The sequence below is a fragment of the Sphingomonas sp. genome (genome assembly GCF_003248515.1).
Classification (GTDB): domain Bacteria; phylum Pseudomonadota; class Alphaproteobacteria; order Sphingomonadales; family Sphingomonadaceae; genus Sphingomonas_I.
In genome coordinates this window covers 56,703-114,373 of the sequence record NZ_QFOB01000011.1, presented here as the reverse complement: position 1 = coordinate 114,373, position 57,671 = coordinate 56,703, and the positions used below count along the sequence as shown (strand labels likewise).

The window sequence follows — 57,671 nt, the reverse complement described above, 5'->3', positions numbered from 1 at the left end:
CCAGCCCCGGCCATTTGCGGGCCTCGGCCTTGAGCGCCTCCAGATCGAATTCGCCCTTCGCATTGTGCGCGATCACGCCGTTGGGCGCACCCTGGATGCGGATGGCGCGGGTCAGGGCGCGCGTGTCCACGCCCGCCAGGCCGATCCGGCCGTTCGCGCGCAGCCACGCATCGAAGCCCTGCACGGCGCGGAAATTGGAGGGATCGGTCACGTCCTCACGCACGATGCAGCCCAGCGCATGCGGGTTGATCGCCTCCACATCCTCGGCATTGGCGCCGACATTGCCGATATGGGGGAAGGTGAAGGTGACGATCTGGCCCGCATAGGAAGGATCGGTCATCACCTCCTGATAACCCGTCATCGCGGTGTTGAAGCACACCTCGCCGACGGCCGAGCCTTCCGCGCCGAATCCCCTGCCCCAGATGACGGTCCCATCGCCAAGGACGAGAACGCCCGTGGCTCCTTCAGGCGCGCGTTGAGACGTGGCGTCGGCCATGGTGGGCGGGCACTCCAATTGGTGGGCAGCAATGTCGCTAAGCCGCGTCCGCTAGACGGGGGAGGCCACAGGGTCAACTCTACCAAATGCGCCGGGTCTTCGCTATCTCTCCGCCTTTCCGACATTCGAGAGCGATATGATCCGAGACGACGTGAAGACGGCGCAGATTGCCGCGATGAAGGGTGGCGACAAGGCGACGGTCGCTGCCACGCGCCTGATTCAGGCCGCGATCAAGAATCGCGACATCGAGCTGCGCACGGCTTCCACCCAGCCCGACGATGACCTGCTGGTGACCGAAGTGCTGCAAAAGATGATCAAGCAGCGCCGCGAATCGATCGACATGTATCGCAAGGGCGGCCGCGAGGAGCTGGCCCAGGCCGAGGAAGGCGAAGTCGCGGTGATCGAGCGCTTCCTGCCCCAGCAGATGAGCGAGGACGAGGCGCGATCCGCGATCGACGCGCTGGCGACCGAACTGGGCGCGGGCAGCGTGAAGGACATGGGCCGCGTGATGGCCGCACTGAAGGATCGCTTCGCAGGCAAGATGGACATGGCCAAGGCGAGCGGGCTGGTGAAGGCCCGGCTGGGGTGACATCACGCGAGGGCTCCCGCATATTTTTGGCGCCCCTCCTCCGTTCGTCCTGAGCGAAGTCGAAGGACGTGCTACAGGCGAATCGGATGGCGTTCTGGATCTATATGTTGCGCTGCGCGGACGGCCGATATTATGTCGGGCATACCGATGATCTCGATCGCCGCATGGCCCAGCACGCACATGGCGGGTTCTGCGACTTCACCGCGAGGCGTCAGCCGGCGACATTGATCTGGAGCGAAGCGTTTCGGTGCCGGCTGGAGGCGCTGGAAGCCGAGCGCCGGATCAAAGGCTGGACTCGCGCCAAGAAGGAAGCCCTGGTTGACGGGGACTGGTTTCGGCTGAAAAAACTGGCTGCGTCGCGTGGAACCCGTCCTTCGACTTCGCTCAGGACGAACGGGTCTCAGGATGACGACTTACCTGTCGGCGCTCGCACAGACCTTCTCGAAGGCTGGGCTTCTTCCGCCACATCGACCGGGGGGACCCCATGACCCTCTCCCCCCAGTTTCTCGACGAGCTGCGCGCCCGGACGCATCTGTCCGCGCTCATCGCGCGCTCCGTGAAGCTCACGAAGGCGGGCCGCGAATATAAGGGCTGCTGCCCCTTCCATGACGAGAAGACGCCCAGCTTCTACGTCAATGACGAGAAGGGATTCTATCACTGCTTCGGCTGCTCCGCGCATGGCGACGCGATCCGCTTCCTCACGGAGGCGCGCGGGCTGCCCTTCATGGACGCAGTGAAGGAGCTGGCGGCCGCCGCCGGTCTCGATATGCCCGCGCCCGATCCGCGCGCTGCCGAAAAGGCCGAGCGCCAGACCGGGCTGACGGCCGCGAGCGAGGCCGCCGCGCGCTGGTTCACCGAACAGTTGCAGGGCATCGGCGGGGCGGATGCGCGCGCCTATCTCAACCGGCGCGGCATATCCGAGCCGCTCACCAAAGCCTTCGGCATCGGCTTCGCACCCGATTCGCGCGGGAAGCTGAAAAGCGCACTGGCCAGCTTCGGCGAGGATGCGCTGATCGAGGCCGGTCTGCTCATCAAGGTGGACGAGAAGGAGCCATATGATCGCTTTCGCGGCCGGCTGATGATCCCGATCCGGGATCAGCGGGGCCGCACGATCGCCTTTGGCGGCCGCATCCTGGATCAGGGCGAGCCCAAATATCTGAATTCGCCGGATACGCCCCTGTTCGACAAGGGCCGCACGCTCTTCAACATCGATCGCGCCGGGCCGGCCTCGCGCAAGGCCGGGCGGCTGATCGTCGTCGAAGGCTATATGGATGTGATCGCGCTGGCCAAGGCCGGGATTGACGAGGCGGTCGCCCCCAACGGCACCGCCGTCACCGAGCATCAACTGGAGCGGATGTGGCGGCTGGCCGAAGTGCCGATCCTGTGCCTCGATGGCGACAAGGCCGGCCAGAAGGCGGCCGTGCGCGCGGCATTGCGCGCGCTGCCGATGATCGCGCCCGGCCGCAGCCTCGCCTTCGCCACGCTCCCAGCGGGGCAGGATCCGGACGATCTGGTGAAGGCGGGCGGCGCGCCCGCGATGGAGGGCGTGCTTGCCAGCCCCAAGCCGCTGGTCGACCTGATCTGGGAAAGCGAACTGGCGGCCCAACCCCTGACGACACCGGAGAACCGCGCCGGCCTGCGCCAGCGTCTCACCGAAATCGCGCGCACCATCGGCCATGCGGACGTGCGCGAGCAATATCTGGCCGAATTTCGGCGCCGTTTCGATTCGCTCTACGCCGCCGCGCCGGCGCGCGAACGCGAACCCTATCGTGGCGGGCGGCGCATGGCGGGGCGCGGCGGGTCATCCTTTCGCGATTTCCAGCGCCCGGCGACGGAGCCGGCTCGCGCCATCGGCCGTGGCGGAATCGATCAGATGCTGGCTCGCGCCGTGATCGCGGGGCTGGTGCTCCGGCCCGAACTGATCGGTGCCCATGCGGAAGCCTTGCAGGACCTGCCCCTGCCCGATGAGGCGCTCGCCGGAGTGCGCGACGCCCTCGTCGGAGCGATCGTCGCGCAAGGATCGCTTGAAAGCGCCGACATAGGGCACATATTGCGTACAGCCGGAGTCTCGACCACAGCAAACCGGCTAGTCGGCACCAACGGTCTTGCCTTTTCCTTCCTTCGCAGCGATGCGGATCCGCTTCGCGCGGCGCGGGATTTGGGCGAGGCCATTGAAGTGCTGGCCACGCGACCCGCGATCGACGCGGCGCTGGCGGAGGCGACCAGGGCGTTTGCGGCCTCGACGGACGAGGCCGCTTTCGCCGAACAGCAAAGGCTGACGCTCGAACGGGCGGAGGCCGAAAGAAGGCTCCTCGCGTTGATGGGGCCGGACGAAGACTAGAAGCGTTCTTGGGACGCACGTGCATCGGGATCGAAGCAGCAGATGGCGAAGACGAACGTGGCGATGGCGGGTGGCGGTGCAGGCGATGGCGATGGCGGTGATGCGCCTCTGATCGATCTGAACGAGGCCAGCCTCAAGAAGCTGATCGCCCGCGCCAAGAAGCGCGGCTACATCACGGTCGATGAGTTGAACGAGGCCCTGCCGCAGGACCAGATGTCGACCGACCAGATCGAGGATGTGATGGCGGCCATCAATGAGATGGGCGTCAACATCGTCGAAAATGAGGATGCCGGCGAGGATGGCGAGCAGCAGTCCCAGAGCGACGATTCCGACGACGAACAGGGCGATGACGGCGCCGGCGAGGTAACCACCTTCACCGCCGCGACGCCGAAGAAGGAGACGGTCGATCGCACCGACGATCCCGTCCGCATGTATCTGCGCGAAATGGGCGCGGTGGAGTTGCTCAGCCGCGAGGGCGAGATCGCCATCGCCAAGCGGATCGAGGCCGGCCGCGACACGATGATCCAGGGGCTGTGCGAAAGCCCGATCACCTTCAACGCCATCATCGACTGGTCCACCCAGCTCAACGAAGGCACGATGCAGCTGCGCGAGATCCTGGATCTCGACGCCATGGTTTCCAAGGGGCCGACCGCCGAACAGGTGGAAGGCGCCGAGGAAGACGATAATGGCGAGATCAGCGAGAAATCGGCCGGCCCGTCCTTCAAGGAGGAAGAGGAGCCCGAGGAAGCTTCGGCCGACGCGGACGAGGATGAGGACGGCCAGGGCGAACGCCGGGCGCCGCGCCCCTCCGACGACGATGACGAGGATAATACGCTCAGCCTCGCCCAGATGGAGGAGCAGCTGAAGCCGCAGGCGCTGGAGCGCTTCGCGACGATCACCGATCTCTATCACAATTTCGCCAAGGTGCAGGCGGCGCGCGTCGCCGCGATGGGCGTGGGCGACGATTTCCCGGCCGCGCAGGAAGCCCGCTACCAGAAGTTGCGCGAGGATCTCACCGCCGAGGTGGAGAGCGTCAAGTTCCACGGCGCGAAGATCGAGCATCTCGTCGACCAGCTTTATTCGTTCAACCGGCGGCTGACGGCGCTGGGCGGGCAGATGCTGCGCCTGGCCGAGCGCCACAAGGTGCCGCGCAAGGATTTCCTGGATCGCTATGTCGGCCACGAGACCGAGGAAGGCTGGCTGGAGCGCGTCGGCCCGACCGACAAGAAGTGGACGAACTTCGCCACCAACGAAGGCGTCGCGGTGGAGCGTATCCGCGCCGAGATCGCGGAGATCGCACAGGCGACAGGCATGGCGCTCACCGAATTCCGCCGGATCGTCAACATGGTCCAGAAGGGCGAGCGCGAGGCGCGCATCGCCAAGAAGGAAATGGTCGAGGCGAACCTGCGCCTCGTGATTTCCATCGCCAAGAAATATACGAACCGTGGCCTGCAATTCCTTGATCTTATTCAGGAAGGCAATATCGGCCTGATGAAGGCGGTCGATAAGTTCGAATATCGCCGCGGCTACAAATTCTCGACCTACGCCACATGGTGGATCCGTCAGGCGATCACCCGATCGATCGCGGATCAGGCGCGCACGATCCGTATCCCGGTCCACATGATCGAGACGATCAACAAGCTTGTCCGCACGAGCCGCCAGTTCCTGCACGAAACCGGCCGCGAGCCGACCCCGGAAGAACTGGCCGAGCGCCTTTCGATGCCGCTCGAAAAGGTTCGCAAGGTGATGAAGATCGCCAAGGAGCCGATCTCCCTCGAAACGCCGATCGGCGACGAGGAGGATTCGCACCTCGGCGATTTCATCGAGGACAAGAATGCGATCATTCCGGTGGACGCCGCCATCCAGGCGAACCTGAAGGAAACGGTGACCCGCGTCCTCGCTTCGCTCACCCCGCGTGAGGAGCGCGTGCTGCGCATGCGTTTCGGCATCGGCATGAACACCGATCACACGCTGGAAGAAGTGGGCCAGCAATTCTCGGTGACCCGCGAGCGCATCCGTCAGATCGAGGCGAAGGCTTTGCGCAAGCTGAAGCATCCGTCGCGCAGCCGGAAGATGCGCAGCTTCCTCGATCAGTAAGATCTCCGCGCCACCTTCGCTTTCGTCGGATTCCGCCGGCGGAGGCGAAGGGTCGCTTCTGCCGCGCAGGCCATCGTCACCCGCATTCCGGCGTGGCGGCGATCCGCTCGCTCTGCATCGCGCGCGGCACAGCGCGCAAACAGGGCTTGCCGCCTGTGTAGCGGAACCATAGTTGCCCCCCGCCCCCGCCGCGCCCTAGAGCGGGAATATGGCCGGTCCGCATCCCCACCCTTTCACCTTCCGGGACTATCGCTGCTACTGGATCGCCCGGCTTTCAGCGACGATCGCGCAGTCCTCGATGGTCGTCGTCGTCGGCTGGCAGGTCTATGATATCGCGCGGGAAACGATGTCGCCGCGCGATGCGGCGTTTCAGTTGGGCCTGATCGGCATCTTCCAATTCCTGCCGCTCGCACTGCTCACGCTTGTCGTCGGCTGGGTGGCGGACCGGATCGACCGGCGTTTCATCGTGCGCCTCACGGCGTTGCTGGAGGCGCTGTGCGCTATCTCGCTGGCGGCGATGGCGTTCCGGCACACGACCTCGCTCCACGCTCTCTTCGCGATCGCGTCGCTGCTCGGCGTGGCCCGGGCTTTCGCCAATCCCGCAATGGGTGCGCTGGCGCCGAATCTGGTGCCGCCTCCCGTCTTGCCCCAGGCGATCGCGTTCAGTTCGGTCTCCTGGCAGAGCGGGGCGATCCTCGGCCCGGCGCTGGGCGGCTATCTCTATGCGATCGACACGCCGGTTCCCTATGCGGTCGCCGGGTTCGGCTTCCTCCTCGCATTCTCGATGCTGATGCTGATCCGCCCGATCCCGCGCACCACCATCGCCAAGGCGAGCCCCGTGCGGCAGATGATCGACGGCCTTCATTATGTTCGCCGCAACAAGATGGTGCTGGGCGCGATCAGCCTGGATCTGTTCGCCGTGCTGCTGGGCGGCGCCACCGCGATGCTGCCCGTCTATGCGCGCGATATCCTGCATGTCGGCGCATCCGGGCTCGGCCATCTGCGCGCGGCGCCGGCCGTGGGGTCGACGCTGACGGCGATCTTCCTCGGCTTTCGCCCGTTGCGGAATCATGTCGGCATCAAGATGCTGGTGGCTGTCTGCCTGTTCGGCGCGATGACGATCCTGTTCGGCCTGTCCACCTGGATGCCGCTCTCGCTGCTGGCACTCGCCATCCTGGGATCGGCGGACATGGTTTCGGTCTTCGTCCGGCAATCGCTGATCCAGCTCTATACGCCCAATGAGATGCGCGGTCGCGTCGGCGCGGTCTCCTCGCTGTTCATCTCCGGATCGAATGAACTGGGCGAGGCGGAATCGGGTTTCGTCGCCGCCCTGATCGGTCCCGTCGCGGCGGTTGTCGCCGGCGGCATCGGCGCGATCGGCATAACTCTGCTATGGTCGCGTCTCTTTCCCGAACTGCGGCGGGCGAAGACTTTCGCTCCCCCCGCGCATCTCGTGCAACCGGCTGAGGAAACGCGACCATGAAGGCAGCGACGATACTGGAGACGATCGGCAACACGCCGCATGTGCGGCTCGGCCGCCTGTTCCCGGACGCGGAGGTCTGGGTGAAGAACGAGCGCACCAATCCGGGTGGCTCCATCAAGGATCGCATCGCCCTCTCGATGATCGAGGCGGCGGAAAAATCGGGCGCGCTGAAGCCCGGCGGCACGATCGTGGAGCCCACCAGCGGCAATACGGGCATCGGTCTCGCCATGGTCGCGGCGGTCAAGGGCTACAAGATCATCCTCGTCATGCCGGAAAGCATGTCGCTGGAGCGCCGCCGGCTGATGCTGGCCTATGGCGCGAGCTTCGATCTCACCCCGCGCGAAAAGGGCGTGAAGGGCGCGATCGAGCGCGCGCTGGAAATCGTCGCCGCGACGCCGAACAGCTGGATGCCCCAGCAATTCGAGAATTCTGCCAATATCGACGTGCACGTCCGCACCACCGCCGAGGAGATCTACGCCGATTTCAAGGACGCGCCACCGGCCGCGATCATCACCGGCGTCGGCACGGGCGGCCACATCACCGGCGTCGCACAGGTCTTGAAAGAGCGCTGGCCGGACCTGAAGGTCTTCGCGGTCGAACCGACCCTTTCGCCCGTCATCTCCGGCGGCCAGCCCGCGCCGCATCCGATCCAGGGCATCGGCGCCGGCTTCATCCCCGCCAATTTGCACACCGCACTGCTGGATGGGGTGATCCAGGTCGATCCCGCCGATGCCAAGGACTATGCCCGCCGCTCGGCCCGCGAGGAAGGCATCCTCGTCGGCATATCCTCCGGTGCCACCCTCGCCGCGATCGCCCAGAAGCTGAAGGAAATGCCCGGCGCCCGCATCCTCGGCTTCAACTACGATACGGGCGAGCGCTACCTTTCCGTGCCCGATTTCCTGCCGGAATAAGCCGGTGGCAGCATCCGCGCGCCTTCATGCGCGCGGATGCGCGTTCCGATAGACATCCAGCAGGTGCGCCGCATCCACGGCGGTATAGACCTGCGTCGACGACAGGCTGGCATGGCCCAGCAATTCCTGCAGCGACCGGAGATCCGCCCCGCGCCCCAGCAGATGCGTGGCGAAGCTGTGGCGCAGGGCATGGGGCGTCGTCCGATCCGGCAATGCCAGCCGTGCCCGGGCGGCGCGAACGGCGCGACGAATGATGTCCGGCGATAGCGGGCCGCCCTTATAGCCGCGGAACAACGGTGCCTCGCGCGATGTCGCCCAGGGGCAAGCCTCGACATAGGCCTCGATCGCCGCGCGCACCTGCGGCAGCAGCGGCACGATCCGCGTCTTCGCGCGCTTGCCCGTCACAACCAGCCTGTCGCCGAGCGGCAGGGACGCGCCGGTGAGCGCGACGGCCTCGCCGATCCGGAGACCGCCACCATAAAGCAGCAGCAGCACGGCCCTGTCGCGCAATCCGATCCAGGGATGCGCGGCCTCGTCACCGGCATCATCGGCGATGGCGACGGCATCATCGGGAGAGACGGGGCGCGGCACGCCTTTCTTGACGCGCGGCCCTTTCAGACGTGGCGCCGCATCCGTGCCCTCCTTGCCCGCCACAAAGGCGAGGAAACCGCGAAGCGCCGATAATTCGCGCGCGGCCGAGGCATTGCCGATGCCCTCTTCCCGCCGCATCGCGAGGAAGGCGCGCAACTCCGCCGCATCGATCCCGGCGAGGGCGGCTCCGTTGATCAATTGCGAGCGATGCGCGCCGAGAAAGGCGATCAGACGCCGCGCCGTGGCCTCATAGGCCCGCACCGTGTGAGGCGAACGACGCCGATCGCGCTGAAGATGCGCCACCCAGCTCTGGCTGAGAGCGAAGGCCGGATGTTCGGCAAGCGTCAGACGAGCGGCCACCGCTCCAGCATAACGGAGGCCGCACGGCCAAGGAAGCGCAACAGGCGGGTCGCGGCGGGCGCGTCGATCGCGGTCGCCTGCCGTTCGCCCAGCAGGATCAGGCCGATACCGCGCGCACCGGCCAGGCGGATCGCGATCTCGGCACGGATATGCTCCGCATCCGCGCCGAATACGGGATGGCCACGATCGACCTGACGAATCGTCACGGGACGATCGATCCCGGCCATCCGCACGACGAGCCTCTGTTCGAACGGGCGCAGACCAGTCCGGTCACCGGCAAGCGCCATGCCATCGGCCGACCAGGCGAAAGCCGCCGCATCGACACCCAGCACGGCGGGCCAATCGCTGGAGACGATCGCGGCGAAAGTTTCGAGGCTGTCCGCCTCCATGATCGCCAGCACCGCCTCGTGAATCGCGTTAGTTGCGCCTGAGTGGCCGCGTGCGAAGGCGAGCAGTTCGCCGTTCGTCTGCTCCACCTCGGCGATACGCCGGCGCAACGACTGCACGGATCCGTGCTCGTGGACATTCCCCTGCATGCCGCTCCTTCTACGCCCCGAACCTTAAGGAAAGGCTTTCGCCGCCGTGTGGCATGTATATTTCTGATCTCAGAAGGAGATCGCAATGCGGATTCGGACGATCCTGGGGCTCGCGATGATATCGGGGGTGGCGTTTGCCGCAGCCAATGGCCAGAGCGGTGTGCAGGGCTATCTCGCCCCGGGCCAGATCGATCTCACCGCGATCCTGCCGCCCGCGCCCACCAAGGGCGATATACGCTACGAAACCGATCGTCAGGTCTTCAAGGCGATGAAGCCCGGCGTGGGATCCGATCGCTGGGATTATGCGAAGAAGGATATTCCTTCATCCGCCGCCGACGTGATGCGCGATTTCAGCTGCGCGGCGGGCATCGCGCTTTCGCCTGAAAAGCAGCCGATCACCTATCGCCTGCTGGCACGCGCGGGCGTCGATACCGCGCGCGAGAACAACGTCGCCAAGGACAAGTTCAAGCGCCTGCGGCCGTTCCTGATCGACAAGGGGCAGATTTGCGAGCCCGATCCCGCCGATATCGGAAAAAGCTTCGATTATCCGTCCGGCCACACCACGCGCGGCTGGACGACGGGCCTGATCCTCGCCGAGATTCTCCCCCTGCGGGCGACCCCGATCCTGACCCGCGCGCGCTCCTATGGCGAAAGCCGGCTGGTCTGCCGCGTCCACAATGCCAGCGCGGTGGAAGCCGGCCGGGTCGGTGCCACGGCGACGATGGACCTCGTGCGGACGACACCTGCCTTCCAGAGCGATCTCGCCGCCGCGCGAAGCGAACTGGCCGGGAGCCAGCCGCAGCCCGACGCAACCGCCTGCGCACGCGAGGCACGGATCGTCTGGCCATCCGTCTTCACCGGCCTGCGCAAGAAATAGATCGCAGGGGCCGTGTCCCTCTCCGGCGCCGGGCCCTTGGGCACGCGACGCATGCCATAATCGTCGGTCAGGCGTTGCAGCCGCCGGCCGGCTGGCGCAAGAGACTGAAATGCTGAAGCTGCGGCCACTCCGGCGGCCTCTTTCCCTTTCAGCGCGACGCCCCGCGCTGTTGACGTGACGTCGGTCCGCCTTCGGATCGTCGCGCCGATCCTCGCCGGATTGCGCCGCCGTCTGCGGACGAGCGAGGCCGCGCTCATCGCGCTCGCGCTGGTGCTGGGCAGTTGCGCCGGATTGATGACGATGGCGCAGGCGGGCATCGCGCACATGATGCAGCGCGTCCTCTACGGCATCGGCAGCGACGATCGGCTGAGCGCGCAGAGCACGATCGATCCGATCCGCCTGATCGCCCTGCCGGTCGGGGGAATCGCGCTTGGCCTCTTCATCTATTATGCGCGCAACCGCCGCCGCGCCCCGATCGACGTTGTGGAGGCCAATGCCCTGCACGGCGGGGTTATCCCGATGCGGGACAGCCTGACCGTATCCGCGCAGACGCTCGTCTCGAACGGCGCCGGCGCATCGGTCGGGCTGGAGGCGGCCTATGCCCAGATGGCGGGGGGCGTCGCCTCCGTCGTGGGGCAATGGCTGCGGCTGCGGCGTAACGATCTGCGGATCCTGGTGGGCGCGTGCGCGGGCGCGGGCGTTGGCGCCGCCTTCGGCGCACCACTGACCGGCGCCTTCTATGCTTTCGAGATCGTGATCGGCGCCTACACGCCCGCCGCCATAGCGCCCGTGGCCACGGCCGCGCTGGCGGCGGCGGTCACGGTGCGGGCGCTCGGCCTGCCCGCCTATCTGATCGTGCTGCCCACGGCCGATCCGATCGTTTCCTCGGATTATTTCCTCTACGCCGCGCTCGGGCTGATCTGCGCGCTTGTCGGCATCGTCATCATGCAGGCCGTCACGGTGATGGAGGCGATGGTGCGTCGTTCGCCCATCCCCGATCTGGCCCGGCCATTCGTGGGCGCGCTCCTGCTCGTGCCGATCGCATTGATAACGCCACAGACCCTCTCGGCCGGCCACGGCGCACTGCATCTCGATCTGACGATGAAGGTCAGCATGAGCTTCTTGGCGATCGTCTTCGGGCTCAAGATCGCCGCCTCCGTCATTTCGCTGGGTTTCGGCTTTCGCGGCGGCCTGTTCTTCGCATCGCTGTTCATCGGCTCGATCACGGGGCAACTCTTCGCCGGCCTTGTCAATCTCATCCCCGGGGCCTCGCTGGTGAACGGCAATGATGCGGCGTTGATCGGCATGGCGGCCCTCGCCGTGGCCATCGTCGGCGGCCCGATCACCATGTCGATGCTCGTGCTGGAGGCGACCCACGATTTCGCGCTCACCAGCACCGCCATCACCGCGTCGCTCTGCGCCAGCACGCTGGTGCGCGAGACGTTCGGCTTCTCCTTCTCCACCTGGCGCCTCCATACGCGCGGGGAGACGATCCGCAGCGCGCGCGATGTCGGCTGGGTCCGGAATCTCACCGCCGGCCGCATGATGCGGCGTGATACGCCGACGATCGAGGAAACCGCCAGCTTCGCCGAATTCCGGCGGCGCTTTCCGCTCGGCTCGGTGCGCGTCGTCACCGCGACCGACGAAACGGGTGCCTATGCCGGCATCATCCGCGTCAGCACCGCCTTCGCCACCGATCATAAGGAAGACGAGCCCGTCTCCGGCATCGCGCAATTGCAGGATGCGACGTTGACCGCCGATCGGGATGTTTCCGCGATCATGCGCCTGTTCGAGGAGAAGGAGGTCGACGAACTCGCCGTGGTCGATCGCGATGGCCACCTGCTCGGCGTCGTGACCGAGAAATATGTCCGCCGCCGCTACACCGAAGAGATTGAGAAGGCGCAGAAGGAATTGTTCGGTGACTGAGCCCGGCGAGCCCGATGCGCTGAACATGCGCCGCCCGCGCTGGCGCGCGCGCATCGCCCAGGGCCTCGGCATTGTCGGGCTCATCGTCGCCGGCATCGTGGCCGGCGCGAAATTGTGGCAGCCCGTGAAAACGGTCGAGCAGCGCGTGACGACGCCGATCCGCGAAGTCGTGAAGCGCGTTTCGCCGCTGGAGCAGTTGCCGGACAATGCGGCGACGGCCTGCCCGGCGATCGTATCGCTGCGCATCCCCGGCATCGATGGCCCGGCGCCGCAGGGCGTGCTCATCAGCGGCGATGGCGAGGTGGTGACGAGCGCCGCCATGCCCGCCGACATGGAATTCGATGCCTGGCTGGACGGGCGCAAGTTGAAGGCGAAGCTGGAGGCACATGATCCGCTCACCGGCATCTCGCTGGTGAAGGTTGAAGGCGAGGATCTTCCGTCGCTCTCGCTGGCGGATCCCGATCTGGCGCCGCCCGGCGCGTGGGGCTTCACCCTTTCCTCGCCCAACGGCACCGGCTGCATCGTCGAACAGGCGATCGTCGCGAGTGATTTCGCCACGGATGGCGCCACGCAGGATTATTATCTGCGCGTCCACGGCACCGGCGAGCCGCCGCCCGACGGCACCCCGTTCCTCTCGCCGGACGGTCGCGTGGTGGCACTGGCACAGCCCAGCATCGGCGAAGGCGGGCGGCGCGATCGCTTCCTGCCTGCGGATCTCATCACCGTCGTCGTCAGCCGCCTGATGCGCACCGGAAGCGTTTCGCCGGCCGCCTTCGGCATCATCGCGGAGGATCTCTCGCCGGTCCTCGCGGCGCGGCTCGGCGCCGATCGCGGGCGGGGCGCGGTGATCGTGCTCGTCGCCAAGGGATCGATCGCGGAAGCCGCCGGCCTGCAGATCGGCGACGTGATCCTGTCCGCCGCACGCGCGCCCATATCCAGCTCGTCCGAACTCGCCCGCGTGCTGGGCGGCAACGATCCGATCGAGATGACCGTCTCGCGCGGACGGGAGCGCAATCAGTTCACCTTCACGCTCACGCCCTCGCCGCCGCCCGCGCAACCGGCCAGGCATTGATCGGGGCAGTCCCGCTCAGAGCGCCTCGAAGTGGAAATTGCCGAAACGCGCCGCGCCCTCGCCCGCCGCGTAGAGGCCCGGCCGCAGCATGAGGAAGCCACCGCGCACATTGTGGTGATAGCCCGAAACCTCCATGCCGCGATCGAACCTCTTCCAGGTCCGTCCGCCGTCTCCGGAGGTGTGGAAAGAAATGATGTGCTCGCGATTGGTGACCCGCATCCGCAGCCTGCGGCCGTGCGGATTGGCGGGCCGCGCCCGCTCGATACCATATTGATGCGTCACGAAGCGCGTCTGATCGAAGCCGAGGCCGCAATAGAGCGCCTCGTCATAGAAGAGGATGAGCCCCGCCGTGACACCGGGATCGATCGCGATATCGCATTCGAAACGATAGGAGCGATCGCCCGCGATCAGCAGCAGCGGCGATGAATCGGCAGGAGCCCTGCCCCGCGCCCGCAGCGTCAACTCGCCATCCCGGACGGAGAGTCTCTTCGTTTCTTCCGGCCCGGGCTTGAAGAAATTCCATCTGGTGCCGATCGCGAGCGCCCGGAAATCGTCCGAAAGCGGCTGCCCGTGCGGCTGCGGCCGCCCGCCGCGTGGCTTGGCGATCGGCTGGGACAGATCGCCTCCCTTCATCCGGAACCAGCCATCCGGCGTCCATTCGACCGGATCGAGAAGGGTCTGCCGCCCCAGCGTCCAGAAGCCATTCTCATAGCCGTGATAGACCGACCACCAGCCGCCATCCGGCCCTTCGACGAGCGTCGCATGCCCGCGCGACCACCAGTTTTCGGCGCGGTCGGTCGTCCGCACGATCGGATTGCCGGGATGATTTTCCCATGGCCCGTGGATCGAGCGCGCGCGCGCCGCGATCACCATGTGCCCCGTGGGCGGCCCCGCCGTGCCGCCCACCGCCGTGACCAGATAGAAGAAATCCCCGTGCCGGGTGATCTTCGGCCCTTCCGGAGAAAAGCCCTCGACGTCCCAGTCCTCCGGATAATGCCAGGGATCATAGACATGCTCGGTCTTTCCGATCGTCGAAAGACCGTCCTCCGCCAGCCGCACGCGATCGCCGCCGGACAGGAAAAGCCAGCGCGAGCCATCCTCGCCCACGGCATGGCCCGGATCGATATGATCGTGCAGCCCCAGATCGACCGGATCGCTCCACGGCCCCTCGATCCGGTCCGCCCAGATCACCCAGTTGGTCGTCGGCGCCTTGGTAGGGATGTAGATGAAATAGCGGCTCGCATGCTTGCAGAGTTCCGGAGCCCATACCGATCCGATCGGCTTCGTCAGCGCCGCCGTCACCGGCTGCCAGTTCACCAGATCCTGCGAATGCCAGATGACGAGCCCCGGATAGGCATCGAAGGTGGAGAAGGTCATGTAATAATCCGCCCCATCCTTCAGGATGGAGGGATCGGGATGATCGCCGGGAAAGATCGGGTTGAGGAAGCGACCGTCGCCGAGATCCGCGATCCGCTGATTGTCATGGCCGCGTCGCCAGCCGGGTCCATTTCCCGCTGGTGATTTCGGCGCGACATCTACGGTCCCGGCCCGGGCTCCAGCGCCGGCCAGCGTAGCGCCAAGGGCGGTAAGGATCGTGTCGCGGCGGTTCAGCATGGCATTGCCTGTCTTTCACGTCGCCCGGCCGGCGACAAGGATCGCGGCGTAGCGGGCGAGGCCGTATGGCGTTGCGGAGCAGGCCATATTCCGCCGCCCGCCGCCGATCATGCATGCCGCCACGATCAGACGATATGATCCGTTTCAATGCCTTGTCGACTGAATCGAACACCATTCATCCCGGGCGAATCCGCCCGCCCCGCTCCGCCGCGACATCCCGCAATGCCGCCAGCATGGCGGCCTGCGTCGTCGTCGGCCGCCAGTCCGTCCGCGTGGTGACGCCCATGTTCAAATGGGAGGCCGGCAGCGGCGGGCCGACCGTCGCGAGCAGCCCCGCCTGCTGCTCGATCCGAAAATGATCGTGCGACATCAGCGACAGCCAGTTATCCTCGAGCAGCAAGGCACGCGCCATCAATATGGACGCAGCCTCCACGCAGGTCGTCGGGCGATCGGGCGCCCCCTGGAACAGCGCCTCGAAGCTTGCGCGCATCGGCGCGCCCCGCTCGCTGATGACCCAGGGGTAGCGCGCCAGTTCGCGGCGATCCGGCATGATGGAACCGGCAAGCGGATGAGAGGCGGCGCAGGCGATGGAAAGATCATCCACGAACAATGGCTGCTGCTTCACATCATTGACCGGGACAGGATCGCGAAGCGCGCCGAGCAGCAGATCGATATCGCCGTCGCGCAGGGCCGCGAGCAGTTCCTCATAATTGCCCTGCATGATCGTCACGCTCGCCTCGGGATGCGAGCGGCCGAAGCGCGCGAGGGCCGTGGGCAGCAGGCTGGCCGCCGGCAGCGAGAGCGTGCCGATCCGGATCAGGCCGGCGCCCGCCCGGGTGAGCGCCTGCAGATCATCGATCCCCGCCTGCAATTCCGCGGCGGCGAGGCGGATCGCGCGGACGAGTCGCTCGCCCGCCGTCGTCGCGTGGACCGTCCTGCCCTGCAACGCCAGCAGCGGCATTCCCAGTACCAGTTCGCTCTCGCTGGCCGCGCGATGCAGCGACGGCTGCGACAGGCCGAGCCGGCGCCCCGCGAGGGAATAGCTGCCGGCCCGCTCCACTTCGGCCAGCGCCCGCAGCTGGGTCATCGTCACGATCCGCTCCACCCGCAGGATCGGGGGAAGGCGCGCGGCCCGGCGTATATGGCTCACCGCCTCCCGTATCAGGCCGATCGCCGCCTCCGCGCGGGTGAGGAAGAGATCGCCCTCTTCCGTCGGCACCACGCCGCGCGCATGGCGCACGAACAGGACATGTCCGGATTCCTGCTCCAGCTTGGCCAGAGCCTGGGTGATGGCGGGCTGGGAGAGGTTCACGGATTGCGAGGCGGCGCTGATGCTGCCGCATTCCCGAACGGCCAGCGCGACGCTGAGATGCCGCAGATTGAGACCGAAAACGGAGAGCATTGCCGACACGCTATAGCAAAAACTTATGGGATGGACATCATTCCGTCTGTTCGCGCGGCCGCCTGCGCTGCAGCTTCATGACAGAAAAAGGACGATCGATCCGAACACGGCACGATCGCGGGCGCAGAGCGGAACAGCCATCCAAAAGGGGACATCATGAAGACGATCCGTGTTGGGCTTTATTCTTCCGTCGCGATCGCGACGACATTGCTGGTCGGAATGGCGAGCGCCCAGACGAACGCGCCGGATACGGCCCAGGGCGAGATCGTCGTGACCGCGACCAAGCAGAGCAACACCATCTCGCGCGTGCCGATCAGCATCACGGCGGTGACGCAGAAAACGCTCGATCAGCAGGGTGTGAAGAATATCTCGGATATCGCGCGCACGGTGCCCGCGCTGACCATCCAGCGCACCGGCGCGGATTCAGCGCCCCAGATCGCGATACGCGGCATCTATTCGGTCGCCGGTTCGCCCACCACCGGCATCTATCTCGACGATGTCGCGCTCCAGAAGCGCAATGCCTTGTCCTTTTCCGGCAATGGCAGCCCGATCCCGCAGCTTTTCGATCTGGAGCGGGTCGAAGTGCTGCGCGGCCCGCAGGGCACGCTTTACGGTGGATCGTCAGAAGGTGGCGCCGTGCGCTTCATCACGCCGGCCCCCAGCCTCACCACCTACAGCGGCTATGCCCGCTCGGAACTGTCCTTCACCGATGGTGGCGGCCCGAGCGGGGAGATTGGCGGTGCCGTCGGCGGCCCGATCGTGACGGACAAATTGGGCTTCCGCGTCAGCGTCTGGGGCCGCAATCAGGGCGGCTATATCGATCATATCGATGTCTGGAACCCGAACGTAAAATACAAGAGCAACGCCAACAGCAGCAAGCAGCGCACCGCGCGCGCTGCGCTGAAGGCCCAGATCACCGAAAATCTCTCGGCCACGCCGTCCTTCTATTATTCATACGATCATTCGGATGACGTCGACACCTATTGGCAGAAGGTGGATCAGTCGACGACGACCGCCTTCTCGCGGGCGGCGACGGCCACGGTGCCGGGATACAGCTATGCGGCGCACACTTATGGCCCCTATACGCAGTTCGGCCCGTTCACCTCGGGCAATCCCTTCACATCGCCGCGCACGACGCAGATCTACCTGCCAAGCCTCGCGCTCGATTATAATGCCGGCATCGTCTCGGTAAAATCGATCACTTCCTACATCCACGACAAGACGAGCGGCGCCGTGGACGAGGCGGGCTTCAACGGCGAGGCGCGCAATCTGCAGGGCGGCATCGGCTTCGTATCGGAACTCCAGAACTTCCGCCGCACGATCGATTTCCGGAACAAGCGCGACAGCTTCTCGCAGGAGCTGCGCTTCACGATCGGCTCGCCCAATGCCCCGCTGAGCTTCGTCGGCGGCGTCTATTACCAGCATTCCAGGATCAAGAGTTCGTCCGAGATTTACGAGAATCTCGATCAGCTCGCGATGGTGCTGCGCGGGCTGGATACGACGGGCGTCTATCGTGCGCCGCTCCTGCCGGGGAATCTCGCCTCGGTCCGCTACCAGACGCTCACCGACGAGGAATATGCGGGCTTTGGCGAGCTTTATTATCGCATCACCGATCGCTTGAAGCTCACGGCCGGCGTGCGCGTGTCACGCAACACATTCGAATATGATCAAACCTATTATGGAGCGCTGGCGGGCTTCACCACGCCCACACTCACCAACGGCGGCCTTTCGGCCGGCAAGCAGAAGAGCACGCCGGTTACGCCCAAGGCGGGTCTCAACTATCAGATCACGCCCAACGACATGATCTATGTCAGCGCAGCGAAGGGCTTCCGCCCCGGTGGCGTGAACCCCACCATCTCGCAGACCACCTGCGCGGCCGGCCTGGCGCTTTACGGCGGCAATCCACCGACGACCTACGGCTCCGACTCCGTCTGGAGCTATGAAGCGGGCGCGAAATCGCGGCTCTTCGGCGGCCTGGCCTCCGTGCAGGCAAGCGCCTTCCACGTCGACTGGAACCAGCCCCAGCTGTTCGCCACCTTCCCCGGTTGCTCGGCGCAGTTCACGCTCAACGCCGGCAAGGCGGCCAGCGACGGCGGCGATCTTCAGATCCAGCTCCGCCCGATGCGCGGCCTGACGCTCTCCGTCGCGGCGAGCTATACCGACTCCCGCTACACGCGGCAGATCCTGGGGCCGGAGCAGGTGGCGGGCGCGACCCGATCCGTGCTGGTCAACAAGGGCGATACGCTGCCGATCGCGCCCTGGAACGTGAACCTGTCGGGCAATTACGAATTCGCCCTGAACAGCGTGTGGAAGGCCTATATCCGCGGCGATTTCCAGTATGCGAGCGCCTATAACCGCACCACCGGCCCCGGCACGGTGGCCTATGCCCCCGAACAATATCGGGCGGAGGCGACCCACTATACGTCGGCCCGGATCGGCGCGATCCAAGGGCCGCTCGAACTGTCGCTGTTCGTCGACAATCTCCTCAATTCGCGGGATACATTGTCGCAGATCACGGGCGGCCGCGGCACCTGCCGCAACACGGCCTGCACCACCTACGCGATCAACGAGCCGATCTATATCGGCCAGACCTTCCGCCCCCGGACGATCGGCCTGCAGGCCGCCTATCGATACTGAGTGGTGGGGCGGATGCTCGTGCAGAATGCGCATCCGCCCGTCCCTTCTGATCGATCGCAACACCCCTCAATTCAGCCGAAAACGGAAATCGCCCCTTGTCCGCCACCCCCACCAGAGACGGTGAAATTCCGCTGGCGCATCTGCGCGCCGCCGATGGCGGGTGGCCCTGGCCTACGGAGGTGCGCACGGTGATCGAACGCCCCGGCTTCAGCGCGGCTCTGGGCAATGGCGGTGCGGTGCGGGCATTGGCCGAGGGACGCATCGTTCCGTCTGCCTTCCGGATGGAGGTTTCCTCCTTCACCAGCCTGCCCCCCGCCTTCCGGCGCATGGTGCGCGGCCTCGAGTTCGACATGTGCGAAATGGCGATTTCCACCTATGTGTGCGCCCGCGCGCGGGGCGTTCCCATCACGGCGCTGCCGGTTTTCCCGATGCGGGGCTTTCATCACGGCGCCATCTTCGTGCGCCGTGATGCCGGCATCGCGGCGCCAAAGGATCTCGAGGGGCGGAGCGTCGGGCTGGATCGGGGCTATACCGTCACGACCGGAGTCTGGGCACGCGGCATATTGAGCGCGCATTATGGCGTGGATCTGGCCCGGATCGATTGGGTGATGGCGGGCGATGAGCATGTCGCCGATTATCGGCCACCCGCTTGTGTGAGGCGCATCGCGGACGGCGCCACGATCCGGGAGCTTCTTCTGCGTGGCGATGTGGCGGCCGCGATCGGCATCGATCCCGCCCATCCGGATATCGTGCCCCTGATCCCGAACCACCAGGAGATCGCGCTCGGCCGGTTTTGCACTCACGATCATTATCCGATCAATCATCTGATCGTGGTGCGCGATACGCTGCTGGCCGAGCGCCCCGAAATGGCGCTCGATCTCGTCAACGCCTTTCACGAGGCGAAGCTTCTCTATCTCGCCGATCTCCGGGCGGGTGCGATCCGGGAGCCGGACGCGGCGGATCGGCGCAACGAGACGCTGCTTCAGATCGTCACCGATCCTCTCCCCTACGGCGTCCCCCAAAATCATGCGATGCTGAAGGAATTGATCCGTCACGCAGCGGATCAAAGGATCATCGACCGGATCGTGCCGGTCGAAAGCCTTTTCGCGCCCACCACGCGCGCATGGGGCAGTTGATGGCGGCGCTTATTCATGCTGCCGCCGGATCGGCACCACATTCCACAGAATTTCGACAGGACTGACATGAACGGCTGGCAATTCTGGATCGATCGGGGCGGCACCTTCACGGATGTCGTCGCGCGTGATCCGGCGGGGCATTTTTCCACGGTGAAGATGCTGAGCGAGAATCCGGAGCGCTATCGCGATGCCGCGGTGGCGGGGATCCGCACCGCGCTGGGGCTTGCGCTCGACGCGCCGCTGCCCGGCGACACGATCGACCATATCAAGATGGGTACGACCGTCGCCACCAATGCGCTGCTGGAGCGCAAGGGCGCGCGAACGCTGCTGCTGGTGGACGAAGGCTTCGCCGATCTGCTGGAGATCGGCCATCAGGCCCGCCCACGGCTGTTCGATCTCGCCATCGCCAAGCAGGCGCCCCTGTATGAAGCCGTCGAGGAAGTCGGCGGTCGCGTCGGCGCGGATGGCTCCGGCCTGCGCCCGCTGGACGAGGCGGCGCTGGCCGAAACCCTCGCCAGGCGCCGCGCCGAAGGCTTCACGTCCTGCGCGATCGCCCTGGTCCACGCCTGGAAATATCCGGAGACGGAACGGCGCATCGCCGCCCTCGCCCGCGCGGCCGGCTTCGAGCAGGTTTCCGCCAGCCACGAAATCAGCGCGCTGATGGGCCTCGTCGCGCGCGGCGGAACGACCGTGCTGGACGCCTATCTGTCGCCCGTCCTGCGGCGCTATGTCGATCAGGTGACGGGCGAGCTGCAAGACAGCCGCGTCTATTTCATGCAGTCGAACGGCGGCCTCACCGCGGCCGATCTGTTCCAGGGCAAGGATGCGATCCTGTCCGGGCCGGCTGGCGGCATCGTCGGCGCGGCGCGCACGGCGCAGGCGGCCGGCTTCGCCAATGTCATCGGCTTCGACATGGGCGGCACCTCGACCGACGTGGCGCTCTATGCCGGCGCCTTCGAGCGGACCGTGGACGCGGAAGTGGCAGGCATCGAGGTGCGCGTGCCGATGATGGCGATCAACACCGTCGCGGCGGGCGGCGGATCGATCCTTCAATTCGATGGCGCGCGCTTCCGCGTAGGCCCCGAGAGCGCGGGAGCCAATCCTGGCCCCGCCTGCTATCGCCGCGGTGGACCGCTGACCGTGACCGACGCCAATGTGCTGCTCGGCAAGCTCAACCCCCGGCATTTCCCGGCCATCTTCGGCCCGGAGGGCAATCTTCCGCTCGATCGGAATGCGGTGCAGGCCCGGTTTGCGGCGCTCGCGGAAACGGTGACGAACGCCACGGGCCAGCCCCATTCCGCCGAAGATGTCGCGGAAGGCTTCCTGCGGATCGCCGTCGCCAACATGGCCGCCGCGATCAAGCAGGTGACGCTGGAAAAGGGGCAGGACCCCACCGCCTTCGCGTTGGTCTGCTTCGGCGGCGCCGGCGGCCAGCATGCCTGCCTCGTTGCTGACGAACTGGGCATGGGCTCGGTTCTCGTCCACCCCTTCGCGGGCGTGCTTTCGGCATATGGGATGGGCCTTGCCGACCAGAGCGCCGTCCGCCAGCAGGCGATCGAACGACCGTTCGACGAGGAGGCGCTGCGCGCGGCGCGGGAGACGGCCGCGGCGCTCTCCACGACCGCTGCGGAAACGGTACGGGATGACAAGGGCGGCGCGATCGACACGATCGTCTCGGCCGACCTTCGTTACGCCGGCACCGACACCGCGCTCACCGTCGCGCTGGCGGAGCGCGGCGCCATGGAGGAGGCCTTCCACGCCGCGCATCGCACGCGCTTCGGCTTCGCCACGCCGGAACGGGCACTGATCCTGGAAAGCGTGACCGCCGAGGCGATACGGCGCGGCGAACCCGTCTCCGCCAGCCCCCTCGCCCCGCGCGAAGGCGCTCCCCTGCTGCCGATCGAGCAGGTGTCGATGCATGTCGACGGCGGCTTCCGCGACGTGCCGGTGTTCGATCGCGACACGCTGGCGCCCGGCGATCACATTGTCGGCCCGGCCATCATCCGCGAGACGACCGGTACGACGGTGGTCGAACAGGGATGGACGGCGCTTGTCGAACCGGGCGCCCAGCTGCTGCTGACCCGGGCGACTCCACGGGCGGAACAGCGGGACGCGGATGGCGAGCGTGCGGATCCCGTGCTGCTCGAACTGTTCAACAGCATGTTCATGGCCGTCGCCGAACAGATGGGCGCGGTGCTACGCAACACCTCAACCAGCGTCAATATCAAGGAAAGGCTCGATTTTTCGTGCGCGCTGTTTGATGCCGAGGGCAGGCTGATCGCCAATGCGCCGCACGTGCCGGTTCATCTGGGCGCGATGGGCGAGTGCGTCCGCACCGTGCTGGCCAACCGGCGCGACGCGCTCAAACCCGGCGACATGATCGCGATCAACGATCCGTTCAACGGCGGCACCCACCTGCCGGACGTCACCGTCGTCGCCCCGGTCTTCGATGCCGATGGCAAGACCCTGCTCTTCTTCGTCGGCAATCGCGGCCACCACGCCGATATCGGCGGCACGACGCCGGGATCCACTCCATCGCGCTCGCGGACGCTGGAGGAGGAGGGCGTCGTCATCGACAATTTCCTGCTGCTGGACGGCGGCGAGTTTCGCGAGGAGGCGTTCCGCGCTCTGCTTACCGGCGCCCCCTATCCGGCGCGCAATCCCGATACGAACGTGGCCGACATCAAGGCGCAGATCGCCGCCAACGAAGCCGGCATCGCCGAGCTTCGCCATGTGATCGCCCGCCACGGCTGGCCCCTGGTTTCCCGCTACATGGGCTTCGTCCTCGCCAACGCGGAGGAAAGCATCCGCCGCGTGATCGACCGGATCGGCGACGGCCGGTTCGATTATGAGATGGACGATGGATCGCTGCTCCGCGTGACGGTCTCGGTGGATCGCGCCAATCGCTCCGCCACGATCGATTTCGCGGGGACGGCGGAACAGCGGCCCGGCAATTTCAATGCTCCGCCGGCCGTGACCACCTCAGTGATCCTCTATGTCTTCCGCTGCCTCGTCGACAGCGATCTGCCGCTCAACGAGGGCTGCCTCGCCCCGCTCGACATCCGCATTCCCGCCGGCAGCTTCCTTTCGCCCGCGCCGGGCAGCGCCGTCGTGGCGGGCAATACGGAGGTGAGCCAGGCTGTTGCGAATGCGCTTCTCGGCGCGCTCGGCGCCTCCGCCGCCAGCCAGGGCACGATGAACAACTTCCTGTTCGGAAACGAAAGATATCAATATTATGAAACGATCTGCGGCGGCACCGGCGCCGGCCCCGACTTTGATGGCGCGTCGGCGGTGCACAGCCATATGACCAATACCCGCATCACCGATCCGGAAATCCTCGAGCTGCGTTATCCCGTGCGGCTGGAACGCTTCGCCGTCCGTCGCGGATCAGGCGGCGCGGGCGCCCATCGCGGCGGTGACGGCGTGATGCGCGCGGTTCGCATGCTGGAACCGATGACGGCGACGATCGTCGCATCGCGGCGCACGCGCGCGCCGTTCGGCCTGTCCCAGGGCGGCCCGGGAGCCTCCGGGCGCCAGTGGATCGAGCGCGCGGACGGGCTTGTCGAACATATCAGCGGCACGGCGGACGTGGAGCTTGCCGCAGGCGATCTGATCGCGATCGAGACGCCGGGCGGTGGCGGCTATGGCGCGCCGGCAGACGGCGGAGCCCGCTGACATGGCCAGACTCGTCCTTGGGGCCGCCACGTCGCACACGTCGATGCTGCTCGTCGATCCGCGTGATCTGCCCCGCTATCGTGAATGGGATCCCGGTATCCCGCTGCTCGACACGAACGGGGCTCCCACCACCTTCGCGCGCGAGGCGGAACGGCGGGGTAACAGCCTCGCGCCCCTCCTGACGCCGGAACGGCTGGCGGAAAGGCTGGCGGAAGCGCGCGCCCATATCGAACATATGGCCGATGAAATCCTGGGTGCCGATCTGGATGCCCTCATCATCGTGGGTGACGATCAGAACGAACTGTATCTGCCCGACAATCACCCCGCGTTGCTCGTCTATCATGGCGAGACGATCGCGGCCCTTCCCTACACGGCCACACCGGGCCGGGCCGACTGGCTCGTGGAGGCATCGAAGCGGCAATATTCGGCGGTCGCCCGCGATTATCCCGTGGCGCACGAATTGGCCCGCCATCTGATCGGGTGCCTGATCGACAGCGATTTCGACGTATCGGCCGCCCGCCACCTTCCCCAGGGCAAGGGCGAGAGCCATTCGATCGCCTTCATCCACACGCAATTGCTGCGCAACCGGCCGGTGCCGATCGTGCCCGTATTCCTCAACGCCTATTTCCCGCCGAACCAGCCGACCCCGTCGCGCTGCTACGCGATCGGCCAGGCGATCGGGCGCGCCGTCGCCTCGCTTCCCGGGGAGGCCAGGATCGGCATCGTCGCCTCGGGCGGGCTCAGCCACTTTCTGGTCGATGAGGAACTGGACGGCGAGGTGTTCCGCGCGATCCGGGCCAGGGATGCCGATGCGCTGCGCGCCCTGCCCCGCGAGAAGCTGAATTCGGGAAGCTCCGAGATCCGCAACTGGATCTGCGTCGCCGGCGCGCTGGAGGCGCTGGACGTCAGCTGGACGGGCTATGTGCCCGGCATCCGCACCGAAGCGGGCACGGGCACCGGCCTTGGCTTCGCGTTGTGGCGTTGATGGCAACGGGCATTCTGGCACGAGGATAATCGAATGAGCCGCTGGACCATTCTCGCCATCGCCTGGCTGGCTTTGCTGCTTTCGTTCGTCGATCGCCTCGCCTGGTCCAGCGTCGCTTCCAGCGTGAGCGCGGCCAGCGGCCTGCCGCTGACCGCGCTCGGCAGCTTCGCCAGCGCCTTCTTCAGCGGCTATGTCATTTCCAATCTCGTGGGCGGCGTGGTCGTCGACCGCCTCGGCTCGCGCATCGGCATGGGATCCACCCTGATCCTGCTGGGGCTGTTCACCTTCGGCTTCAGCTTCATCGGATCGGTACCATCCGGCATCGCGATGCAGTTTCTGATGGGGCTGGCGGCGGGCGCCGATTATGCGGCCTGCATCAAGGTGCTCGCCGCCTGGTTCCCCCCGCTTGGCCGCGCCAGGGCGATCGGCATCCTGATGACCTCGCTGCCCGTCGCGGTGATGATTACGGGGAGCGGCATTCCCCTGATGCTCGCTCATGTCGAATGGCCCTATGTCTATCGCGCCATGGGCGTCGTCACGCTCCTCTTCGGCGGCATGATCATGCTGCTGTTGCAGGATACGCCCGGCACGGTGGCCGCAGCCGGACGCATTTCCTGGCGCGAGATCGCGGCCGTGCTGCGCAATCCGGAGCTTGCCCGCCTGGCCCTTGTCGGCTTCGGCGCGGCGTGGGGCACTTGGGGCTTCGCTTTCTGGGCCACGGCCCTGATGTCGAAGGGCCATGGCCTGTCACCCGCGCAGGCCGGCCTCGCCACCACCCTTTTCGGCGCCGCCGCCGTGATCGCCAAGCCGGTGACGGGTGCGATCTCCGATTATCTCGGTGGCCGGCGCAAGATGCCGATCCTGGTGGTGCTGCTGCTTTTCTCGATCGGGCTGCTCGCATTCGGTCAGCTTTCGAGCCCGCTCCAGTTCCAGATCGTGGCGACCCTGCTTGGCTTCTTCGGCTTCAGCTGGGGGCCGATCCTCTCCACCCTCATCGCTGAGGTCGGCGGCCATCGCACGGCCGGCACCGCCACCGGCGCCACGAATGCGTTGCAGCAGATGGGAGGCGTCGTGGTTCCGCTGGCGATCGGCGCCGTCTTCGCGCGCACCCACTCCTTCGCCAGCGCCTTTGCCACGATGGCGGCGGGGCCGATCCTCGCCTTCCTCGTCATGGCGCTGTTCTGCAGCGATGCCGCCTATGTCCGTACCGCGAAGGACAAGAGCCATGGTTGAGATCGACACCTGCAACGGCCCGATCAGGGGCGAGCGGATCGGCGATGTCAGCGTGTTTCGCGGCATACCGTTCGCGGCACCGCCCACCGGGCCGCGCCGCTGGCAGCCCCCGGCCCCGCCCGAGCCCTGGACCGAGACACGCGCCGCCACACGCTTCGGCGCGGATTGCCCGCAGCGGACCGCGCTTCCCATCGGATCACGCGCCACCGCGCAGGGCGAGGACTGCCTGACGCTCAACGTCTGGACACCCGCCGAAAGCCCCGATGCGGGCTTGCCGGTGATGGTCTGGATCTTCGGCGGCAGCTTCGTCTTCGGCAGCGGCGCGGAGGAGCGGGCGGACGGCATGACCTTCGCGCGCGACGGCGTGGTCTATGTTTCGATCAACTATCGCGTGGGCATGTTCGGCTTCCTCGCCCATCCGGGGCTGACGGCGGAATCCGCGGACGGCACTTCCGGCAATTATGGGCTGCTGGATCAGATTGCCGGCCTCGCCTGGGTGCGCGACAATATCGCGCGCTTCGGCGGCGATCCGGGCCGGGTCACGCTGTTCGGCGTGTCGGCCGGTGCCGCCTCCATCAGCCTGCTGATGACTTCGCCGCTGGCGCAGGGCCTGTTCCGGCAGGTCATCCTCCAGAGCCCTGGAGCCTTTCGGCCGCTCGCCTCGCTGGTCGACGCCGAAGCGGCCGGCGCGGCGCTGGACGGCGATATCGCCGCCTTGCGCGCCTTGTCCCCCGCCGAACTGCTGGATCGCCAGAAGCTGATCGAGCCCGGCGTGCGCAATCTCACCGCGCCCCGCATCCTGCGCCCGATCCGCGATGGCCATGTCGTTCCCGCCGACGATCGCGACAGCTATCTCGCCGGCCGCTTCGCCCATGTGCCCGCCATCATCGGCAGCATGGAGGATGAGGGTTCGAACGCGGTGGCGGCGTGGCCCGTGAAGACGCGCGCGGATTTCCTCGCTTTGCTCGACCGGACTTTCGGCAAGGACGCGATCGAGGCGCAGACCCTCTATCCCACGGGCAGCGACGATGACGTCGCCGCCGCGCTCGCCAATCTCTTCGGCGATACCCAGTTCACCTATGGCGTGGCCGCACTGAGCCGCACGATCGCCGCAGCCGGCATTCCCGTCTGGCGTTATCTCTTCACCCGCCGGCGCCCCGGCAAAGGCGCACCGAAGCATAGCGAAGAGGTGAGCTACGTGTTCGACCGGCCCGACCTGCCGCCGCGCGGCGAGGCCGATCATCGTCATGATGCGGCCGATGCGCGGATCGCGAGCGTCATGCACCGCGCATGGGTCTCTTTCGCCAAGGCCGGTACGCCGGATGGTGTGGATTGGCCGGCCTATGCGCCCGACAGCGCGGCCCTGCTCGAATTCGGCGACACGCCTTCGTTGCGGAAAGGCTGGCGGGAGCCGCAGGTCGCCTTCCTCGACCGGTTCTTCGAAACCGCGCCGGCCACGGCCTGATCCTCGCCGGCCGACATCATCCCAAGGACATCCGGATGCTCACCCAGGAACAGAACCACCTCCTCACCTCGATCGAGCCGGGCTCGGCGATGGGCGACTATCTCCGGCGCTACTGGCATCCCATCGCCGGCGCCGCCGATCTCGACGATCAGCCGATCAAGCCGATCCGGCTGTTTGGCGAGGATCTGGTTCTCTATCGCGATCTCGGCGGGCATTATGGCCTTGTCCAGCGCCAGTGCGCGCACCGCAGCGCGGATCTCGCCTACGGCTTCGTCGAGCAATGCGGGATACGTTGCAGCTATCACGGCTGGCTGTTCGGTCAGGACGGGCGCTGCCTGCAGCAGCCGTTCGAGGAAACCGCCCTCCCCACCAGTCGCTACAAGGACAAGGTTCGGCTGCAATCCTATCCGGTGCAGGAAAAGGCGGGGCTGCTCTTCGCCTATATGGGCAGCGGAGAACCGCCGCTCCTGCCGGACTGGGAGCCTTTTTCGCGCACCGATGGCTTCGTGCAGGTCGTGAAGGCGGATGTTCCGTGCAACTGGCTTCAGTGCCAGGAAAATTCGATCGATCCCGTCCATTTCGAATGGATGCATTCGAACTGGACGGCCCGGATGCGCAGCCCGGAAAGCGATTTCGGCCCGGCCCATGTGAAACTGGGCTTCGAGGAATTCGAATATGGCTTCCTCTACAAACGGATCCGCAGCGATACGGACGAGACGGATCCGCTCTGGACGGTCGGCCGGGTGCTGCTGTGGCCCAACGGCTTCTTCCTCGGCAATCATTTCGAATGGCGTGTTCCCGTGGATGACGAGAATACGCTGAGCATCAGCTGGATCTACGCCGCCGTGCCGGAAGAACGCCGCCCCTACCGGCAGGAGAAGATCCCGAGCTGGCAGAGCCCGATCCGCGACAGCGAGACGGGGCGCTGGATCACCACCCACGTCATCAACCAGGATATTATCGGCTGGGTTGGCCAGGGCCGCATCACCGATCGCCGGAAGGAAAATCTCGGCCAGAGCGACAAGGGCATCGTGATGATGCGCAATCGCTTCTTCCGCGAGCTGGATGCGGTTGCGAACGGAAAGGAACCAAAAGGGATTATCAGAGAGGAGGGCGTGAACCACAAGGTCGCCTTGGCGGTGGCCAACCGCGTCTCCCTGGGCGCCGACGCCATATCCCGAAAGTTCATCCTCCACGCCGGCCAGCCCGAAGAGGTTCGGCATATGTGCGAGGAGGCGATGGGCCATGAAATAGACGCCAGCGGGCTCTGATCCCTCGCCACGACGAAACGTTCGGGCTTTCCCTGGCGCCACGCCCTGGCCCCTCGCGTCCAGTAACATGACCTTATCCGGGCGGTGCACCGGAGTGGACACAGAGATGAGCAGAGAGGCTCGCAGGTGCCACCATCATCGTCCGGCTCGGATCAAGCGGTCCCGAGCCTATGATCGTGCGCGAAACTGGCCGGGCGTCACGCCCAGCTTGGCGGTGAACATGCGTGTCATGTGGGCCTGATCGGAAAACCCGCACGCGGCCGCAATTTCCTTCAGGGCCAGATCGCCGCGACTGAGCAATGACTGCGCGCGCTCTATCCTCTTTTCCACCACAAACGCATAAGCCGATTTCCCTACGCTTTGTCGCAGATACCGGTTGAACGTCCACACCCCCATCCCCGCGACACCAGCCATATCTTCTATCGATATGTTTTCACAAAGATGAGAATCCACGAATTCCTCGATTTCAACGATCACTCTTCGTGAAAAAGCTTTCGCCTGATGCGGGTTTCCCTTGTACACACACGAGGAGAATTTTCTTAGAAGCTGCACCGCCAACTGCATGGACAGCGTTTCGGCGTAAAGATTGCCACCCAATCGAGGGTCCATCGCCTCCCTAGCGATCTCACTGGTGATTCGGGTTATTTCCGGATCGTACCCCTCCACGATATCGTGAAGATTTACGTCGACCACTTCCTCTCCGCAGATATCACTTGCGATGCGATTCATAACTTTTCTGGTGAGATAGATGTGATTTACCTCAATGGGGGTCGTCCAGTGCCAATGGGATCCGGCCGTTCTGGACAGCAGTGAGAAATTGTCGGGACGACAGCGGCATCGTGTCCAGCGGCCATCCTCCACCTGTCTGTCCATAGGCGTTTCACCGCGCACATATTGCACGATCATGAAGCTATCGATCGGAGGGATCTCAACGTCCTGGGCTTTATAGTCGTACCGGCGGAATGCCGCATCGCGCCAGCCCAGACCGTCGCTCATGCCGAGTATGCCGCCCGGAACCCATGTTGTGAGTTCGCTGGGCAGAATCGGCCTGGTGACCAGAGGCTTCTCTCCCGACATCTGCGTGTCCTTTTATTCAACCGCAAAAGATAGCCGCGTGAAAGCTCAGTACATATTGGGCCTTGGTAGGATCGCCGCCCTTCTCGCCAGGACGCACGCACGAGGCGCAATCCGAAAGGCGAGCACCCATTTCATCGCGAAATCCGCCGAGATTAAAACAACTTGAGCAAGCGGATCTGGCTGTTGATTCCCTGTCGAAACCCCGATCGGCTCGCGATATCACCCCCCACCACCGCCTGAACCTGAAATGTCTTGGTGAAGAAGTTGCCAAGAAACAGGCGCAGCTGATGATTGCTCGTCTCGAGCCCGGTGCGAAGCCCGTCGATTTTCTGCGCTCCGCCGAAACGTCCCGAATATCCGAATGACAGAGTGGCGGTCGCACTGATGCTTTGACGCAGATAGGCCTGCAACTGATAGGACGGCTTTACGCCGTATCTCACCCCCTTCTCCATATGATTGACGGTGAACGCGGCATCTGCCGCGGCATCGAGCACCAGCCCCTTTCCCAGCCCCTGAATCAGGCCAATCTGCGGCGTGAACGTGTAGGCTCCCGTACCGAAGCTCACTTTCGCAGGATCATAAGCGCCCGTGGGCAGCGCGAGATAGGCCGTGAATCCCAGCGTTGTGCCGAACCTCGGATCTTCCTTGTGAACGGGGAAAGCCGCGAAACCCAGCAGGAGATCGCCAAGGCCGTTTCGGGTCGACTGGGACACGCCTCCAATGCGCACATCGTGATACCCTCCGAAGGGGAGGATCGCCTCGGCTACGACAGGAATGCCGCCGATGTCCTCGTATCGCACATAACGTGCAATACCGAGCGTCGCCTGCAACCTCGAGTCCGGTACGTCGCCGGCGTTCTTGACGTTGAGCCGCCTGGATCGAACATGTCCGCCATACATTAGTGCAAGATTGGAGCCCGCCGGCAAAACCGTGTAGTCACCCGGATAGATATCGATGGCATAGGCTGTACCTGATGACAGATATGCAGCGCCAAAACATAGCGCGGCCGAACGACGCGTTTCCCACATTTCTTTCCTCCCCGCAAAACTGACGGACTGAAGAAGGGCAATGCATCGCCCTGCCCGCGCCGCATTATTTTTGCCCGGAAGAGGAAAGACGCTCCGTTGGCGCGGCACCTCGATTTTGTAATTCGAGCCAATTCGTCCGCGACAGATCGTCTTCGATCTTTCCTCTCCCGCTGCGCCAATCGCTTGCTCAAGCCTCCAGGAGGCCCGGCAAATCTGAATGAGCTGCACGCAGCAGATGGTCATTAGCCCGCAGGGAAAGTGGCGATCTTGAACATCGCGACCAATTGTTTGAACGAAACGGGCGATAGAGGGAGGGGTTCGGCAAACAGGGACCGAGCGGCGCGCCCGCCAGCTCCTGCCCCTCCTTTGTCGAGGTTCATCGCGCGCAGGGCCGCACAAACTCGCGTTCGTTCAAACGAATTGCGGGAACGTTCAAGACCCGGATGCGCCGGGCATCATAGCCTCAATCCGTCGGAGCATGCGCTCCGGAGAGCTGAAGTCGGCCATCTACGAGCGGACGCGGCGAGCAATCTTGATTGGATGGAGCGGGTGCATGAATTATGTAACAAAAGATGCCGTGGCGGCTGCATTGCCTGCGGAGCCGACTGTCCTCGATGCGGTCATCATCGGCGCCGGAGTCGCCGGCCTCTATCAATTACACCAGCTAAGAGAGCGGGGACTCAATGTAAGAGTCTATGAACGTGCATCCGATGTCGGCGGAACATGGTATTGGAACCGCTATCCCGGTGCACGTTTCGATTCCGAAGCCTACATCTACCAGTATCTGTTTTCCGAAGAGCTGTACAAGGGATGGAGCTGGAGCGAGCGATTTCCCGCCCAACCGGAAATCGAACAGTGGATGCATTATATCGCAAGCGAACTGGATCTTCGAAGAGATATCCGATTCGATACGGGCATCGCGAGCGCCCACTATCGGGAGGATGCCGGGCGATGGACGGTGACGACCGACAGCGGCGAGACGATCGATGCGCAATTCCTCATTACATGCTGTGGCATGCTGTCTGCCCCGATGGCCGACATGTTCCCGGGCCAGGACAGCTTCACGGGCAGGATCTTCCACACCGCGCGCTGGCCGCGGGAGGAGATTGACTTCGAAGGCAAGCGGGTCGGCGTCGTCGGCATCGGCGCAACCGGGATTCAGGTGATCCAGACCATCGCGGACAAGGTCGGCGAACTCAAGGTGTTCATCCGCACGCCGCAATATGCCCTCCCGATGCGCAACCCCAAATTCGGGGCCGACGATGTGGATGCTTATAAAGCGCGCTTCCAGGAACTCAGGAAGACGCTGCCACACACATTCACGGGCTTCGAATATGATTTCAAGTATCAGTGGGCAGATCTGACGCCGCAACAGCGCCTGAATGTGCTCGAAGAGATATACGAAAGCGGCTCTCTCCAGCTCTGGCTCGCCTCCTTCGCCGAGATGTTCTTCGATGCGGAGGTCAGCGAGGAGATTTCCGAATTCGTCCGCAACAAGATGCGCGGACGGCTCAAGGACAAAAAGCTGTGGGATCTGCTTATCCCGACCGACTATGGCTTCGGTACGCACCGGGTCCCTCTCGAGACCAACTATCTGGAAGTCTATCACCGTCCCAATGTCGAGGCAGTGAGCGTGCGCGACAATCCGATCGTGGCTGTCACGGCGGACGGCATCCGAACGGCAGATGGCACGCTTCACGAACTGGACGTCATCATTCTGGCAACAGGCTTTGATGCCGGCACCGGAGCGCTCACCCGCATCGACATACGGGGTCGGGACGGTCGTTCGCTCAAGGAGGATTGGAGCAAGGATATCCGCACCACCATGGGGCTCCAGGTGCATGGTTATCCGAACATGTTCACGACCGGCGCTCCGCTCGCGCCGTCTGCAGCATTGTGCAACATGACGACCTGCCTGCAACAGCAGACAGAATGGATCAGCGGTTGCATCGATCATGTTCGAGGCAAGGGGCTTTCCGTCATCGAGCCGACCGCCGAGACCGAAGCGCAATGGATCGCCCATCACGACGAGACGGCCGGCGCAAACCTCATTTCGAAGACGAATTCCTGGTATCTCGGCTCGAACGTGCCTGGAAAACCCCGACGGGTGCTATCCTATACCGGTGGCGTAGGCGCCTACCGCCAGAAATGCGACGCCGCCGCCCTTGGCGGGTATGAAGGCTTTGCCAAACGATAAGCGACAATGCCCGGGCCCCCAAGGCCCGGGCATAGCAGCGACAGCAAAAGAACAGGATCTGACCACCGCGCAGACGTTCGGCAGCAACGCGAGAGGATATCACGGATGAGGAGCGGATTTCAGGCAACAGCCGACGCCATCACACAAAGTGCGGCGAATGCGGATGAGCGTGTTCCGGGCGTGGTTGCGATGGTCACAAATCGCGACAGGAACATCTATGAGGGCGCCGCCGGCAAACTGCGCATCGATCTCGACCGCGCAATCGATGCCGACACCCATTTCGCGCTCTTTTCCACAACGAAGGCCATCACCGGAACGGCGGTTCTGCAACTCGTTGAACAGGGCAAGCTCGATCTGGATGCACCGGCCAGAAGCTATGTCCCGGAAATCGCCACGCTCAAGGTGATCGAAGGTTTCGGAAAGGATGGAGAAGCCCTGCTTCGCGAGCCTCGCCGGGACATCACCGTGCGGATGCTGATGACCCATCAAGCAGGTCTCGGCTATCATTTCTTCAATGACCTCTACGACCGGCTCGTCCGCTCAGGTCATCCCGGCATCATAACCGCCACCAAGACCAGCCTGATGACCCCGCTGCTCTTCGATCCGGGCGAGCGTTGGGAATATGGCTCGAACATCGACTGGTGCGGCCAGGTGGTCGAAAGGATCAGCGATACCCGGCTGGGCGACTTCTTCCAGGCACGGATATTCGATCCGCTCGGGATCGAAAGCATGACCTTCGAGATAAACGACCAGGTGCGCGCCAATCTCGCCACGATGCACATCCGGGAGCACGGCGGATCCCTGAAGCCGATCGATTTCGAACTTCCCGCCAAACCGGAAATCCATATGGGCGGCCACGGCCTCTATGGCAAAGTGTCCGATTATATGCGGTTCATCCGGATGTGGCTGAACGACGGGATGGGCAATCACGGGCGCGTGCTCAAGCCAGAGACCGTGCGGATGGCGGAGCAGAATCATCTCGGCCATCTGAAGGTCACCATGCTGACCGGCGTGGACCCCACGCTTTCCAATGATGCCGAATTCTTTCCCGGGGTTCCAAAATCCTGGGCTCTCAGCTTCATGGTGAATGACGAGAAAGCCCCCACGGGGCGGCCTGCGGGATCGCTTGGCTGGGCGGGGCTCGCCAACCTGTTTTACTGGATAGACCGGAAGAACGGTTATGGCGGCTTCTGGGCGACGCAGATCCTCCCGTTCGGGGATCCCACATCCTTCGCCCGCTATCTCGAATTCGAAACCGCATTCTACGATCATTTGTAGATGATCTCACCATCATCGTCCCGATACATTCCCACAATAACGAACAGAAGAGGACGCGCCACCATGAAAGCTCTTGTTTATTTTGGACCCGGCAAGAAGGACTGGGTAGAAAAGCCGATTCCGACCATTCAGAATTCAACGGACGTGATCGTACGCATTACGAAAACTACAATCTGCGGCAGCGATCTGCACATCCTCAAGGGCGACGTGCCCAGCGTCTCGGAAGGCACAACGCTGGGCCACGAAGGCGTCGGCATCGTCGAGGAGGTTGGCAGCGCCGTACGCAACTTCTCGAACGGTGATGCCGTGTTGATTTCCTGCATCACGAAATGCGGGGCCTGCGAGAATTGCAAGCGACAGCTATATTCGCACTGCTCGGACGGAGGCTGGCAACTGGGAGGAGCCATCGACGGCACCCAGGCGGAATATGTCCGCATTCCCCATGGCGACAACTCGCTCTACCCGATCCCGGCAGGCGCGAACGAGGAAGCCCTGGTCATGCTGTCGGATATCATGCCCACGGGGCTGGAGATCGGCGTGCAGGCGGGCGGCGTGAAGCCGGGTGACAGCATCGCCATCGTCGGTGCCGGTCCGGTAGGCATGTCGGCGCTCCTGACGGCGCAATTCTATGCGCCGGGCCAGATCGTGATGATCGATATGGATCCCGCCCGCCTGGGCCTGGCACGCCAGTTTGGCGCGACGGACACGATACAGGTCGGGCTCGAGGATCCGGTCGTGCGGGCGATGGATATGACCGGGGGCAAAGGCGTCGACGTGGCCATCGAGGCGGTCGGCGTTCCGGCGACGTTCGATATCTGCCAAAAGATCGTGTCAGCAGGAGGGAACATCGCGAATGTCGGCGTGCATGGATCTCCGGTGACGCTCCATATCGAAGAACTGTGGATAAAGAATATCAATATTTCAATGGGCCTGGTAAACACGAATACCACACCCATGCTGATGAAAGCCGTGCAGGCGGGCAAGGCCGATCCATTGAAGCTGATCACCCACCGCTTCAATTTGGACGACATTTTGACGGCCTATGAGGTGTTTGGCAACGCGGCGAACGAAAAAGCGATGAAGGTCATTCTTTCGGCCTGAGGCCACCGCCGCGAGCCGCCAGAAGGATTTGGACAGAGGGGACGCGGAGCCGGCCGGGTGGACATCGTTAAGCTTGCGGGCGGTCCGTGCCCGGAAGACGACGGGCGTGATCGGGGCGGGTTTGCGGCCCGGGTTGTGGAGCGGCTCGAAACCAGGACAGCTCGGATGAGCCCATCTCGATGTCCACCAGATCGGCCGCCGCTCACCCACCACGCCGGCGGGCGCGTTCAACTCTTGCGCTTGCCGTCCAGCCAGGAACGAATGGCCCAACCTGCCTTCTGGCCCAGCGCGTCACCCATCGGGGGCATATAGACCTTTCCGTCGCGCTTCAGACCGTGGTGATAGCGGGTGATGAACCATTGATCCCCGGCCTCTCCCGCATCGAGATGCCGGAGATCGGGCACGATGCCCTCGCTTACCGCGCCCGATCCGTGGCAGCGCGCGCAATTCTGCTCATACGCCCGTTCGCCGATCCTTTTCGCGGTCGCATAGACGGCGGGATCGTCGCGATAGGGGTTTCTGATGATCCACTTGTCATTGCCCGGCGCAATATCGGGAAGAGCCGCCGTGTCCACGGGCTGCGGCGCCACCTCCGCCTGCGCGGCGAGGCGTGAAGCGGCGACGCCCGCGGCCAACACCAGCGACAGCATCAGGATCGGGCGACTGATCCGATGCGACATGGGCATATTCGCCTCCGGCTTGCGGGCTGACCGGATCATTCCGCCCCGTGCGGCGATTCCTGCCGCTGGTTGCGCAGTCGCTCCTTCTCCTCCGCCTGCCAAACCGTATCGCCCTTCTGCCAATCCTTGGGGCAGCCGGTGCAGGCCTCGACATAGGCATCCTGAAAGATGGTGAAGCGGATATGGGCATCCCGCATCACGGCGCCCGTGAAATCCACCTCATAGAATTTCGTTTCCTGAAGCTCGGTCGAGATCAGCAGCGCGCGCTTGAACCGGGCGCCCTTCAGATCGGCCTTTTCCAGCGAGGCGGCGGTGAGATCCGCATCATCGAACACGGCGTGAGATCCGCGGACGAAGCTCATGTCCGTGCCCTTCAGGCTGGCATGATGCAGGCTCACGGCATTGATGAAGGCGGTCGTCATGCGCGCAGCATCGAGATTGGCGCCCGTCAGATCCGCGCCATTGAGATTGGCGTAGCGCAGATCCGCGCGCACGAGCTTGGCGCCCTCCAGATTGGCGCCGCGCAGATCCGCGCCGCGCAGATCCGCGAAGCTCAGGTCGGCATTGGGGCATTGGGCATTGGGCCCGATCTCGCAGGTGCCCACCACCCACGGCTTCGGCCGTTCCTCGACATTGACGATCACCGACTGCGCCGCAGCAGACGTCGCCGCGATGATCGCAAGAGCGATGACAAGGGAAACGCGCATCGCGATTCCTCCTTATTTTGGGGAGCTCGACAGGAACCGGAATGGGCCACCCGGCAGACGGCGAGGCGATCCCGCCGGGTGGCCCGATCCGATCCGGGGCGCCGACCTCAGCTGTCGGGCAGTTCGAACACCCAGAAGGAGCCGCCCTGGCTGACCGTCTTGGTCAGGTCCGCCATATCACCGCCCCACAGCGGCACGGCGCCACCATAACCCGAGGCGAGGCCGATATATTGCTTGCCCTCATCCTCCCACGTGATCGGCACCGAGACGACGCCGGATCCGGTCTGGAATTTCCACAATTCGGCGCCGGTCTTCGCGTTGAAGATCTTCACATAGCCGTCGCTCGTGCCCTGCACGACGATATTGCCCTTGGTCGTCAGGTTGCCGCCCCAGAGAGGCAGATGCTCCTTGGCTTCCCAGGCGATCTTGCCCGTCACCGGATCCATCGCGCGCAGCACGCCGACATGGTCCGGATATTTGCGTTTGATGCGGAAGCCCTGGCCCAGATAGGCGGCACCCTTCGAATAGGTGACATTCTCGGTCCAGTAATCCTCCTTCCAGTCGTTGGACGGAATGTAGAAGAGATTGGTGTCGGGATTGTACGACATCGGCATCCAGTTCGTGCCGCCGAGGAAGTTGGGCGACACCTCCACCGTCTTGCCGCGTTCCTGGCCCGGTTCCGGGCTCGGAGGGCGCTGGCCGGGCTGCTCGATCGGGCGGCCCTTCTTCACGTCCCATCCAGTCGCCCAGGTGATTTCGGGCACGAACGGATAGATGCCGATCGCGCCGCCCACCTGCTTGGAAATGCGGCCGTCGCGCTTGGTCATGGTATCAAGGTCGGTCAGGAAGAAATATCCGTTGCGATCGGCATGCGCGCCGGCGCGGATGATCTTCCCGTCCTTCTTCAGATCGAACAGCACGATCGGATTGTTGCCCGAAAAATCCCACGCATCGTTGGGCGTGTGCTGGAAGAAGCCCACCGGCTCGCCGGTCGAGGGCTCGATATAGATCTGGCCCGACGTGTAGAGGCTGTCGCCCGGCGAGCGCTTGTTCGTATTCCACGGCGCCGGATTGCCGGTGCCGATCACGATCGTGTTGGTCTTCACGTCATAGGTGGCGGATTGCCAGGGCGCGCCGCCGCCATGGTTCCAGGCCTCCACCTTCTTGCCATCCTTGTCGTTCGGCCAGGAGGGCGCCTTGGGATTTCCGGTGAAGGTGTGGGGCTTGCCGTTGAGGCGCCCCTGGTGGCCTTCCACCATCGGCCGCATCCAGAGCTCGTCGCCCGTATCGGGATCGCGCGCATAAAGCTCGCCCACCGCGCCGAATTCATCGCCCGATGATCCGTGGATCAGCATCACCTTGCCGGTCTTCGCATCCTTCACGATCGTCGGCGCGCCGGTCATGGTGTAGCCGGCGGTGTGGTCCTGGAATTTCTTCCGCCAGATCACCTTGCCCGTCTTGCGATCCAGCGCGACCATCGCGGCATCCAGCGTGCCGAAGAAGATCTTGTCGCCATAGATGGCGGCACCGCGATTGACGACGTCGCAGCAGGGGCGGATGTCATCCGGCAGGCGATAGCTGTAGGACCAGATCTTCTGGCCGGTCTTGGCATCCAGCGCGAAGATGCGGCTGTAGGATGCGGTGATGTAGATCACGCCATCGTAGATCAGCGCCTGCCCTTCCTGACCGCGCTGGCGCTCGTCGCCGAAGGAGAAGGTCCATTTAGGCTTCAGCTTCGCGGCGGTCTGATCGTTGATCTGATCGAGCGTGCTGTAACGCTGCGCGCGCACGCCCGCGCCATACATCAGCACATTATCGTTGCTCGTCTCGTCGCCGAGGATGTCTTCCCAGGTCACACCGGGCTTGGTGAAATCGTGTGACGCAAATTGCTGGGCCGGCGCCGATTGCGCCAGGAGCGCTGCTGTCGCCAGCAGGCCCGCATGAAATGCCTTGTTTCCGATCATGAACTGCCCCTCCTGCCCCGTGTCGACGGGTTGTTTGACGAGAGGAGGCTAGGCGGTCGTCTCTGAGAAAATCTTTGGAGGACGGTGAGACGGCTCTCAGAAAGCCTAGTGCTTTGGGCCGGAAGGCTCGGCCGCCAGCCGATAGCCGACGCCGCGCACCGTGGAGATGCGCGGCGCATCCGGGAAAGGTGCCAGCAACTGGCGCAGATAGCCGATATAGACGTCCACCGTGTTGAGCGTGACGTCACCCTTTTCACCCCAGACGCGATTGAGGATCTGATCGCGGGTCACGACGCCGCCTGCGCCCCGGGCGAGACACAGCAGCAGATCGAATTCGCGCTTCGACGCCTCGATCCGCGCCTCGCCGACGGAGACGATACGCGCGACCGCGTCGATGCGCAGCGCGCCGATGGCGAGCACCTCGCCCCGCTCGCGTCCGCCCCGCCGGGTGACGGCGTTCAGACGGACGAGCAGCTCCTCGAATGCAAAGGGCTTGGTCAGATAATCGTCCGCCCCCGCTCCGAACCCATCGAGCTTGTCCTGCAGCGTGGCGCGCGCCGTGAGCATCAGCAGCGGCGTTTCCACACCCGTGCGTCGCAAATTCTCACACAGGGCGAGCCCGTCCATGTCGGGCAACCCGAGATCGAGGATCGCGGCGCTGAACATGCCGGTGGCGAGCGACTCCCGCGCGCCATGGCCGGATCTGCGCCAGTTGACGCCATAGCCCTCCGCCGCGAGCCCGCGCACCAGCACGCGGCCGATTGCGGGATCGTCCTCCACCAGCAGGATGTTCATGCCCGTTCCTTCATGATGCCAGTGGCAGGGTTATGGAGATCCGCAGCCCCCCGCCGTCCCGATTGGATGCTGCGATACTGCCGCCATGATGATCCACCACCGATCGCGCGACCGAAAGGCCCAGCCCGGAGCCGCCGCGCGCCCTGCCCGCCGGCTCCTGATGAAAGCGTTCGAACAGCCGCTCCAGCGCGCCTTCGGCAACGCCGGGTCCGTTGTCGACGATCGTCAACTCCGCTTTCCCGGCCGCCCTTGCCAGGTCCACCCGGATCGCGGCATCGGCCGAGAATTTGATGGCATTGTCGAGCAGGGCGATCAGCGCCTGCTGCATCCATCCGGCGTCACCGCGCACGATGCACTCGCCATCGTCGATCCGCGCCTCCACCCGCGATCCGCTCGCCCGGGCGAACGGATCTGCAAGCGCCATGCTTTCGCGCAGCGCCTGGCCCAGATCGAACGATGCCTGCGCCATGACGAGCCGCCCGTCTTCGGCCTGAGAAATGGCCAGCAGGTCGGCAAGACGCCGGCGGATGACGCCGCCCTGAGCCATGATCTGCTCCAGCGCCTCGCGGAGCATCGCCGCGTCGCCGGATCGGCCGCGCAGCGCCACCTCCGCTTCGCACTGGAGCGCGGTGATCGGCGTGCGCAGTTCATGGCTGATCTGCGCGAAGAAGGCCCGGCGTGTCGCCTCGATCTCGGCCAGTTGCGCATTGCGGGCTTCCAGCTCGGCCGTCCGTGCCGCGACGTCGTGTTCAAGCCGGGCATTGACGTTTGACAGGGCTGCCCGCTGGGCCGCGATTTCGTCGGCCATCCGATCGAAGCCGACGGCAAGGGCCTGGAATTCCGCGAAGCCCAGATCGCCCACCGGCTCAGCATGCCCCTTGCTCACGGCCGCCATCGCCGATTGCAGTCTCGCGATCGGACGGCGGAGCCGTGCGAGCAGCAGGCCCAGACCGAGCGCACCGACAAAAGCCGTGAAGATTGGCAAGGCGATTGCCATCGCGCGGATCACGCGGCGGGCCTGATCGAACCGCCCGACCGTTTCGGTCACTTCGGCGCGCTCCTGCGCCACCGTCCGGCGGACCAGAGACTGGAAGCGATCCAGATCGGCAGACAGCGAGGCCCGCTCGGTGGCGACGCCTGTATCGGCATCGCGGCGGATCGCCCGGAACAGGCGCCCCAGTTCGGATACGGTCGCAAGTTCCTCGTCCGCGTCGTCCACCGCGTCACCGGTTGTCGTCAGCAAAGCTCGCTCGGCACGGATCGAGGCGTCGTAGCGAAGGAGCAGCGCCTCGATCTTCTCCCGCTCCTCCAGCCGCGCGCGCATCGGAATGCCCATCGCAGCGCGCGCGACATAGGTGTTGACGCCCGCTTCCAATCCCATGGCGAGCGCGAGTTGGTCCTGCGAATAGCCGGATCGGGCGAGTACCTGATTGGCCCGGCGCAGGCCCGTCGACGCCGCCAGCGCCACCGCGAGAAGAACGATCAGGGCGCCCAGCCCGCCAAATATCAGCGTGTTGCGGATCGATCGAACCATTGGCCTCACTGGCAGTGCTGGGTGCGCGTGGCACGCATCCCGCCATCCTCTCACTCCCGATGTTCCGGGCATTGTGCTTTTGTAGCAAGCGACCCTACGGCCAATATTCGGAGTTGTGGAGAATGGCTACGATGCACCGGCTGAGCTGAACCCGATCCGTGTAGTACGCGCCGCCTGCCATCATCATATCAGCGAAACGCGGTTTGAACCGCGTTGCCACCCCCGCATTTACGCCAGCAAATGACAATCCAGAAGCGGGACCCGTCTTCCCGATCGGATCTGCGGCCAGGGGGCACGAACGTCCCAATTCCGCCCGGCCCGCGGGCGCTGGCGTGGGGCGACTACCCTATCGGATGGAGACAGGCCCTTCACTCGTGCGATCGGCCCGATCAGCCATCGCCGCCATCGCCGAAGATCATGCGTTCCAGATCCTCCCTGGTGTTGATATTGGCGATGCCGCTCCCGCCCTCCAGGCCCATGCTCCCGATCCTGCAGGCCCATCCCCTGATCGAACGCTCCGGTCCTTCCAGATGCTGGTCGAGCAGATCCGCCCAGCCCACGTCCCAACGCCCGACGACCGGCAGCGCCGCGAGATGGGCCTGCATCGATGAAGCGCACAGCCGGGCGATGATCCCGTCGGGCAGCGCAGGCGCATCGCACGGCACGGTGATGACAGTGTTCAACCCGATCACCCGCGCATGATGGAGCGCGGCATTGATCCCGCCCAACGGGCCGAGACCCGCGTGCGGACGATCCGGAATGCCATCGGCACGCCCGCAGATCACGATCCTTTCGACATGGCCCTGAAGGCCATCCCGCGCCCAATCGATCAGCCGCCTCCCGTCGAGGAGCGCCTCCGCCTTGTCCGATCCGAACCGCCTGGATTGCCCGCCGGCAAGGATGGCCCCCAGGATCCCCGTCAAGGATCGATCGCCAGCAAGGCATCGCGACGGACAAGCGTCCGAAGGCGCAGGCCGGCGGCCGCGGCACGCTCGATCGCCAGCGCGGTGGGCGCGGAGATGGCCGCCAGCATCGGACAATTCGTCAGCACCGCCTTTTCCACCAGTTCGTAGGAGCATCGCGAGGAGACGAGCGCGAAGCCGCCGTCCCACCCCTGCCCCGCACGGGCCATGGCGCCCACCAGCTTGTCGAAGGCATTGTGGCGGCCGACATCCTCGCGCACCAGCAGGATGCGGCCATCCGGCGCGCACGCGGCTGCCGCATGCACGGCGCCTGTCCGCCGATTGAGATCCTGAAACGCCTCCAGATCGGCCAGCGCCTGGAAACAGGCGACATCGGCGGCGCGCGTCGCGGCGGTGAGCCGGGGAAGTGGCCGCAACGCCTGTTCGAGATTTTCGATGCCGCACATGCCGCACGAGGATTCCGTGGTGCGATGCCGGACCCGATCGACGACACGCTCGGCGACGGCAGCGGCCAGCGTCACGCGGACGATGATCCCATACGCGGTCGGGTGCAGGAGCACTTCCTCGATCTGCCCGCCGTGATCGACGAGTCGCTCCGCCAACGTGAAGCCGAAGGCCAGATCCTCGAGATCCTGCGGCGTCGCCATCAGCACCGCATAGCCGATGCCCTGATATTCGATCGCGATCGGAACTTCGTCCGCGAGATCCCTGACGATTTCCGTGGTCGCTCCATCCGCGCCGACGCGGATGAAACGCGCCGCGCAAATGGCGGAACGCGGCTCGACGAGCGCTTCCGCATCGGCGCCCGCCATCACGCCGCCCGCACGACCTTCACGGGGATCGACTTGTAGGCGGGTGTCCCGCTGGCGGCATCATGATCGCCGAGCGAAACGAGGCAATTCGCCTCGGGATAATAAGCGGCGATCGAGCCGCGCGCGATCGGATGGGCCACCGCGGTCTGATTGCCGAACACGCGGTCTCCCGCGACGATATCCACGCGTTCGCCATGTTCGATGCCGAGATCGCGCAGGTCTTCGGCATTCAGGAAGACGACGTCACGGCGCCCCGTAATGCCCCGATACCGATCGTTCAGGCCATAGATGGTGGTGTTATATTGATCGTGGCTGCGGATCGTCGTCAGCAGATAGGGATGATCCTCGCGCTCGATATTGAGCGGTATGCCCGCCACGAGGAAATGGGCCAGTCCGTCCGGCGTATCCCATTGCCGTTCCGATGCGCCGACACGCAGCCGGAATCCGCCTTTCACGCGGACGCGTTCGTTGAAATCGAAGAAGTCCGGGAACACCTCCTCGATCTTGTACCGGATCCGGTCATAATGGGCGACGAGAGCATCCCAGCCGATCGCCGTTTTCGGAAGTGCGGCCTTGGCGAGCCCCGCGACGATCGCCGGCTCCGAGCGAAGCGCCTCGGAAACAGGCTGTAGCATGCCGCGCGAGGCATGGACGACGGACATCGAATCCTCGACGGTCACGGCCTGAAGGCCGCCCGCCTGAATGTCGATCTCCGTACGGCCCAGGCACGGAAGGATCAGGCTCTCCCTGGCCGTCAGAAGGCAGGTGCGGTTCAGCTTCGTCACGATCTGGACGTTCAGATCGAGCTTGCGGAACGCGGCGAACGTCGTCTGCGGATCGCTGATCGCGACGGCGAGATTGCCGCCCAGCCCGATGAACGCGCGGGCCGTGCCGTCCCGCATCGCGGCGATCGCCTCCACCGCATTATGCCCGTGGGCGCGGGGACTTTCGATGCTGAAGGCACGATCCAGCCGCTGGAGGAATTTCTCGCCGGGTATCTCGGTGATGCCCACCGTCCGGTCGCCCTGCACGTTCGAATGGCCACGTACCGGGCAGATGCCCGCCCCCGCCCGCCCGAAATTGCCGCGCAGAAGCAGCAGGTTCGCGAGTTGCTGGACCGTCTCCGTCCCGTGCCGGTGCTGGGTGATGCCCATCCCGTAGCAGATGATGACGCGCGGCGCCGTCCAATAAACGCGCGCGATGCTTTCGATCGCCTCGCGCGTCAGGCCCGATGCCCGGCAGATCGCGTCCCAGCCGGTGGCGTCGATATCGGCGCGCAGCCCTTCCAGACCGGTGGTGTGGACGCGGATGAACTCCCGATCGAGCAGGCCATCGCCGCCGGCGGCCATGTCCGCGCCGTCCGCCTCCAGCAGTGCCTTTATCAGCCCCTTGATGAGGGCGAGATCACCGCCAACCTTCACGAGATGATAAGCGGACGAAATCGGCGTTGCGCTGAGCGTCGCCATCTCCACCGGGGCCTGCGGATCCTGGAAACGCTCCAGCCCGCGCTCGCGCATCGGATTGATCGCGATGATCGGCTTGCCCCGGCGGGCGACCTCGCGCAGCGTGCCCAACATGCGCGGATGATTGGTTCCCGGATTGTGGCCGAAGCTGAAGACCGCGTCGGTTTCCTCGAAATCCTCGAGCGTCACCGTGCCCTTGCCGACGCCGATCGACTGCGGCAGCCCGACACTGGTGGCCTCGTGGCACATGTTCGAGCAATCGGGGAAATTGTTGGTCCCATATTCGCGCGCAAACAGCTGATAGAGGAAGGCCGCCTCATTGGAGGCCCTTCCCGACGTGTAGAATTCCACCTGATTGGGATCCGCGATGGCGCGCAAAACAGCGCCGGCCCGTTCGAAGCCTTCCTCCCATTCGATCGGGACGAAATGATCGGTTTCGGGATCATAGCGCAGCGGGTGGGTCAGCCGCCCGGCATGTTCCAGCTCATAATCGGACCAGGACCAAAGCTCCGTCGCGCTGTGCCGGGCGAAGAAATCGGGATCGACGCGCTTCTGCGTCGCCTCCCATGTCACAGCCTTGGCGCCGTTCTCGCAAAATTCGAAGGATGATGTGTGCCTGGGATCGGGCCACGCGCAACCTGGGCAATCGAAACCCTCCGGCTGGTTCATGCTGAGCAGCGCGCGCGTATTGGTGCTCGCCCCCATTTCCGACCTGACGGCCTTGGCGACGGCGCGAAGAGCCCCCCAGCCCCCGGCCGGCCCGGGATAGGGCCTCACGCCCCTGGTGTTTTCCTCGCTCATCATAGCATCCCGTGCATCGGTCGACGGGCTTCGCGGCGCGCGCCCACAGGGCTTGGTAGTGAATTGTGCCAGCCCCCGCCATTCCGGATTTTCCCGTCGCGGCCGCGCGCCCGCCGGCTTTCGCGGATCCGCCATCCCGGCATCGCCCGATCACGTACATGGCACCAGCCGGTCCGAAGAACGCAGCCCGGTCAGATCGTCACATATCGCCTTATCAGATCGATCACGGTTTGCCTGCACACCGCGATCGCGGCGGGTAACAAGACAGCCGGCGCAGCGGACACTCGACGTTGGACGAAAAGCAGTGTTGCACCGACACGCCTTGCGGCCGGAAGCGCGGCCTCGGCAGAAACTCAGGCGCCGCCGACCTCTTGATCGACGGCGCCCTCGCGTTCAAAGTCTGGCTTGAGCGATCAGCCGAAAATCACGCCCGACACGCGACGGCGGCGCATCGCGCTGCCGACGAGGCCGAAGCCTCCGATGAACATCGCCCAGGTGGCGGGTTCCGGAACATCCGAAGTCGGCGGGATCACCACCTGATCCGGCTGGCCGGTGCCGAAGATCGTCTGGGTCGTGAAGGTGCCGCTGGCGCCGGCGGCGATCGTGAACGAACGGCCGAGCCCCAGGGTCACGTCATAGCCGTTGCCGGAATCGACGAACTGATCGGCATCCACGCCATCACCTTCCACGAAATTCGCGAGCGCGGAGCCGCCGGCGATACGGCTGCGCAGGCCGCTGTAGCTCGCGATTTCGTAGCCCGTCGAAGTACCACCCTCGTTGGCGATGCCGATGAACGTGTCGGCGTCGGCAGATCCGATCGCGGTATCCGTTTCGAACAGGATCTCCTGGCCGGAGGAGGTAACGAGCCTGCCACCACCATCGTTGAGGTCGGTGTTGTTGAAATAAAGATCACCGTCCAGATAGCGAACCAGATCGAAGGTCAGCGCATTGGCGGAGGTATTCGTGAAGCTGTAGGTCTGCGTCAGCAGCGAACCGGCCTGCATGCCCCCGTTGACGAGATCGCTCAGCGATTGGACGAGCGTGAACGAAAGACCCGAATAATCGAACGCGCTCGATACGGACGTGGCGGACGACGCCGTCACCGTCGCATTGAGAAGGCTGATGTTGGTGCGGGAGCCCCCGAAACCCAGATAGACATAGGATTCGTAGGTCGTCTGGCCGGGAGCGGTCGCACCCACCGGATCATAGATGGCATCGCTCGAACCCGCTCCTGCCGACGAACCGTAGGCACCCGCGTTGGCTACCGTGACGGTCAGCTTTCCGTCCCCTGTTCCATTGGTGAGCGTTGTCGCTGCGAAAGACGGCGCGGCGCACAGCGCGGCGCAAAGTATCGCGTAACCTCTCATAATTTTTCCCCTCAAAACAACTAATCGCACAACACAAAGCGATGCCCGCCAAACCCCGGCGGACGATTCGTTCGATCGCATGAATCGAAAAATTGACAAAGCGTTAATACTCCCGCCGTAACGATCGATGTGTTGTGCGCAGCGACGAGACGCCCCCGGCCGAGGCCCAAATCTCTTGGAAATCTGTGAAAACTCTAGGCCGCTTTAAGGGATGTGCACGCTGGTCCGGCCACCGGTCGATACCCCCCTTCGAACGGCGCCGGCTTGCCGGAACCCCCTCGGCGGGCACGCCCTTCCCTCTGCGCTGGCCATCCCGCGATGCGCCCGGCAGGCCATCTCCCGGCTGAGTCCCGGCGCTGCGGATGAAGATCGCGCCGCTCGGGCTTGCGAAGACCAAGGATATTTCATTCGCTGATGCCACCGGCATACAGGACGGTGTGCGCGGTTTTGCGCCCATCCCCATTTGCCGGACTCTTTGCGCGTCGGCACCGGTCCAACCGATTGCGCAACGGGATCGGGTTGATTAGGCCGGCGATACAAGGCTTCGAAGCTGGAATAACGAGGGGGCGTCTTGATCACGCGGCATGCAGTGCGCGCCCTATGGCCGCTCGTCCTCGGCTTTCTCGCCCTGGTAGCGAGCGCCATTCTGTCCATCTGGCTGTCGGGCCGGCAGGATGTGGCCACCGATTGGGTCCGCCACACACTGGAAGTGGAAAACCGGCTCAACGTGATCCACCGCCTGATGCTGGATGCGGAATCCGGCCAGCGGGGCTATCTGCTGTCGGGCCAGTCCACCTATCTCCGCCCGTATCGGGACGCGATTGATCGCCTGCCCACGGAACTGGAAGCCCTGAACGTCGCCACGCGGGACAATCCCCGGCAGCAGGCGAGTCTCGCTGTGCTGAAGCATGCTTCGCAGGCCAAGCTCTCGGAGCTTGGCGGCAGCATCGAGATGGTCCGTCTCGGTCGTCCGGCGGATGCCGTCGCGATCATGAGGAGCGGCGCCGGCCAGCGCTATATGGACCGGCTCGTCGAGATATTGCGCGGCATGGCGGACGAAGAGGATAGCCTGCTCGCCCGCCGCCGCGCATATGCGAACTGGATCTCGTTCGCGGTGCGCGCGGCTCTTTTCGTCAGCGCGATCCTGGTCGTGCTTCTGGCGGTCTTCTCTGTCCGCCAGAGTGCGCGACGGGTGGTGGAACTGGAAGGCAGCAATCAGCGGCTGCGCGAGGAGGCGGCAGCCCGCATCAGCGCCCAGTCCGAAGTGCGCCAGCTCCAGAAGATGGAGGCCGTGGGCCAGTTGACCGGCGGGATCGCCCACGATTTCAACAATATGCTGGCGATCATCATCGGTAGCCTGGATATGGCGCGCCGCCGCCTTAGCGGCCGCGAGCCGGCTGGTGCGGTGCGCTATATCGATGGTGCGATCGAGGGGGCCGAACGGGCGGCCACACTCACGTCGCGGCTGCTGGCCTTTTCCCGGCGCCAGCCACTCGAACCCAAGGTCATCGACGCAAATCGTCTGGTGGCGGGCATGTCGGAAATGTTTCGCCGCACGCTGGGCGACAATATTCGCGTGGAGACGGTGCTCGCCGGCGGGCTCTGGCCGATCTGCGCGGATCCCGCGCAGGTCGAAAGCGCGCTGCTCAATCTGGCCGTGAACGCGCGCGACGCGATGCCGGACGGGGGCAAGCTGACGATCGAAACCGGCAATGCCGAGCTGGACGACGCCTATGCCCGCTTGCACGACGAAGTCACGGCCGGCCAATATGCGGTGCTCTCCATCACCGATACCGGCGCAGGCATGTCCGCCGAAGTGATGAGCCGGGCCTTCGATCCTTTCTACACCACGAAGGAAATCGGGCGCGGAACCGGCCTCGGCCTCAGCCAGGTGTTCGGATTCCTCAAGCAATCCAACGGCCACATCAAGATTTACTCGGAAGTGGGCGCCGGAACGACGGTGAAGCTCTATTTCCCGCGCCATGTCGGTGCCGTCGCTGCGGATCCGGTGGGCTCCGCAGTTGCGCAGATGCCTCCCGGCGCCGCCGACGAAGTCATCCTCGTCGTCGAGGATGAGGGCGCCGTGCGCCGCATGTCCGTCGATGCCCTGCGCGATCTCGGCTATACCGTGATCCACGCATCCGATGGCGAGCAGGCGCTTGCCAGAATGGAGGCCAGCCCCGGCATCCGCCTGCTCTTCACCGATATCATGATGCCGGGCATGAACGGACGGGAATTGGCGGAACGGGCGCAGGCCATCAGGCCGGATCTCAAGGTCCTCTACACGACCGGCTATACGCGCAACGCGATCGTCCACAATGGCATGGTCGACTATGGCATCGCCTTCCTGCCCAAGCCTTTTTCGCTCCAGTCCCTCGCGCGCAAGACCCGCGAGGTGCTGGACGCATAAGGCCGGTATCCGCCCTCGCTCGAACGGGCGTTGCGGATCGCCGCAGGTCGATCGTGACATCGTCGGCCGGGATCGGGTCGCCGGTCACCGGTCACCGGTCACCATGCGGGGAGGCGAACGCGCGCCGTCTTGTCCAGCCGCGATCTGCCCCCAACATGGCAAAGACACGATCCGTCGGGCATGGACATTCGATCTTCGTCCATGCCTTGCCGGGCCAAGAGGCTGAAAAACACAGGAGAGATGGATGCGGATCGGCGATCGGGCGTTTCTCGTAACGGGCGCGGGTTCGGGCCTAGGCGAGGCCGTCGCGCGGATGCTGGTGGAAAATGGCGGCCGGGCCGTGCTGCTGGACGTGAATGCCGATGCGGGCGCGGCTGTCGCCGGCGGGCTCGGGAAAGCGGCGCTGTTTCACCGGACGGACGTGACCAGCGAGGCTGACGGGCAGGCCGCGATCGCGGCGGCTTTTTCAGCCTTCGGCCGTATCGATGGCCTCATCAACTGCGCCGGCGTCGCGCCGGGCGAGAAGATCCTGGGGCGCGACAGGCCCCATTCGCTGGAAAGCTTTTCGCGTACGGTGATGATCAATCTCGTCGGCACGTTCAACATGCTGCGCCTGACGGCCGAGGCGATGGCCGCGCAGCCCGCCGAAAAGGGAGAGGAACGCGGCGTCATCATCAACACGGCCTCCATCGCCGCCTATGATGGCCAGATCGGGCAGGCGGCCTATGCGGCGTCCAAAGGGGGCGTCGCCTCGCTCACCCTGCCCGCCGCACGCGAACTGGCGCGCCACGGCATTCGCGTGGTGACGATCGCACCGGGCATTTTCGAAACGCCGATGATGGCGGCGATGCCCGTCGACGTGCGCGAGGCGCTCGGCGCATCCGTCCCCTTCCCGCCTCGCCTCGGCCATCCGGCCGAATATGCGGCACTCGCCCGGCACATCATCGAAAACCAGATGTTGAACGGGGAGGTCATCAGGCTGGACGGCGCCCTTCGGATGGCACCGCGATAAGAATAAGGAGCAGGATGTGATGGATCCGATCGTGATCGCGGGCATCGCCCGGACGCCGATGGGCGGCTTTTCCGGCGATCTGAAGGAAGCAGGCGCTGCCGAACTGGGGGGCGCCGCGATCCAAGCCGCCATCGCACGCGCCGGCGCCGACCCGGAATGGCCGGATGAGGTCATCATGGGCTGTGTCCTCACCGCGGGCCAGGGCCAGGCACCGGCCCGACAGGCCGCCATCGCCGCCGGCCTCCCCGTCGCCACCCCCGCCACGACGATCAACAAGATGTGCGGATCGGGCATGAAGGCCGCGATGATGGCCCATGACCTGATCCTCGCGGGGGCGGCCGAAATGGTCGTGGCCGGCGGCATGGAGAGCATGTCCAATGCGCCCTACCTGCTGCCGCAGGCGCGGGGCGGCTATCGCATGGGCCACGGCAAGGTGATCGATCACATGTTCCTCGATGGGCTGGAGGATGCCTATGACAAGGGACGCCTGATGGGCACGTTCGCCGAGGATTGCGCGGAAGCGTTCCAGTTCTCCCGCGCCGCGCAGGACGCGTTCGCGCTCACCTCGCTCTCCCGCGCGCAGCAGGCGATTGCCGGGGGCCGGTTCGAGGCCGAGATCGTGCCGGTCACGCTGAAGGCCGGCAAGGTGGAGCGGACAGTGACGACGGACGAACAGCCCGGCGAGGCGAGGCCGGACAAGATCCCGACGCTGAAGCCCGCCTTCCGCGACGGCGGCACCGTGACAGCCGCCAATTCGTCGTCGATTTCGGATGGTGGCGCGGCCCTGCTGCTGACGCGCGCCTCCATCGCGGAAAAGCGCGGCATGACGCCGCTGGCCCGGATCGTCGGCCATGCGTCCTTCGCGGATCGCCCCGCTCTTTTCCCGACCGCGCCGATCGGGGCGATGCGCAGGCTCTGGGAAAGGACCGGCTGGTCCTCAGGCGATGTCGACCTGTTCGAGATCAACGAGGCCTTTGCGGTCGTCACCATGGCGGCGATGAAGGAACTGGGCCTGCCGCACGATCAGGTCAACGTGCATGGCGGGGCCTGTGCGCTGGGCCATCCGATCGGCGCATCCGGCGCGCGGATCCTCGTCACGCTTCTGTCGGCGCTCGAAAGCCACGGGCTCCGGCGTGGGGTCGCGTCGGTCTGCATCGGCGGCGGGGAAGCCACGGCGATCGCCATCGAACGAATGGACGCCTGACCGGCGACATTCCGGATCGGCCCTGACTGAAGCCCGCACGCAGCAGCCCCAAGCAGATGCGGTTTCGGCATCCCGATGCACGACGATCGAATGATCCACACATTTCGGAAACCGACCGTCAAAGTCGCTTGCCGAAACTGCAACTGCTGTCAAAGTGTCATTAACGACCGTTAACGGTTGCTGACTGTTTTGTTGCTGCGGCGTGCGGGCCGCGAGTTTGTGATGATGGGGGCTTACGCGCATGTCGGCATTTGCGGCTGGTAATCTTGTTGTTTTCCGGATCGGCACCGGGGAGGCTTCCCTCACCAACGCCGCCACAGCCGTTTTTCTCGATGAATATACGCCCCAGGGCACGCTCGTTCAGTCCATCGCGATGCCCACCAACGCCAGCGGCGTGAACTATGCGCTCGTCGGCTCCGGCACGGCCTCTTCCGAGGGCATTCTCAATCTCAGCACGGATGGCCAGTATCTGCTGCTCGCCGGGTTCAACGCCGCGCTGGGCACGACCGGCGTCAACAGTTCCAGCGCGGCCACCGGCCGTGTGGTCGGCCGGGTCGCGGCGGATGGCACGATCGATACCAGCACGATCCTGAGCATTTCCTCCGATATCCGCTCGGTCGCCAGCGTCGACGGCGGCAGCTTCTATATCGGCACCAGCACCGCGACTTATTATGAATCGCTCGGCAGCACGGCCGGCACCGCGCTGGTTTCCCAGAATACGCGCGACGTGGAGATTTACGGCGGCCAGCTTTATTACACGACCGCCTCCACCGCCGGCTCGGTCGGCGCCGGACTGCCCACCACGAGCGGCCAGACGGCAACGCCCTTCACCTTCTCGGTCTCGCCCGGCAGCAATCTCGGCGATTTCTATCTGGCCGATCTGGATGGCACCCCCGGCAACGATACGCTCTATGTGGTCGACAGCAGCAACGGGCTGGAGAAATACAGCCTCGTCGCGGGCACATGGGTGAAGAACAGCGCGGTCAAGGTCCTCACGGACGGCACCTCCGTCACCGGCTATGAAGGGCTTACGGTTTCGATCAGCGGCTCCACGGTGACGGCCTATGTCTCCACGCCGACGCGGATCCTCTCGCTCGTCGATACGTCCGGCTTCAACCAGGCGATGAGCACGACGAGCCTGACGAGCGTGGTGGATCGCACCACCGGCTTTTCCGGCCAGGCGATCCGCGGCATTTCCTTCACGCCGACGGCCACGGTGGTGCCCGAAAGCCCGATCCTCTCGATCGACAGCCCCACCATGGTGGAGGGCGACGATGGCACCACGATCCTGCTCTTCACCGTCACCGCCAGCACCACGTCGACCAGCGCGATCACGGTGGATTATGCGACCGCAGACGGCAGCGCGACCGCCGGGAGCGATTATCTCGCGGCGAGCGGCACGCTCACCATCCCGGCCGGCGAGACGAGCGCCACGATCGCGATCACGATCAATGCCGATCGTGTGATCGAGTCCAACGAGGCCTTCACGGTCGCGCTTTCCAACCCGGCCAACGCCACGCTCGGCGCCGCCGCGACCGGCACCGGCACGATCATCAACGATGACGATGCCGGCACCTTCACGCTGGCGGCCGATGTCGCCACCAACGAATCGGGCATCGCCCAGACATTCACCGTCATTCGCGGCGGCGGCAGCGTCGGCGCGGCGACCGTCAGCTATGTCGTCACCCCCAGCGGCGCCAATCCGGTCGACGCCGCCGATTTCGGCGGATCCCTGCCCTACGGCTCGGTGACGTTCGCCGATGGCGAGGTTTCGAAGACGATCGTCCTGCCCATCGCGGACGATACCGTGTTCGAGCCGGACGAAACCTATACGCTGACGCTGACCGGCACGACCGCCGGCACGCTGGGCGCGGGCACCGCGACGGGCACGATCCTCAACGATGACGCTCCCGCCCCGGTCGGCACGTTCAGCCTGGAAGGCGATGTTGCCTCCAGCGAGGATGGCGGCACGCAGACCTTCACCGTCACCCGCACCGGAGGGAATGGCGGCGCCGCGACGATCAGCTATGCGGTGGCGGGCAGCGGCACGAACCCGGCGGATGCCGATGATTTCGGCGGTGCCCTCCCCTCCGGCACGATCACATTCGCGGATGGCGAAACCTCCAGGACGATCACCATCCCGGTCAGCGCCGACAGCGCCTTCGAAAAGGACGAGACCTACACGCTGACCCTTACCGGCACGACGGCCGGCACGATCGATCAGGCGACGGCCGTGGGCACGATCGAGAATGACGATCCCACCCCCTCCACGATGCAGATCTTCTCGGCCGATTTCGCGGATTATACCGCCGCCGGTTTCTCGCCGGGCGCGAGCGCGGCGTCCGGCCAGCTCGATTCCAACGTGTGGCGCATCGTCGGTCTCTCCGATCTGCCCAATCCCGAATATGGCTTCACGGCCGGAAGCGGCGATTTCGGGCGCGGCGTCATCAATGGTTCGGCGGATCCCACGGGCGGCGGCACCTATTCGCCCTCGGCCAATCACGCGATCGTCCTGCAGCCGACCGGGTCGGACGTAGACAATGGTGGCTTCATCGAGGCCCGCATCCAGAATACGAGCGGCGCCACCGCCACCAGCTTCGATGTCGCGTTCGACTGGGCCTATCGCAACAGCGGCGGCCGTTCGCAGAACGTGCAGCTCGCTTATTCCACAGACGGCACCAGTTTCACGACCGTGCCCGACGCCGCCTTCTCCACGCCCGGCGCGGCCGATGCGGCGGTGGCCGGTGTCTTCAGCAACCAGAATGTGGCCGTCACCGTGGACGGAACGGTCGCGGCCGGTGGCTATCTCTATCTGCGCTGGATCAACACCGGCTCCACCGGCAGCGGCAATCGTGACGAGATCGGCATCGACAATGTCGGCGTGACCGCCCATCTCAGCACCACGCCCACGGCCGGCGTCGCGAACATCAGCTTCGCCGAGGGCAATGACGCGACGACCTACGCCTATTTCACCGTAACGCGCTCGAACGGCGCCGGCGCCGCCAGCGTCGATTATGCCACGGCCGATGGATCGGCGCTCGCCGGCACCGACTATGTGGCGACCAGCGGCACTGTAAGCTTCGAGGCGGGCGAGACATCGAAGACGATCGCCGTCCAGATACTGGGCGATACGATCCACGAGGCGAACGAGACCTTCACGCTGAACCTCAGCAACCCGATCGGCTTCGAGGTTCCCGCCGCGACCGCCACCGCCACGATCGTCAACGACGATACCGGCCCGGTCGCGATCTACGATATTCAGGGCCTCGGCCACCGTTCGCTCTTCGCCGGCCAAACGGTGGATACAAGCGGCGTCGTCACGGCGGTGAAGAGCAACGGCTTCTACCTGCAGGATCCCACCGGCGACGGGAATATCGGCACGTCGGATGCGATCTTCGTCTTCACCAGCAGCACTCCCACCGTCAGCGTCGGCAATGCGATCACGCTTTCCGGCACGGTCACGGAATATGCGGCGGCGACCAACCAGCTCACCATCACCGAACTGACGACCCCGACCAACATCACCGTCACCGACGCATCGGTGGCGCTGCCGGCGGCCGTGCTGATCTCCACGGATGGCACCGGGCGCGCGCCGCCCACCTCGGTGATCGAGAATGACAATTTCACGAGCTACGATCCCACCACCGATGGCGCCGATTTCTATGAATCGCTGGAAGGCATGCTCGTCACGGTCCAGCGCCCGCTGGTCGTCGCCGACACGGACGGTTCGGGCCAGACCTTCGTGGTCGCATCGGGCGGCGTGGGCGCGACGGGGCTGAACGCCGCGAACGGCATGACCATTTCGGATGGCGACAACAATCCCGAGACGATCAAGATCTTCGAGGGATCGTCCGCCGCCGGCGCGCACAGCCAGGGCGACGTGCTGAACGACGTGACCGGCGTGCTCAACTATTATGGCGGCCGTTACGAGCTGGACCCGACCACGCCCACCACGGTCGCGGTGGATGCGCCTGTCCGCACCCGCGAGACGACCACCCTCTCCGGCGATGCGAACAATCTGAGCTATGCCAGCTTCAACATCGAGAATTTCTCGCCCCGCGATCAGGATTATGATGCGCCGCTGACAGCCGCCATCAAGGTCGAACGGCTGGCAAACGAGATCGTCGGCGCGCTGGGCAGCCCCTACGTCATCAGCCTGCAGGAAGTGCAGGACAATGATGGCGAAGGCACTGGCAGCGATCTTTCCGGCGCCGCCAACATCCAGCGCCTGATCAACGAAATTGCGGCACAGGGCGGCCCCACCTACGTCTATGTCGAGGTGGCGCCCGCCACGGCGGAAAGCAGCGGTGGCGCTCCGGGCGGAAACATCCGCAACGGCTTCCTCTACGATCCCACCAAGGTCGGCTATGTCGATGGATCGGCGCGCCTGCTGACGGACGCGGCGTTCAACGGAACGCGCAAGCCGCTGGTCGCCGAATTCACCTTCAACGGCCAGATCTTCACCGCGATCGACACGCACTCCACGTCGCGCGGCGGATCGGATCCCGTTTATTCCAGCAACCAGCCGCCGGTGAATGCCGGCGATGCGGCGCGCACCGCACAGGCCACCGCCATCCGCACCTATGTGGATAGCCTGCTGGCAAGCGATCCGGACCACCAGTTCATCGTCAATGGCGACTTCAACGGCTTCCCTTACGAAACCGCGCTACAGACGCTGACGGCGGGCACCGCGCTCGACAATCTCTACGACAAGCTCACGACGCAGGAGCAATATAGTTATTATTACGATGGCTATTATCAGGCGCTGGACAATATCCTCGTATCCGGCAGCCTGTATGACAGCGCGAATATCGACATCGTTCACTATAATGCCGGCTTCACGGATGGTTATTCGGTAACCGATCACGACCAGCCGATCGCCACGATCGGCATGGCACGGGGCGAGGGCAATGCGGTCGCCATCGCGGATACGTTCGCGACGACCGCGGCGGCCCTCTATCACGGCAATCTGCTCACCAACGATACGGGCGGCGCGGGCACGATCTCGATCACGGGCATCAATGATGTGCCCTATGATATCGCGGTCCTGTCTTCGGGCGCGGCCCTCACCATCGGGGCCAATGGAGCCTTCACCTACGATCCCAACGGCGTCTTCAGCTATCTGACGGCCGGCGAGACGGCGACCGACAGCTTCACCTACACGCTGAACAACGGATCGACCGCGACGGTGACCGTCACGATCACCGGCCTGGCAACGCCGGCACCGGACGCCGACGGCATCATCCACGGCACCACGGGCGACGATGTCTATGGCGGCACGACCGGCCAGGATCGCTTCGATCTGTCGAGCGGCGGCAACGATATGGTCAGCGGCGGATTCGGCGACGACAGGTTCGTATTCGGGGCGGCCTTCAACGCGAAGGATCGGATCAATGGCGGCGCCGGATCGGACACGGCCGCCCTGGCGGGAGACTATACGGGCGCCAACGCCCTTGTGATGAACGCCACGACCATGATCAACGTCGAGACGCTCGAACTGGGCTCGGGCGGCAGCTACGACATCACGACCCATGACAAGACCGTGGCGGCAGGGGAACGCCTCACCGTCCTCGCGTCGGGGCTCACATCCACGGAAAGCCTCCGCTTCGACGGATCGGCCGAAAAGGACGGTACCTTCGCGATCAACGGCGGCGCGGGCGCCGATACCATCATCGGCGGCAGCGGCGCGGACGCGATCAACGGTGGCGCGGGCGCCGACCAGATGGTCGGCGGCAAGGGCGACGACACCTATTTCGTCGACAACTCGGCCGACAAGGTGACCGAGGCATACGGCGAGGGCAACGATACGGTCTATGCCTCCGCGACCTTCGATCTGACGGGCACGTTCGTCGAGACGCTGAGCCTGACCGGCGGCGCGAACCTCAATGCTTATGGCAACAGCCAGGCCAACACGCTCTACGGCAATAGCGGCAACAACGTGCTCGACGGGCGCGGCGGCGCCGACCAGATGTTCGGCGGCGACGGCAACGACACCTATTTCGTCGACAATGCCGGCGATCAGGTGTTCGAGAACCAGAATGCCGGCATCGATACGGTCTATGCCTCGATCAGCCATGCATTGACCGCCAATGTCGAGAATCTCGGCCTGCTCGGTTCCGCCAATATCGACGGCACTGGCAATGAACTGGCCAATGTGATCGTCGGCAACGGGGGCAACAACCTGCTGACCGGCAATCAGGGCAACGACTCTCTCTTCGGCGGGGCCGGCAGCGACACGCTGTACGGCGGCGAAGGCGACGATCTGCTCGATGGCGGGACGGGCGCGGATGCGATGTATGGTGGTCTCGGCAACGACCGCTTTTACGTCGACGACGCGGCGGATACGGTCACCGAGTTCGAAGGAGAGGGCAACGACACCATCTACGCCTCCGTCAGCTATGATCTGACGGGCACGTACGTGGAGACACTCCGCCTCACCGGCAGCGCGAACCTCAACGCTTATGGCAACAGCCAGGTGAACGCGCTCTACGGCAATAGCGGCAACAACGTGCTCGACGGGCGCGGCGGCGCGGACAGCATGGCCGCCGGCGCCGGCAACGACACCTATTTCGTCGACAATGCCGGCGATCAGGTGACCGAGCTGGCCAATGAAGGCACCGA

General features: G+C 64.9%; 39 protein-coding genes (2 of these 39 cut by a window edge). 23 read left to right on the top strand and 16 right to left on the bottom strand.

Features of this window, described 5'->3' with window-relative positions:
* A protein-coding gene (gene carA / locus DI605_RS16835; protein WP_293976203.1) for a glutamine-hydrolyzing carbamoyl-phosphate synthase small subunit crosses the window boundary here: on the bottom strand, nucleotides 1-496 show its beginning. Its footprint begins 677 nt before the window's first position; the window shows 496 of its 1,173 coding nt (coding positions 1-496); its start codon is at nucleotides 494-496; its stop codon lies beyond the left edge, outside the window.
* 136 nt (nucleotides 497-632) lie between these two features.
* Between carA and DI605_RS16830 the strand changes: the two genes are divergently transcribed.
* From DI605_RS16830 to cysK, 6 genes are all read left to right on the top strand, one after another.
* The gene (locus tag DI605_RS16830; RefSeq protein ID WP_293976201.1) at nucleotides 633-1,085 is read left to right on the top strand and encodes a GatB/YqeY domain-containing protein; all 453 of its coding nucleotides are present in this window, start codon (nucleotides 633-635) and stop codon (nucleotides 1,083-1,085) included.
* Between the two features lie 86 nt (nucleotides 1,086-1,171).
* A complete protein-coding gene (locus DI605_RS16825; RefSeq protein ID WP_293976199.1) occupies nucleotides 1,172-1,573 on the top strand; it encodes a GIY-YIG nuclease family protein in 402 nt (133 codons plus the stop codon).
* Nucleotides 1,570-3,426 carry a DNA primase gene (gene dnaG / locus DI605_RS16820; protein ID WP_293976197.1) on the top strand — a complete coding sequence of 619 codons (1,857 nt, stop codon included), beginning with the start codon at nucleotides 1,570-1,572 and terminating at the stop codon, nucleotides 3,424-3,426. The genes DI605_RS16825 and dnaG overlap by 4 nt, the downstream gene beginning before the upstream one ends.
* Nucleotides 3,427-3,468: 42 nt before the next feature.
* Nucleotides 3,469-5,523, top strand: a complete 2,055-nt coding sequence (gene rpoD / locus DI605_RS16815; RefSeq protein ID WP_293976195.1) for an RNA polymerase sigma factor RpoD — start codon at nucleotides 3,469-3,471, stop codon at nucleotides 5,521-5,523.
* Nucleotides 5,524-5,731: 208 nt separating this feature from the next.
* The gene (locus DI605_RS16810; RefSeq protein WP_293976194.1) at nucleotides 5,732-7,006 is read left to right on the top strand and encodes an MFS transporter; all 1,275 of its coding nucleotides are present in this window, start codon (nucleotides 5,732-5,734) and stop codon (nucleotides 7,004-7,006) included.
* Nucleotides 7,003-7,917, top strand: a complete 915-nt coding sequence (cysK, locus tag DI605_RS16805; protein WP_293976193.1) for a cysteine synthase A — start codon at nucleotides 7,003-7,005, stop codon at nucleotides 7,915-7,917. The genes DI605_RS16810 and cysK overlap by 4 nt, the downstream gene beginning before the upstream one ends.
* A gap of 24 nt (nucleotides 7,918-7,941) precedes the next feature.
* On the opposite strand, the gene DI605_RS16800 is transcribed toward cysK, so the two are convergent.
* Nucleotides 7,942-8,868: a tyrosine-type recombinase/integrase gene (locus tag DI605_RS16800; protein ID WP_293976192.1), complete on the bottom strand. Its 927-nt coding sequence runs from the start codon at nucleotides 8,866-8,868 to the stop codon at nucleotides 7,942-7,944.
* Nucleotides 8,853-9,404 carry a DUF484 family protein gene (locus tag DI605_RS16795; protein WP_293976191.1) on the bottom strand — a complete coding sequence of 184 codons (552 nt, stop codon included), beginning with the start codon at nucleotides 9,402-9,404 and terminating at the stop codon, nucleotides 8,853-8,855. The genes DI605_RS16800 and DI605_RS16795 overlap by 16 nt, the downstream gene beginning before the upstream one ends.
* Before the next feature lie 85 nt (nucleotides 9,405-9,489).
* On the opposite strand from DI605_RS16795, the gene DI605_RS16790 reads away from it, so the two are divergent.
* The 3 genes from DI605_RS16790 to DI605_RS16780 all read left to right on the top strand — a co-directional run bounded on the left by DI605_RS16790 (nucleotide 9,490) and on the right by DI605_RS16780 (nucleotide 13,279).
* A complete protein-coding gene (locus DI605_RS16790) occupies nucleotides 9,490-10,281 on the top strand; it encodes a phosphatase PAP2 family protein (protein WP_293976190.1) in 792 nt (263 codons plus the stop codon).
* 174 nt (nucleotides 10,282-10,455) lie between these two features.
* On the top strand, nucleotides 10,456-12,207 hold the full coding sequence (locus DI605_RS16785) for a chloride channel protein (RefSeq protein WP_293976188.1): 1,752 nt from the start codon (nucleotides 10,456-10,458) through the stop codon (nucleotides 12,205-12,207).
* Entirely contained in the window at nucleotides 12,200-13,279 is a 1,080-nt protein-coding gene (locus DI605_RS16780) for a trypsin-like peptidase domain-containing protein (protein ID WP_293976186.1), read from the top strand. Before DI605_RS16785 ends, DI605_RS16780 begins: the two co-directional genes overlap by 8 nt.
* Before the next feature lie 15 nt (nucleotides 13,280-13,294).
* On the opposite strand, the gene DI605_RS16775 is transcribed toward DI605_RS16780, so the two are convergent.
* A complete protein-coding gene (locus DI605_RS16775) occupies nucleotides 13,295-14,893 on the bottom strand; it encodes a family 43 glycosylhydrolase (protein WP_293976184.1) in 1,599 nt (532 codons plus the stop codon).
* Nucleotides 14,894-15,068: 175 nt separating this feature from the next.
* Entirely contained in the window at nucleotides 15,069-16,295 is a 1,227-nt protein-coding gene (locus DI605_RS16770) for a LysR substrate-binding domain-containing protein (RefSeq protein WP_293976182.1), read from the bottom strand.
* Between the two features lie 156 nt (nucleotides 16,296-16,451).
* On the opposite strand from DI605_RS16770, the gene DI605_RS16765 reads away from it, so the two are divergent.
* From DI605_RS16765 to DI605_RS16735, 7 genes are all read left to right on the top strand, one after another.
* On the top strand, nucleotides 16,452-18,932 hold the full coding sequence (locus DI605_RS16765; RefSeq protein WP_293976181.1) for a TonB-dependent receptor: 2,481 nt from the start codon (nucleotides 16,452-16,454) through the stop codon (nucleotides 18,930-18,932).
* A 95-nt stretch (nucleotides 18,933-19,027) separates the two neighbouring features.
* Nucleotides 19,028-20,068, top strand: a complete 1,041-nt coding sequence (locus DI605_RS16760) for a hypothetical protein (protein ID WP_293976179.1) — start codon at nucleotides 19,028-19,030, stop codon at nucleotides 20,066-20,068.
* 15 nt (nucleotides 20,069-20,083) lie between these two features.
* On the top strand, nucleotides 20,084-23,743 hold the full coding sequence (locus tag DI605_RS16755; protein WP_293976177.1) for a hydantoinase B/oxoprolinase family protein: 3,660 nt from the start codon (nucleotides 20,084-20,086) through the stop codon (nucleotides 23,741-23,743).
* 1 nt (nucleotide 23,744) lies between these two features.
* Nucleotides 23,745-24,728 (top strand): extradiol ring-cleavage dioxygenase, encoded by a 984-nt coding sequence (locus DI605_RS16750; protein WP_293976175.1) that lies wholly within the window; start codon nucleotides 23,745-23,747, stop codon nucleotides 24,726-24,728.
* Nucleotides 24,729-24,761: 33 nt separating this feature from the next.
* The gene (locus tag DI605_RS16745; RefSeq protein WP_293976173.1) at nucleotides 24,762-25,961 is read left to right on the top strand and encodes an MFS transporter; all 1,200 of its coding nucleotides are present in this window, start codon (nucleotides 24,762-24,764) and stop codon (nucleotides 25,959-25,961) included.
* Nucleotides 25,954-27,426, top strand: coding sequence for a carboxylesterase family protein (locus tag DI605_RS16740; RefSeq protein WP_293976171.1), 1,473 nt, complete (start codon nucleotides 25,954-25,956; stop codon nucleotides 27,424-27,426). Before DI605_RS16745 ends, DI605_RS16740 begins: the two co-directional genes overlap by 8 nt.
* 35 nt (nucleotides 27,427-27,461) lie before the next feature.
* Complete coding sequence (locus tag DI605_RS16735; protein ID WP_293976169.1) at nucleotides 27,462-28,697, top strand: aromatic ring-hydroxylating dioxygenase subunit alpha; 1,236 nt, start codon at nucleotides 27,462-27,464, stop codon at nucleotides 28,695-28,697.
* A 168-nt stretch (nucleotides 28,698-28,865) separates the two neighbouring features.
* Here DI605_RS16735 and DI605_RS16730 read toward each other — a convergent pair whose 3' ends face one another.
* Together DI605_RS16730 and DI605_RS16725 are read right to left on the bottom strand one after the other, a co-directional pair.
* Complete coding sequence (locus tag DI605_RS16730) at nucleotides 28,866-29,774, bottom strand: AraC family transcriptional regulator (RefSeq protein WP_293976167.1); 909 nt, start codon at nucleotides 29,772-29,774, stop codon at nucleotides 28,866-28,868.
* 152 nt (nucleotides 29,775-29,926) lie between these two features.
* On the bottom strand, nucleotides 29,927-31,030 hold the full coding sequence (locus DI605_RS16725) for a transporter (RefSeq protein WP_293976165.1): 1,104 nt from the start codon (nucleotides 31,028-31,030) through the stop codon (nucleotides 29,927-29,929).
* 325 nt (nucleotides 31,031-31,355) lie between these two features.
* Here DI605_RS16725 and DI605_RS16720 point away from each other — a divergent pair, with 325 nt between their 5' ends.
* The 3 genes from DI605_RS16720 to DI605_RS16710 all read left to right on the top strand — a co-directional run bounded on the left by DI605_RS16720 (nucleotide 31,356) and on the right by DI605_RS16710 (nucleotide 35,378).
* On the top strand, nucleotides 31,356-32,999 hold the full coding sequence (locus tag DI605_RS16720) for an NAD(P)/FAD-dependent oxidoreductase (protein ID WP_293976163.1): 1,644 nt from the start codon (nucleotides 31,356-31,358) through the stop codon (nucleotides 32,997-32,999).
* 6 nt (nucleotides 33,000-33,005) lie between these two features.
* A complete protein-coding gene (locus DI605_RS16715; protein ID WP_367120068.1) occupies nucleotides 33,006-34,277 on the top strand; it encodes a serine hydrolase domain-containing protein in 1,272 nt (423 codons plus the stop codon).
* A 63-nt stretch (nucleotides 34,278-34,340) separates the two neighbouring features.
* Nucleotides 34,341-35,378 (top strand): zinc-dependent alcohol dehydrogenase family protein, encoded by a 1,038-nt coding sequence (locus DI605_RS16710; RefSeq protein ID WP_293976159.1) that lies wholly within the window; start codon nucleotides 34,341-34,343, stop codon nucleotides 35,376-35,378.
* Nucleotides 35,379-35,605: 227 nt separating this feature from the next.
* On the opposite strand, the gene pedF is transcribed toward DI605_RS16710, so the two are convergent.
* The 9 genes from pedF to DI605_RS16665 form a co-directional block, all read right to left on the bottom strand.
* Nucleotides 35,606-36,028: a cytochrome c-550 PedF gene (gene pedF, locus DI605_RS16705; protein ID WP_293976245.1), complete on the bottom strand. Its 423-nt coding sequence runs from the start codon at nucleotides 36,026-36,028 to the stop codon at nucleotides 35,606-35,608.
* Nucleotides 36,029-36,093: 65 nt separating this feature from the next.
* Complete coding sequence (locus DI605_RS16700; protein ID WP_293976157.1) at nucleotides 36,094-36,765, bottom strand: pentapeptide repeat-containing protein; 672 nt, start codon at nucleotides 36,763-36,765, stop codon at nucleotides 36,094-36,096.
* 107 nt (nucleotides 36,766-36,872) lie between these two features.
* Entirely contained in the window at nucleotides 36,873-38,729 is a 1,857-nt protein-coding gene (locus DI605_RS16695) for a methanol/ethanol family PQQ-dependent dehydrogenase (protein WP_293976155.1), read from the bottom strand.
* A 105-nt stretch (nucleotides 38,730-38,834) separates the two neighbouring features.
* Complete coding sequence (locus DI605_RS16690; protein WP_293976153.1) at nucleotides 38,835-39,524, bottom strand: response regulator transcription factor; 690 nt, start codon at nucleotides 39,522-39,524, stop codon at nucleotides 38,835-38,837.
* A gap of 10 nt (nucleotides 39,525-39,534) precedes the next feature.
* Complete coding sequence (locus tag DI605_RS16685) at nucleotides 39,535-41,058, bottom strand: HAMP domain-containing sensor histidine kinase (RefSeq protein ID WP_293976151.1); 1,524 nt, start codon at nucleotides 41,056-41,058, stop codon at nucleotides 39,535-39,537.
* A 389-nt stretch (nucleotides 41,059-41,447) separates the two neighbouring features.
* On the bottom strand, nucleotides 41,448-41,981 hold the full coding sequence (locus tag DI605_RS16680; RefSeq protein ID WP_293976149.1) for a molybdenum cofactor guanylyltransferase: 534 nt from the start codon (nucleotides 41,979-41,981) through the stop codon (nucleotides 41,448-41,450).
* Nucleotides 41,978-42,793, bottom strand: coding sequence for a formate dehydrogenase accessory sulfurtransferase FdhD (fdhD, locus tag DI605_RS16675; RefSeq protein ID WP_293976147.1), 816 nt, complete (start codon nucleotides 42,791-42,793; stop codon nucleotides 41,978-41,980). The genes DI605_RS16680 and fdhD overlap by 4 nt, the downstream gene beginning before the upstream one ends.
* Nucleotides 42,793-45,057 (bottom strand): FdhF/YdeP family oxidoreductase, encoded by a 2,265-nt coding sequence (locus tag DI605_RS16670; protein ID WP_293976145.1) that lies wholly within the window; start codon nucleotides 45,055-45,057, stop codon nucleotides 42,793-42,795. The genes fdhD and DI605_RS16670 overlap by 1 nt, the downstream gene beginning before the upstream one ends.
* 413 nt (nucleotides 45,058-45,470) lie before the next feature.
* Nucleotides 45,471-46,424, bottom strand: a complete 954-nt coding sequence (locus tag DI605_RS16665) for a PEPxxWA-CTERM sorting domain-containing protein (protein ID WP_293976143.1) — start codon at nucleotides 46,422-46,424, stop codon at nucleotides 45,471-45,473.
* A 571-nt stretch (nucleotides 46,425-46,995) separates the two neighbouring features.
* On the opposite strand from DI605_RS16665, the gene DI605_RS16660 reads away from it, so the two are divergent.
* The 4 genes from DI605_RS16660 to DI605_RS16645 form a co-directional block, all read left to right on the top strand.
* A complete protein-coding gene (locus tag DI605_RS16660) occupies nucleotides 46,996-48,834 on the top strand; it encodes a CHASE3 domain-containing protein (RefSeq protein WP_293976141.1) in 1,839 nt (612 codons plus the stop codon).
* Nucleotides 48,835-49,078: 244 nt separating this feature from the next.
* Entirely contained in the window at nucleotides 49,079-49,846 is a 768-nt protein-coding gene (locus DI605_RS16655) for an SDR family NAD(P)-dependent oxidoreductase (protein WP_293976139.1), read from the top strand.
* Between the two features lie 19 nt (nucleotides 49,847-49,865).
* Nucleotides 49,866-51,050, top strand: a complete 1,185-nt coding sequence (locus DI605_RS16650; RefSeq protein WP_293976243.1) for an acetyl-CoA C-acyltransferase — start codon at nucleotides 49,866-49,868, stop codon at nucleotides 51,048-51,050.
* A 241-nt stretch (nucleotides 51,051-51,291) separates the two neighbouring features.
* On the top strand, nucleotides 51,292-57,671 hold the 5' portion of the coding sequence (locus DI605_RS16645; protein ID WP_293976137.1) for a Calx-beta domain-containing protein. The gene runs 991 nt beyond the window's last position; the window shows 6,380 of its 7,371 coding nt (coding positions 1-6,380); its start codon is at nucleotides 51,292-51,294; the stop codon falls past the right edge of the window.

What these genes read in the sequence shown, in the direction of transcription:
- DI605_RS16830 (WP_293976201.1), top strand. Translation starts at nt 633, where the DNA reads ATGATCCGAGACGACGTGAAGACGGCGCAGATTGCCGCGATGAAGGGT.
- DI605_RS16825 (WP_293976199.1), top strand. Translation starts at nt 1,172, where the DNA reads ATGGCGTTCTGGATCTATATGTTGCGCTGCGCGGACGGCCGATATTAT.
- dnaG (WP_293976197.1), top strand. Translation starts at nt 1,570, where the DNA reads ATGACCCTCTCCCCCCAGTTTCTCGACGAGCTGCGCGCCCGGACGCAT.
- rpoD (WP_293976195.1), top strand. Translation starts at nt 3,469, where the DNA reads ATGGCGAAGACGAACGTGGCGATGGCGGGTGGCGGTGCAGGCGATGGC.
- DI605_RS16810 (WP_293976194.1), top strand. Translation starts at nt 5,732, where the DNA reads ATGGCCGGTCCGCATCCCCACCCTTTCACCTTCCGGGACTATCGCTGC.
- cysK (WP_293976193.1), top strand. Translation starts at nt 7,003, where the DNA reads ATGAAGGCAGCGACGATACTGGAGACGATCGGCAACACGCCGCATGTG.
- DI605_RS16795 (WP_293976191.1), bottom strand. Translation starts at nt 9,404, where the DNA reads ATGCAGGGGAATGTCCACGAGCACGGATCCGTGCAGTCGTTGCGCCGG.
- DI605_RS16790 (WP_293976190.1), top strand. Translation starts at nt 9,490, where the DNA reads ATGCGGATTCGGACGATCCTGGGGCTCGCGATGATATCGGGGGTGGCG.
- DI605_RS16775 (WP_293976184.1), bottom strand. Translation starts at nt 14,893, where the DNA reads ATGCTGAACCGCCGCGACACGATCCTTACCGCCCTTGGCGCTACGCTG.
- DI605_RS16770 (WP_293976182.1), bottom strand. Translation starts at nt 16,295, where the DNA reads ATGCTCTCCGTTTTCGGTCTCAATCTGCGGCATCTCAGCGTCGCGCTG.
- DI605_RS16765 (WP_293976181.1), top strand. Translation starts at nt 16,452, where the DNA reads ATGAAGACGATCCGTGTTGGGCTTTATTCTTCCGTCGCGATCGCGACG.
- DI605_RS16755 (WP_293976177.1), top strand. Translation starts at nt 20,084, where the DNA reads ATGCTGCCGCCGGATCGGCACCACATTCCACAGAATTTCGACAGGACT.
- DI605_RS16750 (WP_293976175.1), top strand. Translation starts at nt 23,745, where the DNA reads ATGGCCAGACTCGTCCTTGGGGCCGCCACGTCGCACACGTCGATGCTG.
- DI605_RS16745 (WP_293976173.1), top strand. Translation starts at nt 24,762, where the DNA reads ATGAGCCGCTGGACCATTCTCGCCATCGCCTGGCTGGCTTTGCTGCTT.
- DI605_RS16740 (WP_293976171.1), top strand. Translation starts at nt 25,954, where the DNA reads ATGGTTGAGATCGACACCTGCAACGGCCCGATCAGGGGCGAGCGGATC.
- DI605_RS16735 (WP_293976169.1), top strand. Translation starts at nt 27,462, where the DNA reads ATGCTCACCCAGGAACAGAACCACCTCCTCACCTCGATCGAGCCGGGC.
- DI605_RS16730 (WP_293976167.1), bottom strand. Translation starts at nt 29,774, where the DNA reads ATGTCGGGAGAGAAGCCTCTGGTCACCAGGCCGATTCTGCCCAGCGAA.
- DI605_RS16720 (WP_293976163.1), top strand. Translation starts at nt 31,356, where the DNA reads ATGAATTATGTAACAAAAGATGCCGTGGCGGCTGCATTGCCTGCGGAG.
- DI605_RS16715 (WP_367120068.1), top strand. Translation starts at nt 33,006, where the DNA reads ATGCCCGGGCCCCCAAGGCCCGGGCATAGCAGCGACAGCAAAAGAACA.
- DI605_RS16710 (WP_293976159.1), top strand. Translation starts at nt 34,341, where the DNA reads ATGAAAGCTCTTGTTTATTTTGGACCCGGCAAGAAGGACTGGGTAGAA.
- pedF (WP_293976245.1), bottom strand. Translation starts at nt 36,028, where the DNA reads ATGCTGTCGCTGGTGTTGGCCGCGGGCGTCGCCGCTTCACGCCTCGCC.
- DI605_RS16700 (WP_293976157.1), bottom strand. Translation starts at nt 36,765, where the DNA reads ATGCGCGTTTCCCTTGTCATCGCTCTTGCGATCATCGCGGCGACGTCT.
- DI605_RS16695 (WP_293976155.1), bottom strand. Translation starts at nt 38,729, where the DNA reads ATGATCGGAAACAAGGCATTTCATGCGGGCCTGCTGGCGACAGCAGCG.
- DI605_RS16690 (WP_293976153.1), bottom strand. Translation starts at nt 39,524, where the DNA reads ATGAACATCCTGCTGGTGGAGGACGATCCCGCAATCGGCCGCGTGCTG.
- DI605_RS16685 (WP_293976151.1), bottom strand. Translation starts at nt 41,058, where the DNA reads ATGGTTCGATCGATCCGCAACACGCTGATATTTGGCGGGCTGGGCGCC.
- fdhD (WP_293976147.1), bottom strand. Translation starts at nt 42,793, where the DNA reads ATGGCGGGCGCCGATGCGGAAGCGCTCGTCGAGCCGCGTTCCGCCATT.
- DI605_RS16670 (WP_293976145.1), bottom strand. Translation starts at nt 45,057, where the DNA reads ATGAGCGAGGAAAACACCAGGGGCGTGAGGCCCTATCCCGGGCCGGCC.
- DI605_RS16665 (WP_293976143.1), bottom strand. Translation starts at nt 46,424, where the DNA reads ATGAGAGGTTACGCGATACTTTGCGCCGCGCTGTGCGCCGCGCCGTCT.
- DI605_RS16655 (WP_293976139.1), top strand. Translation starts at nt 49,079, where the DNA reads ATGCGGATCGGCGATCGGGCGTTTCTCGTAACGGGCGCGGGTTCGGGC.
- DI605_RS16650 (WP_293976243.1), top strand. Translation starts at nt 49,866, where the DNA reads ATGGATCCGATCGTGATCGCGGGCATCGCCCGGACGCCGATGGGCGGC.